This is a genomic window from Mycolicibacterium holsaticum DSM 44478 = JCM 12374, from assembly GCF_019645835.1.
In the GTDB taxonomy this organism is placed as follows: domain Bacteria; phylum Actinomycetota; class Actinomycetes; order Mycobacteriales; family Mycobacteriaceae; genus Mycobacterium; species Mycobacterium holsaticum.
In genome coordinates this window covers 5,193,347-5,250,343 of record NZ_CP080998.1, presented here as the reverse complement: position 1 = coordinate 5,250,343, position 56,997 = coordinate 5,193,347, and the positions used below count along the sequence as shown (strand labels likewise).

Here is a 56,997-nt window from a genome sequence, read left to right as displayed (position 1 = left end):
ACACGATCGTCGGTGTGCGTTGAACCAGGTAGGTCGCTTTTGCGCTGTTGGCCACATGTGGGAACGCCTGCAGGGCGGTTGGACCGGTGCCGATGATTGCGACTCGTTTATCCGTGAGCTTGTCCAGGTTGCCTCGCGAGTCACCTCCGGTGACACCGAAATCCCATCGGCTGGAATGGAACCACGGGCCCTTGAAATCCTTCAGGCCAGGAATGCCGGGAAGTTTGGGGCGATGCAGGATTCCGCCGGTCGCCAACACGATGTAGCGAGCCCGAATCTCGTCACCCCGGTCAGTGCTCACGGCCCACCGCAACGTCTCCTCGTGCCAGGCGACATCTAGGACGCGTGCCTGGAAGACTGCGTTCTCGTAGAGGTTGTAGTTTTTGGCGATCGACTTGGCGTAGTCGAATATCTCGTCGCCGGGGGAGTATCGCATCGACGGCACGTAGCCCGTCTCCTCCAGCAGCGGCATGTACAGATACGAGTCGGTGTCACACGCGATCCCCGGATACCGGTTCCAGTACCAGGTGCCGCCGAAGTCAGCGGCCTTGTCGATGACCGTCACCTCGTCGATGCCCTCTTTTGCGAGGTGCACGGCGGTGAGCAGACCTGCGAAGCCGGCACCTATGACCGCGACCTCCGTCGTCCTCTTAATCGGCTCTCGGGGCTGAATTTTGGTGAACGGGTCAGCCTCCACGTCCGAGCCGAGATCGATTGCGATGTATTGGCCGGCGCCATGCGCCCGGATTCGCTTCTCGCGTTCCTCGGCGTATTTTCGTGCCAAGTGCTGGGCGTCGGCCATGCTGTGTATGCCTCCTAGGGATGACGTTTCGGGCAATCGGACAGGCTGCTTATTTGACGGCGATGGGATTCACGGGAGAGCCGACGGCGCCAGTGACCCGCAGCGGCGGCGCCACAAGCTGGAACTCGTACACGCCGTCGGCGGCGCAGTCAGCGGCCAGATCATCGAGGAACCAGAACTCGCCCAGCATCATGCCCATATCGCGCAGCGTCAGTAGGTGCAGCGGGTTGAACATGCCCTCGACACCTGACTCCAAGCTCTCCACTTGGACGTTGTCGGCGGCAACCGCTGCGACTTCGTGCTCGTGCAGCCAGGAGGCAACGGTCCAGGACAGCCCTGAGGATGGTTCCAGCGGATTACCCGTCTGCCGGAATCTCGCTATCCATCCCGTACGAACCGCCACGACGTCTCCGCGTTGCACACGCACACCTTGGGCGGCGGCGGCCGCGTCGAGTTCGGCTCCGGTGATGTCCTTGCCCGGTTCGAGAAAGTCGACACCTCGGTGCTTGCATATGTCGATTAGCACGCCGCGGGTCGTCACACCCTTGACATCGACCTTGTCGATTGAGCAGTGAAACGCACCGGCGCTGGTGACCGACGCCGCCGGGAAGCCGTTATAGAGCAGGCCGTCGTAGTACACGTGCGATAGTGCGTCCCATTGCGTCGATGCCTGAAGTGGCATGATGATCATGTCATCGTTGAAGCGGAAAGCGCTGGCGCCGAAGTACTTGCTGATCTGCTGCGCCGTACTGTTGTCCGGCCAGTCGCTGCCATAGCGCGCCCACTGCGTTTCGTCGCCGCCGTCCACGGTCATCAGGTGAATCGGCTTGTTGCGGAAATCAAGGGCCCCCTGCGGGCTCGACGTGCCGAACTCGATACCCAGCGCGAAGACCCTGCCCTTTTTCACCAAGCTGGCTGCCTGAAGAACCTTGTCGTCGTCTATGAAGTTGAGCGTTCCAAGCTCATCGGCCGCACCCCAGCGACCCCAATTCCGCACCTCATCGGCAACACGGTGGAACTCGGTCAAACTGTCCACTGCAACCCAAATCTTTCATTAACGTACGGCCCACAAGCACTTGCGCCTCGATGACCCGAGTATTGCATCCAGGATGCTGAACGACAAGACCGCGACCCGGTTTCCTGCTTTACACTGTTTGGACAAGTGCGAACCCCAGACACCAGCCTGCTTGCGCAATGCGGTCACTCCGCCGGGTCGCCGGACCCAGGAAAGATCGGCCGGCCACGGGGCGCCATGCCCGCAAGGAGGACCCTATGACCACCGACGCCTCAACCCGGATTGAATTGCTCCGCAGGACGCCTCGGCTGGTCGACGAGGTCATCAACCGGTTACGCGAGAGCATCGTCGATGGAACGTTGCCCGCTGGAACGCCGCTTCCGCAGGTCGCGTTGGCTGCGCAGCTCGGCGTGAGTCGCACGCCTCTGCGAGAGGCATTGCGTGTCCTGGACAGTGAAGGTTTGGTCCGAAGTTCAGATAACAACCGAACCGTCGAGGTGGTTCAGATTGGGCCAGAAGATCTGCGTGAGATGTATGAAATGCGCGAGGTGATCGACGGCCTCGCGGCTCGCCTCACTGCGCGTAAAGGCCTGGAGGCGCAGGATAAAGCCCGCGCCTATCAACTGCTTGAAGAGATGGCCAGCTCGTCAGAACCATACGACCCCGTGCGTCGCAACCGCGCGCACGCCGCGTTCCACGAGTTGTTCGCACTGGCCTCAGGCAATGCCCGAGTCCAGTCTTTTGCCTCGATGATTCGCACCAGCTCGGCCATGTTGTATCTGCCGCTGGTGCGCGAAACGGCGGCGGCCAATCTGGCGGCGGCCAATCCGGACAACACCTACAAGGAGTTCCTGGATCAAGCGCAGGAACAGCACAGGAACATCCTGGAAGCGGTTGTGGAGCGCAAAGTTGGTGCCGCCGAGGAGGAGGCGAGGCGACACATCCGCCGAACCTTGCGGCTGGCGCCATATTTCGGCTGAGCTTGCTATCCCGGCCAGCCGATGATTGACGACGTGTACTCGTAGCGGTAACCTCCGAAGCATCCTGTATCCAGGATGCTTCAATGGCTTGCGATCGGCTGAACGGGCGCACTGAGCCCGGGAAGAACTGGGAACGAGGGACACCGACCAATGAAGGTTTCAATTGACGAACAACGCTGCGCGGGGCACGGTCGTTGTTATGCCATGGAGCCGGACTTGTTCGCTCCAATCGATGACGACGGGCATGCCGGCTTCCTTCTGGACGGACGGCCTCTGGAAGCAGTTGAGCTGCGGACGAAGCTGGCCGAAGTGAGTGCGAATTGCCCGGAAGAGGCAATCACGATCGACGAGAGTGAGAGTGCGCAGTGGTGACCAAGCTACCCGAATCAACCGCGTGCCCAGTGGGCTACGGAAATTTCGACCACATGACCACGACGCCCGAGGGCGACTGCCCGTATCCCGTTTATCGACAACTCAGGGCCGACAGCCCGATCGGTAGAAGTGAGCTTTATGGCGGATTCTGGGTCGTGACCGGCTATCCGGAATGCTACGAGATCATCCACCGGCCAGAGGTGTTCTCTTCACGTCGCATCACGTTCCCGGCTTTCCCGCAAGACGCGCCGATGATTCCTATTGAGCTCGACCCGCCCGCTCACTCGGTGTATCGCTCGCTGCTGGCACCGGTATTCTCACCCCGCCGAACCCGGGAGCTGTGGGAAGATCCAATTCGCGCAGTTGTCAACCGACTCATCGACGGCTTCATCGACAGCGGACGATGCGATGCGTATAAGACGCTGGCCGAACCTATTCCGTGTTATATGGGCACCACCCTGCTCGGTGTGCCAAACGATGATGCACCGCGACTGCTGGAATGGGTTTCAGCGGTGGTTGACAATTCGCCGGCCGACCCAGAGGCGCCCAAAGTGGCGATGCAGAAGCAGTACGAGTACTTTACGGCGAAGCTCGAAGAGCGGCGGGCCGATCACTCCGGCGACGACGTCCTGTCCAGATTGCTTAGGGCCGAAGTCGATGGTAAGAAGCTGACTCAGGACGAGTTGCTGGGCTTTTGTCTGCTGTTGTTGCTCGCCAGCATTGACACCACCCAAAAGGCGATGGGCTCGATGATTTGGCACCTGGCCAAGGACGCGGACCTGCGCCACAAGTTAGCCGCAGATCCATCCGAGATTCCGGCTGCGGTCGAGGAAATGCTGCGGTTCTGGTCGCCATCACAACCCAGCCGGCTAGTCTTGGAGGACATCGAGTTTGCGGGCCAACAGCTAAAGGCCGGCGACGTGGTACTGATGATGATCGGCTCTGCAGACCGTGATGAACGGGAGTTTCCCGCCGGGGACGACTTCGTGGCCGACCGTAGCCCCAATCGACATCTCACGTTCGGTGGACACGTACACAAGTGCATGGGAGCGCACATCGCCAGGCTTGAAATGCGAGTGTTGCTCGAGGAGTTGTTGCGCCGAGTCCCGGATTTCGAAATCGAGGACGATTCGAAGGTGCGGTGGTGCCCTGGTCAAGTCCAGGGGTACGTCTCGGTGCCGATCAGGTTCAACGCCGGATGAACACGATGGCGAGGCTTGACTCAAAAGTTGCGTTGGTCACCGGCGCAGGTAGAGGACTTGGAGCCGCAGTTTGCGAGTCGATGGTCAAAGACGGTGCGACGGTTGTTGCGGCCGACGTCAATGCCGTAAACGGTCGCGAACTAGTCGAACGGCTCGGGGAGCGGGCGGTGTTCGTCGAGCTCGACGTGACGAGCGAGCGGTCATGGGAAACCGCGGTCGCCGAAGTGACAGACCAATTCGGCAAGATTGACGTTCTGGTGAACAACGCCGGAGTGCTCTGGATCGCACCGCTGATAGGTAGTTCGCTCGATGACTATCACCAGGTTGTCGCTGTCAATCAGACCGGACCCTACCTCGGCATGCGTGCTGTGCTGCCCGGCATGGTGGAAGCAAAGCGCGGTTCGATCGTGAACGTCTCGTCGATGAACGGAATTCGGGGAATGCCCGGCGAATCCGTCTACAGCGCAACTAAACACGCTGTCATTGGTATGACACGTTCGGTCGCCCTCGAGGTGGCTGAGTTTGGCGTACGGGTGAATGCGGTTTGCCCTGGACCGATCGATACCCCGATGATCGCTGAGGCCGACATGGGTACCGTCGGGAAATCCAATGCAGAAGCGTTGGAGCCGCTGGTTCCCTTCAAGAGACTTGCCGCCCCGACGGAAGTCGCCGAAGTCGTGTGCTTCCTCGCCTCGGACGCTGCATCGTATTGCAGCGGAGCGGAGTTCGTTGTCGACGGCGCTTGGACATCGGGCTTGTCATTCTCCTAGGAACGACAGTGTGATCGGAGTCGTCGACGATGACCGCAGGGTGGGGCATCAGCCGGACTGGCCGACTCAGCCCGTGCCGGCAGGTGCTCGCTGTGTTGTGCGCCGATCCTGCCTGGACCCCGGGCCCGCCCCGCGGTTGTCGCAGCGTGGGCAGCTTTGAAAAGACGAATATCTCGAAAAGGGTTGTTTGAAAGCACTTCTCGGACCAACACGAAGGATTGACGGCGTGATCTGGCTGCTGTACGTTGAGCGCAGGCAATGTATCCAGGATGCTGATTGCGGGTTGTCGACCATAAAGGAAGGACCCTGCTGGCATGGCAGCACCGACTGAGGTCCAAACCGGTCCCCCTCAAGGGGCCATACGGGTCGCCGCCAAGCCCGCGCGCGCGCTCGGCAACTTCTTCTCGGTATCACTCGACATTTTGGTGCAGATGGTCAGACCACCGTTTGCATGGGCCGAATTCATCGACCAAACGTGGTTTGTCGCCCGGGTGGCGATTCTGCCGGCCGTCCTGTTGTCGATCCCGTTCAACGCATTCGCGGTCTTCTTGCTCAACGCACTACTTGTCGAGCTGGGCGCTGCTGACCTCGGCGGCGCCACCGCCGGCGTAGCGTGCGTCACCCAGATCGCGCCGATGGTAACGGTATTGGTGGTCGCAGGCGCAGGCGCCACGGCGATGTGCGCAGACCTCGGCGCACGGACGATTCGCGAAGAAATCGATGCGATGCGGGTCATGGGACTTGATCCAGTACGCGGACTACTGGTTCCGAGAGTCGCTGCGCTAACAGTAAACGCGCTGTTGCTCAACGCCATAACGACGACGACCGGTCTGGCGGCCGACTATGCGTTCACCGTATATTTGCAGCACGTTACGCCAGGTGCATTCGCCTCGAGCCTGACACTTCTGGTCGGTCTACGCGAATGCCTGATTGCCATCCTGAAGGCGGTGCTTTTCGGCATCGCCGCGGGATTGATCGCCTGCTACAAGGGCATCACCGTGGAGGGCGGTCCGCAGGGCGTCGGTAATGCCGTGAATGAAACCGTGGTGTTTTCCTTCATGACGCTATTCATGATCAACGTTCTGCTGACCGCCATGAATGCGCAGATGGCATCATGAGCGCACCCAGCCGCCACTTCTGGCCGCGGACTACCCGGATGATCACCAAATTCACCGATGAATGGAACCGAGCCGGGATTCAAGCCGCGTTCTATGCACGATCCCTCGCGCTGATTCCCAACGCGTTGGTTCGCTACAAGGTAGAGACGTTGCGGGTCATCGCTCAGACCAGCTTGGGGGTCGGCACGCTGGCCGCAATCGGCGGCACCGTAGTCATCGTCACGTTCTTGCTGATGTCCCTGGGCGCACTCAACGGGCTTGAAGCGCACCGATCGTTGAGTCACGTCGGCGCCGACGCAGTGGGCGGATTCTTCTCCGCATATGTCACCACACGCGTGTCTGCGCCGCTGATTACCAATATCGCCTTGGCCGCAACCATCGGCGCCGGCGCCACCGCACAGCTGGGCGCGATGCGGATCAACGAGGAGGTTGATGCTCTGGAAGTGATGAGCATTAACTCGATGGCGTACCTGGTTTCGACCCGAGTCATGGCCGGTGTGATCGTCACCGTCCCACTGTTTTGTCTGTCGGCCGAGGCGGCATATCTGACAACTCGGGTCGTCTACATCCATGCCTTCGGACAGTCGGCGGGTGTCTACGATCATTACTTCTCGACCTATCTCAGGCCCCTGGACCTGATTTGGGCGTTGACTCAAGCGGTCGGAACGGCGCTTGTAGTGATGCTGTTGCACACGTATTACGGCTTCACCGCGAAGGGCGGACCCGCGGGCGTCGGGGAAGCAGTTGGCCGCGCGGTACGTGCATCTTTGATCGTGTCGGTGGCCACGACATTGATGATCGGTATGGCCGTCTACGGGAAGACCGGCGACTTCAACCTAGCGGGATAGCAACGATGAGACCTAGATGGCGCGAGGCTGGCTTGCATCCGGCGATCTGGACTGTCATTGAGTTGACGGTGATTATCGGTCTGGTCGTAGTGACCGTAGGCATGTTCAATCGAGACTTCAGGCCCTACGCGCGGGTTACCGTGATGTCCGACCGTGCTGGTCTGGTGATGGAAACCGATGCCAAAGTCAAGCTGCGCGGTGTGCAGATCGGCCGCGTCGCGTCGATCCAGTCGGACAGCCCAGTGCGGCTCGAGCTTGAGCTCTATCCCGACCAGCTGAAATACATTCCGGCCAATGTCGAAGCGCAGATTGCCGCGCCAACGGCATTTGGCGCCAAGTATGTCGAGCTCATAACCCCCCAGGAGCCGAGTTCCAAGCGACTTGTGGCTGGCGCGGTGGTGAGATCGCAAAACGTCAGCATCGAGGTCAACACCGTGTTTCAGAACCTCGTCGACCTGCTCAAACAAGTCGACACCGCAAAGCTCAACGCGGTTCTATCTGCGTTAGCCGAAGGTTTCCGGGGCAAGGGCGAGGACCTCGGCGGCGCCATTACCGATCTCAACCAGGTGTTGACGACCATCAACCCACGCAGTGAGACGATGCGAGGGAACTTCCGCGCCCTCAAGGAGGTTGCCGACACCTACGGTGCGGCTGCTCAAGACATCCTGCAGGTGCTAGCCGCAGCCAGCACGACAAGCTCGACCATCACCGACAATGCACAGGCACTGGATGCGTTGTTGATAAACCTGATTGGTCTCTCCCACACCGGTATCGACCTGATAGCGCCGAACCAGGACAACCTGGTGCAGGGCATCAACGGGCTGGAGCCGACGACCAGACTTTTGAAGAAGTACGATCCGGAAATTACCTGCACACTGCTTGGTGCAACGAAGGCCATGGAGATGGGATGGGGCGAGATAGCCGGTGGCCGCAACGGTACCTCGATCATCTTGGACGTTGCGCTGCTGCCCGGCGACGACCCATATCGCTACCCTCAGCACCTGCCGGTCAACGGCGCCAAGGGAGGACCCGGTGGCCAACCGAGTTGTGGTTCGTTGCCAGATGTTTCCAAGAACTGGCCGCAGCGGTACCTGGTTACCGACACCGGCTGGGGCACCGGTCTGGACGTGCGTCCAAATCCCGGCATTGGGTTCCCAGGCTGGGAGAACTACTTCCCGGTGACTCGGGCAGTCCCCGAGTCTCCTAGTATTCGCAACCTCGAAGGACCGGCTCCGGGTCCGATTCCGTACCCAGGTGCGCCGCCATATGGGGCCCAGCTGTACGAGCCTAACGGTACGCCGCGCTACCCAGGCCTGCCGTCGGCGCCACCGCCTGGTCGACCGCGCGATCCCGGGCCCCCGCCCCCGGGAGCGCAGCCATTCCAGCCGGCACATCCAGGGCGAGTGCAGCCGACCCCGGCGCCGGCGCTGCCCCCGCCGGGAGCCCCCTAGTGGACAAGGCTAACAACTGATGCGAAAACGACTGCATACAAAGGTTTTCCACCTCACCATCTATGCGACCGTGTGTACGTTCTTGACCTTCGCGCTCATCGCCATCCTCGCGCAGTTGAGATTTCAACCGCAGCAGACATACTCGGCTGTGTTCGCGAACGTCTCCGGCCTGCGGCCAGGCGACTTTGTCCGAGTCGCCGGCGTGGAGGTCGGTAAGGTCAAAAAGCTCACCGTGCGGCGTGACTCCACCGTGCTCGTCGAGTTCGGGACGAACGACTCGGTCATGCTCACCGACAGCACCCGGGCTGCGGTGCGCTTCAAAGACCTGATCGGCGGCCGGTTTCTGGCGCTTGAACAGAAGCCGGGTGACATCAAACGACTTGACCCAGGATCGACCATCCCGCTGAGCCGAACAGAGCCGGCACTGGACCTCGAGGCGCTGGTCGGCGGGTTCCGGCCACTATTCCGTGCACTGGATCCGGATCAAGTGAACCGACTGACCGGTCAGCTGATTTCTGCCTTCCAGGGCCAGGGCGTGACGATGAACTCCATCCTCGCAGAAACCGCGTCGCTGACCAACACCCTTGCCGATCGCGACCAATTGATCGGTGAGGTAATCGGAAACTTGAACATCGTTCTAGGTTCCCTCGGCGATCACACGAATCAATTTGCGACTGCGGTCGATTCGGTATCGGAACTCGTCGCAGGCCTGGAAGCGCGCAAGGAAGACATCAGCAGCGGCATCGCGTACGCCAACGCCGCGGCTGGATCGATCACCGAACTCTTGAAACAGGCCCGGCCGCCGATAAAAACGGTGGTACATGAGGCTGACCGGGTCTCGGCCGCTGTGGTTGCGGACCACGAGTACGTCGACAATCTACTCAAGACCCTGCCCGACGCATACCAATTACTCGACAGGCTCGCACTTTACGGCGACTTCTTCAGCTTCTACATGTGTGAAGTCGTACTGAAGCTAAATGGTAAAGGCGGCCAGCCCGTGTACGTCAAGCTGGTCGGCCAGAAGTCCGGGAGGTGTACGCCGAAATGACCAGGTTCACCGAACGGAACCCCTCCACCGTGGGTGCCATTGGCATCACGTTGACGGTCACTGCTGCTTTGATCACGTTGAACTACGACAAATTACCCTTCGTTCATACGGGAAAGAACTACGAGGCGTACTTCACCGAGGCAGGTGGTCTCCGGCCCGGCAGCACCGTCGCCGTGTCGGGTTATGACGTCGGAGAAGTCTCCAGTATCGAACTCGAGGGCCCAGGCGTGTTGGTCAAATTCCAGATCGACGACGTACATCTGGGCGAGCGAACTGAGGCATCGATCAGGCTGGAGGGACTACTCGGCACCAGGCACCTAGAGCTCACACCACGTGGCGAGGGTGAGCTCACCGAACCGATACCTCTGGAACGAACCACTTCACCCTATGAGCTTCCCGATGCGCTAGGAGATCTCACTGAGACGATCAGCGGTTTGGACACTGATCAGTTGTCCGATTCACTGGCCGTCCTCACGGAAACGTTTTCTGATACCGCACCTGCTTTGAAGGCGGCGGTGAAAGGTGTCGGCCGCGTGTCCGAGACATTGGACAGGCGCGATGAGCACCTCCGGAACCTCCTGAAGAACGCTAACAAGGCCACGGCGGTCCTCGCCGAACGCAGCGACAAGGTGGTGAAGTTGGTGGGTGATACCAACGCCTTGCTAATCGAGTTGCAATCGCAAAGTACCGCCCTGGACAACATCGCGAACAACCTTTCAGCGCTAGGTCAGGAGTTGAAAGGCTTTATCGTCGAGAACAATCAAGCGGTAAGGCCTATGCTGGACAAACTGAACGGCGCGTTGACTATCGTCGACAACCGCAAGAGCGATGTGCAACTGGCGATCAAGAAGCTCAACCCCTACGCGCTCGGTTTGGGCGAGGCGCTGGCGTCGGGCCCGTTCTTCAAGGCCTACGTCGTCAACCTGCTGCCCGGACAGTTCGTGCAACCGTTCGTCGATGCTGCGTTCTCCGATCTTGGATTGGACCCCAACGTCCTTGCGCCCACCGAGCGCGCCGACCCGCAAGTTGGTCAACCGGCGACACCTCCGCTGCCGGTGCCGTATCCGCGAACCGGCCAGGGCGGCGCACCGCATTTGACACTTCCCGACGCAATCACCGGCAAGCCCGGCGATTCTCGATATCCCTATCGGGAACCACTGCCAGCCCCCCCGCCGGGTGGCCCACCGCCGGGACCGCCTGCAATCAGTGCAGGATCGACGCCAGGAGCCGGCGGGCCAGCCGATGAGCGTCAACCAGCTGAAGAGGGTGGACAGTGAAGATCAGTAAACTGACCGCCGCAGTCGCCGTGGCGTTGACGTTGGTTCTTGTCGGCGGAATCGTGACCGTTACTCGTACGGCGGCCAGGATCGGTCGAACCAATGTCGTTGGCTACTTTGACAATAGCAACGGTATTTACGTCGGTGACCATGTCGTCATCCGCGGCGTTCCTGTCGGTGAGATCGAAAGGATAGAGCCGGAGCCCGACCGGGTGAAGATCTCATTTTGGTACGACAGCAAGCATCCGGTGCCGGCCGACGCAAAGGCGGTGATCTTGTCACCCACATTGATCACGGCCCGGGCAATACAGTTGACCCCCGCCTACAGTGCGGGCCCGGTCATGAAGGATGACGCGACCATTCCCCAAAACCGTACCGCCGTCCCGGTCGAGTGGGACGACCTGCGGGTACAACTCGAAAAGCTCACCGAGACACTACAACCAACAGAGCCAGGGGGCGTCAGCACCCTCGGAGGATTCGTCAGCACCGCCGCCGACAACCTACGCGGTGAGGGTACGAACATCCGCGATAGCCTGACGAAGTTGTCGCGGGCGCTCTCCGCGCTCGGCGACCACAGCGACGATCTGTTCTCTTCGATCAAGAATCTCTCAACCCTGGTGTCAGCGCTGGAGAACAGCGATGATCTGCTCACGACATTGAACCAGAACCTCGCCTCCGCGACGCGACTGGTGGCCAACGATCCCAACGAGGTGGGAAATGCGATCCGCGATCTCAGTGACGTTGCTGACGATGCCACCAAGTTCGTGGTTGAGAACCGCGAGGCGCTGGGCGTTACTTCGGACAAGCTGGCGTCGGTTTCCAACGCGGTTGTCGAGAGCCTTGACGACATCAAGCAGGCCCTGCATGTCTTCCCGAGCACTGCGCAGAACTTCGTCAATATCTACCAGCCGGCGCAGGGCACGCTGACCGGAATCTTGGCTGCCAACAACTTCGCTAACCCAGTACAGTTCTTGTGCGGTGCAATTCAGGCGGCGTCACAGTTGGGTGCCGAGCAATCTGCGAAGCTCTGTGTCCAGTACCTCGCGCCCATCATCAAGAACCGTCAGTTAAACTTTCCCCCGCTTGGCATGAACCCGTTCGTCGGAGCAACGGCTCGGCCCAACGAGCTGACCTACAGCGAAGACTGGCTGCGTCCCGACTACATCCCACCCACCCCACCGCCGGCCGCGCCAACGGCTCTGCCGGCCGAGGAAGGCGCACAAGCATCCCCCCACGGGGCAGCTGTGACAGAGTCGGAGGGCGGGCTGCGGGGAATGATGATGCCGCAGGGGGCGGGGCAATGACCAGATCTGCCACTCTTGGTCGAATCGCCGCTCGGTCACTTTTGGCCATATCCATTGCTATGCTGCCCGCCTGCTCGGAGTTCCAGGGGCTTAACTCGGTGAAGTTGCCGGGAACCAAAGGTGGTGGCCCGGGTTCTTTTACCATTCAGGCGCAGCTCCCCGATGTGCAGAACCTGGAACGGAATTCTCGCGTTCGCGTCGACGATGTGACGGTCGGGAACGTGGCGAAGACTGAAGTTCAGGGTTGGCATGCGTTGGTGACGTTGACACTTGACGGCGACGTCGACCTGCCGGCCAATGCGACGGCCACCATTGGTCAGACCAGCCTGTTGGGCTCCGCGCATATCGAGCTGGCGCCGCCGACGGATGTTCCGCCAGAGGGCAAATTGAGGGAGGGCGCGCTGATTCCACTGTCGTCAGCCGGCGCGCACCCGTCAACAGAAGAGACCCTCGCCGCAGTTGCGATGGTGCTCAACGGGGGCGGTGTAGGGCATGTTCAAGACATCGTCACCGCATTGAGCACGGCCGTCACCGGTCGCGAGAATGACCTGAAAAGCCTCATCGAGCAATCAGATACCTTTGTCGGCCATCTCGATGACCAAAAAGACGACATCGTCTCGGCGACCGACAGCCTCAACAGCCTTGTCGGGCAATTCGCCGAGCAAAGGCCGGTGATCGACAAGGCGCTCGAGACTGTGCCGCAAGCGTTGACGGTCCTCAAGGACGAGCGCGAGGTTCTCGCGGATGCGGCGGCACAGGGCGGCAAGCTCAGTGCGCTGGTGACTGAGACCGTTGAGCAGACCAAAGAGAATCTGGTCAAGGAGCTGCACGATCTGGGTCCGGTGCTGAAATCGCTCGCTGACGCCGGACCGTCACTGACCCGGTCCCTGGACCTACTGTCGACGCTACCCTTCCCCAAACCGACGCTGGAGAAGTGGATTCGGGGTGACTACGCGAATCTCACCGCCGTCGTCGACCTGACGTTGAGCCGTATTGACGCGTCGTTGTTCACCGGTACCCGCTGGGAGGGGGATCTGACCGAACTCGAGCTGCAGTGGGGCCGCACCATCGGTCAGATGCCTAGTCCGTACACGGCGGCTAATCCGCTGGTTGCCCCCTACCGTTTCGATCAAGGGCCGTGACATGCGTTTGAAACGATCGATCAGAATCCAATTGGTGGTCTTCACGGTGATCGCAACATTTGCGATCGCGGTAATGTTCTTCGGTTATATGAAGGTTCCCGCAACGTTTTTCGGTGTCGGGCATTACACCGTGACCGTGCAGTTGCCCGAAGCGGGTGGGCTGTACTCGGAAGGTAATGTCACGTACCGAGGTGTCAAGGTCGGTCGCATCATCGACGTCCATCTGACCGACACCGGAGCCGCGGCTGTGCTCAGTTTGAAGTCGGGCATTGACATCCCTGCCGACCTCGACGCTGAAGTACACAGTGTTTCGGCGGTAGGCGAACAATATGTGGCGTTGTTACCCCGTGATCGGAGTGCATCGCCGTTGAAAGATGGCGATGTGATCTCGGCGGACCGCACCAGTATTCCGCCGAACATCAACTCGCTATTGGCTTCTGCTAACCGCGGGCTGAAGGCGATACCTCGAGATGATCTGAAGACAGTGGTCGATGAATCGTATGCGGCGGTCGGCGGTCTGGGGCCGGATCTTTCCCGGCTGCTCAAGAACACGATCACCCTGTCCAGAGGTGCGCGGGAGAGCCTGGACTCGATTGTCACCCTGATCGACGATTCAAAGCCCTTGTTGGACACCCAGATCAATTCATCGGATTCCATTCAGGCATGGGCGTCCAACTTGGCCACCGTCACAGCGCAATTGGAAAACACCGACGCCGACGTAGAGGGCTTGTTGAAAAAGGGCAGTCAGTCGACCGACGAGGTGCGGCTGCTGCTCGACCGGGTGAAGCCGACGCTGCCGGTCATACTGGCCAACTTGGTTAGCGTCGGCGAGGTTGCGGTTGCGTACCGGGACAACATCGAGACGCTGCTCGTGGCGGTACCGCAGGCGGTGGGGAACGTTCAGGGGATATTGGTAGCCAACGCTGGGACCAAACAGGACTACGCCGGCGCCTATCTGAGCTTCAACCTGAACTTAAACGCGCCACCGCCGTGCACGACCGGCTTCCTACCTGTCCAGCAACAGCGAGCCGCCGTTCATCAAGACGCACCTGATATTCCGGCAGGCAGCTTCTACTGCCGAATTCCGCAGGATTCTCAGATCACCGCGGTCCGCGGCGCCCGCAACTTGCCGTGCGCAACGAAGCCGGGTAAACGCGCACCGACGGTAAAGATGTGTGAGAGCGACGAAGAGTATGTGCCGCTCAACGACGGGGTCAACTGGAAGGGTGATCCGAACGCGACGCTGTCGGGGCAGGGCATTCCACAGTTCCCGCCCGGTGAAACGGCACCGATGCCAGCCGCGGAGCCACCGCCGGTCGCCGTCGTACAGTACGACCCCGCCACGGGTAGTTATGTCGGACCCGATGGGCAGGCCTACACCCAACGGGACCTAACCGGTCGTGCCGGGGAGGAGAAGTCGTGGCAGCAGATGTTGATACCACCGACCGGAAACTAAGCGATGAGAGTTTGGTGAAAAGGCGCCGTGCCGCCGCGTTGGTACTCGTCGTCCTGGCTACTGGCGGGTGTTCATCGGTTGCTGGGCAGGGTCAGTCCGAACAATTGCCGCCAGGTACGGCGCAGCTCAGCGTCAGGGGCGAGGATGCCGCCGTGGTCGAGGCCGCAAATTGTGTGCCGAACAAGCACTTGACGATGATCACAATCGGAGATGGGCCTCCGGTTGCAGTCGCCATGATTTCGAGTACCGATGGGCTAGCGGTTGAATGGGTCAGGTTGCATGATGTTGCCGGCTTCAGCGGTAGCTACAACGACGGCCTCGGGGGCGAGGCGGATGTAACTCTCGTCGGGGCGACCTATCAGATCTCAGGTGTAGCCGACGGTTTCGACAACGAGAATCCCAGCAGACCGACAGCCGAAACATTCGCAATCGACGTTTCGTGTTAGTGGCGGTTCCGCGGCCCGCATACAGCCGCGGTGCCGTTACCCCCGCCGGAACAGCTTGTTGCCCAACCACACCACCGGGTCGTAGCGCCGCCCGGCGACGCGCTCCTTCATCGGGATGATCGCGTTGTCGGTGATCTTGATGTGCTCGGGGCACACCTCGGTACAGCACTTGGTGATGTTGCACAGACCCAGACCGGCCTCATCCTGAGCCAGGTCGCGCCGATCCGCCGTATCGAGCGGGTGCATCTCCAGTTCCGCGGTCCGGATGAAGTACCGCGGGCCCGCGAACGCCTTCTTGTTCTCCTCGTGGTCGCGCATCACGTGACAGACGTTCTGGCACAGGAAGCACTCGATGCACTTGCGGAACTCCTGCGACCGGTTCACGTCCACCTGCTGCATCCGGTACTCGCCCGGCTGCAGATCCTTGGGCGGCTTGAACGACGGGATCTCCCGCGCCTTCTCGTAGTTAAACGACACGTCGGTGACAAGGTCGCGGATGACCGGGAAGGTCCGCAGCGGCGTCACGGTGATGGTCTCGGACGGATCGAACGTCGACATCCGCGTCATGCACATCAGCCGGGGCATGCCGTTGATCTCCGCCGAGCACGAGCCGCACTTACCGGCCTTGCAGTTCCACCGCACCGCGAGATCGCCGGCCTGGGTCTGCTGCAGCCGGTGGATGACGTCGAGCACCACCTCGCCGTCGTTGGCGGCGACGGTGAAATCCTGCAGCGCGCCGCTTTCATCGTCACCGCGCCAGATCCGCAGGTTTGCCTGGTAGCTCATGCACCTCTCCTTGCCGAGTGGTTGGCGAGCTCTTCTGGGGTGAAGTACTTCTCCAACTCGTCGATTTCGATCAACTCGAGCAGGTCCTCACGCATCGGCACCTGGTCCTCGCGGGTGACCGTGATTTCGGGAACGACGGCTTCGCCCTCGGCGCGACACACCAGCAGCGTCTTGCGCCACGTCGACTCCATCGACGGGTAGTCGTCGCGGGTGTGTCCGCCGCGGCTCTCGGTGCGTTCCAGCGCCGCCTTGGCCACACACTCGCTGACCAGCAGCATGTTGCGCAGATCGATGGCCAGATGCCAGCCCGGGTTGTAGTGCCGGTCGCCCTCCACCCGAACACGCTTGTACCGCTCGCGAAGTTCCTTGAGCTTCTCGATCGCCTCGGACACCTCGTCGGCCTTGCGGATGATCCCGACCAGGCTGTTCATCGTGTCCTGCAGGTCCAGTTGCAGTGTGTAGGGGTTCTCGGCGGGCTCCCCGTTGCCCGGCCCCTCGAACGGGGCGAGCGCCAATTCGGCCGCACCGGTCACGGCGTCCTCCGACACCGTGGGCCGCTGCGTGAGCGAGCGTACGTACTCGGCCGCACCGAGCCCGGCGCGCCGGCCGAACACCAGCAGGTCCGACAGCGAGTTGCCGCCGAGCCGGTTGGACCCGTGCATACCGCCCGAGCACTCGCCCGCGGCGAACAGGCCCGCGGTCTTGGCGGCCCCGGTGTCCGGATCGACCTCGATGCCGCCCATCACGTAGTGGCACGTCGGCCCGACCTCCATGGGCTCCTTGGTGATGTCGACCTCGGCGAGCTCCATGAACTGGTGGTACATCGACGGCAGCCGGCGTTTGATCTCCTCGGCGGGCAGCCGCGAGGCGATGTCGAGGTAGACACCGCCGTGCGGGCTACCGCGGTTCGCCTTGACCTCGGAGTTGATGGCGCGGGCCACCTCGTCGCGGGGCAGCAGATCGGGGGTGCGGCGGGCGGCGTCGTTGTCCTTGAGCCACTTGTCGGCTTCCTCGATGGATTCCGCGTACTGGCCCTTGAACACCGCCGGGATGTAGTCGAACATGAACCGCTTGCCCTCGGAGTTCTTGAGCACCCCGCCGTCGCCGCGGACACCTTCGGTGACCAGGATGCCCTTCACGCTGGGCGGCCACACCATGCCGGTCGGATGGAACTGGACGAACTCCATGTTGATCAGCGTCGCGCCTGCGCGCAGGGCCAGCGCGTGACCGTCGCCGGTGTACTCCCACGAGTTCGACGTCACCTTGTAGGACTTGCCGATTCCGCCGGTGGCCAGCACCACCGCGGGCGTCTCGAACAGGACGAAGTTGCCGGTTTCGCGCCAATACCCGAAGGCACCCGCGATTCGGTCACCATCCTTGATCAGGTCGGTGATGGTGCATTCGTGGAACACCCGGACCCGGGCCTCGTAGTCGCCGAACTCGGCCTTGTCCTCCTGCTGCAGCGAGACGATCTTCTGCTGCAGCGTGCGGATGATCTCCAGACCGGTCCGGTCACCGACGTGGGCCAGCCGCGGGTACGTGTGGCCACCGAAGTTGCGCTGGCTGATCTTGCCGTCCTTGGTGCGGTCGAACAGCGCGCCGTATGTCTCGAGCTCCCAGACCCGGTCGGGTGCCTCCTTGGCGTGCAGTTCGGCCATGCGCCAATTGTTCAGGAACTTCCCGCCGCGCATGGTGTCCTTGAAATGGACCTGCCAGTTGTCCTTCGGGTTGGCATTACCCATCGCCGCCGCGCAGCCGCCCTCGGCCATCACGGTGTGTGCCTTACCGAACAACGACTTGGTGATGACCGCGACCTTCAGGCCACGCTCTCGCGCCTCGATAACCGCGCGCAAACCAGCACCGCCGGCACCTATCACGATCACGTCGTAGGAGTGCCGTTCAACTTCCGCCATATACCCTCACTGCCTATCGCAAGAACGAATGAAAACGGCTGTTAGCCAATGAATCTGAGATCAGAAATCGTGCCGCTGGCGACCAGCATGATGTAGAAGTCGGTAAAGGCCAACGTGCCCAAGGTGATCCAGGCGAACAACATGTGTCTGGCGTTCAGCCAAGAGACCCGGGTCCAGAACTGGTACCGAACCGGGTGTTTCGAGAAGTGCTTGAGCCGACCACCGATGAGGTGCCGGCACGAATGGCATCCGGCGGTGTAGGCCCACAACATCAGCACGTTGACGATGAGGATGACGTTGCCCAAGCCGAAGCCGAATCCGCTCGCGGTGTTCGGGGAGTGGAACGCCGAGAGCGCGTCGTAGGTGTTGAGCAGCGTCACCAGCAGCGCGAAGTAGAAGAAGTACCGATGGCCGTTCTGGAAGATCAGAGGGAACCGCGTTTCACCGGTATAGCCGACGCGCGGTTCGGGCACCGCGCAGGCGGTGGGCGACTGCCATACCGACCGGTAGTAGGCCTTGCGGTAGTAGTAGCAGGTGATCCGGAAGCCCAGCAGCACCGGCAGCACCAGCATCCCAAGCGGAATCCACGGCGGGAAGTGTCCCAGCCAGACGCCGAGGTGGCTGGCGCCCGGCTCGCAGGCGGCGCTGATGCAGGGTGAGTAAAACGGCGTCAGGTAGTGGTAGTCCGAAACCCAGTAGGCGCTGCCCCAGAACGCCCGGACCGTCGCGTAGATGATGAAAGCCGACAGCCCGAGGTTCACCATCAGCGGTGGCAGCCACCACCGATCGGTACGCAACGTGCGCTGCGGGACCTCGGCGCGTTTGGGCGAGAATACGCCGGACGCAGGACGGTCGGCGGTCGGTGCGCTCACTGTTCCCTTTCGATGTCGATTTATCCCGGTGGCGGCACGCGCTTATCGCGTGCCGCCGAGACCCTCGTCGTCGACCCCGCGCCAAAAATCGGTGTCGTAGGTGGTGTCCGGGATCGGAATTCGCTCGCCGGACTGGTGCTGATAGGTCACACCACGGGCGAGCTCCAGCTCGTCGACGTCAATGTCGAGACGATCGATGTCGTTGAGAAGGCGTTCGGCATCGTTGACGATGCGACGTGTGGCGGGGGTGTCCCCGTATCTCGACGCCAGCGAAGTCGCACACCGCCGCAGTCTGCCGATTAGCTCGTGCAGCTCGGCGAGTTCGGTAGTGCTGGACAATTGACCTCCTTGGGCTGAAGGTGTCAGGAATCACCGTACGACACCTGATGCTAGCCACATCATGCGGTTCAGCGTGAGACAGATCACGTTGAACTACCTGCAACGATGCCGACAACGGAGGTGGGCCAATGTCCGATCAGACCCTGAGTCAGCGGGCCGACGCCCTGCTGGCCATGCACCAACCCGGCAACCCGGTGATCCTGCCGACGGTGTGGGACGCGTGGTCGGCGCAGTTGGCGGTCGACGCCGGGTTTGCTGCGCTGACGATCGGCAGCCATCCGGTCGCCACCTCGGTCGGCAAAGACGACCAGGAGGGCATGGCGTTCACGGATCTGCTGACGTGCGTCAAGCAGATCACCTCGGTCGTTGACGTGCCGGTCTCGGTCGACCTCGAATCGGGATACGGCCAGGCGCCTGCCCGCCTGATCGAGGGCCTGCTCGACGCGGGCGGGGTCGGGCTGAACATCGAGGACAGCGTGCACAGCGAAGGCGGCAGGCTGCGGTCGGTGACCGAGCATGCCGAGTTGGTCGGTGCGCTGCGCAACGCCGCGGACGACACGGGCGTGCACGTCGTCGTCAACGCCCGCACCGATCTGTTTCTGCGCCAGGACGGCGACGAATCCGACCGCGTCGACCGCGCCATCGCGCGGCTGACGGCGGCCGCCTCCGAGGGCGCAGACGTGCTGTACCCGGTGGGCCGACACGACGCAGATACCTTGCGCCGGTTGGCGACCGAGCTTCCGCTGCCGATCAACGCGATCGCGTTACCCGACCAGGATGACCCGGCGAGCTTCGGCCCGCTCGGCGTCGGCCGGATCAGCTTCGGGCCGTTCCTGCAGCGTGCACTTTCCGGCCGGGTCAGCGAGATCCTGCAGCGTTGGGCATAGGTTACGGGCCGTGGCAGACAACGAAGACGAGCCGATCTGGTACGAGCAGCAGCCGGTGGTGCTGGCTGCCGGCGCGGTCGCGCTGATCCTGCTGGCCGTGCTTGTCTACGCGGTGATGCGGACCTCCGACGCGGCTAAAACGCCGGAGACCATACCGCCGCCGGCACCGTCGCCGGCCCTCACCACCTACCCGACGTCCTCGACGTCGACCACCAGCTACTCGCGGCCCAGCGTGCAGACCAGTCAGGACAACACCGGTGTGCCGCCCACGTCCTCCACCACCACGACCACCACGACCACCACGACCACCACGAGGACGACGACGACCACCAGCCCGACGACGACCACAACGACCACGACGACGACGAGCTACCCCGAAGACGACGAATCCGGTGGAGCCTGAGCTCCACCGGATTCCCGTACTTGGTGACAGTGTCTCGTTACTTGTTGTCGATTGCGATGCGCTTGGTCTCGGCGCCGCGGTGGGCGCCGGCTACGCGGACGGACAGCACACCCTTGTCGTACGACGCGGAGATGGCGTCCTCGGTGACGTGGGCCGGCAGCTTGAACGACCGCCGGAACGACCCGTAACGCATCTCCCGTAGCGTGCGACCGTCCTTGTCCTCGGCCCGCTCGTCGCGCCGCTCACCGTGAATCACTAGGTAGCCACGGTCCAGGTCGACGTTGACGTCCTTCTCGACATCGACGCCGGGCAGTTCGACGCGGACCACCGCGTCATCGCCGTCCCTGACGATCTCCGTGGCGGGGGTGAACGCGCCGCCGAACCAGTCCTCGGAGGTGGCGGGGCCAAAGAAGTCCCGCACCCAACGATCGATGTCCCACGCGGGACGGGTTCGCAATGCCAAAGTGCTCATCTGTTGCCTCCTCGTTGCCTGTCGACCGGCCCCACGCCGGCTTCTACCCGATAGAACTTGAGTCACCTACGCTCATGTTCCCGGCGGCTGTTCGCCGCCAGCGAAAGCGCTCACAGAGCCGCGCCGCGGGAGGTGAGCACACCGTGATGGGCGCTTCACACGAGGCGACACAACCGCAATATCGGCTGCTTAACGTCTGCGTCATGGCAGCTAGAAACGTCGTGGTCGTCGGCAACGGCATGGTCGGGCACCGGTTCGTCGAGGCGCTGCGCGCACGCGATGCCGACGGCACGTGGCGTGTCACCGTGCTCGCCGAGGAGACCGACGCCGCCTACGACCGTGTCGGGCTCACCGGCTACACCGAACACTGGGACCGGCGGCTGCTGGCGCTGCCCGGCAACGACTACGCCGACGACGACCTGGTGGACCTGCGCCTGGGGCACCGCGTCACCGGGATCGACCGGACCGCCAAATCGGTGCTGACCGCCGACGGCGACCGGGTCGACTACGACGCGCTGGTGCTGGCCACCGGTTCCTACGCGTTCGTCCCCCCGGTGCCCGGCCACGACCTGCCGCCGTGCCACGTCTACCGGACCCTCGATGACCTCGACGCGATCCGCGCAGACGCCCAGCGCGCCAGGGAAACGGGCCGTGCCGCGGTGGGCGTGGTGATCGGCGGGGGACTGCTCGGTCTGGAGGCCGCCAACGCGCTGCGCGCCTTCGGTCTGCAGGCCCACATCGTCGAGATGGCGCCGCGGCTGATGGCGCAGCAACTCGACGAGGCCGGTGGCGCGCTGCTCAGCCGGATGATCACCGACCTGGGGATCACCGTGCACGTCGGCGTCGGCACCGAATCCATTCGTCCCGCCCAACGCAACCGGCCGGTGCGGCGCTCGGCCGACGACGACTCGGTGCGGGTCAGGTTGAGCGACGGCACGCACATCGACGCGGGACTGGTGATCTTCGCCGCGGGCGTGCGTCCCCGCGACGAACTGGCCCGCGACGCCGGGTTGGCCATCGCCGAGCGCGGCGGCGTACTGACCGACCTCGGTTGTCTGACAGACGATCACGACATCTTCGCGATCGGTGAGGTGGCCGCCATCGACGGCCGCTGCTACGGCCTGGTCGGGCCCGGGTACACCAGCGCCGAGGTGGCCGCCGACCGCCTACTCGGCGGGGCGGCGGAATTCGGTGAGGCAGACATGTCGACCAAGCTCAAGCTGCTCGGCGTCGACGTCGCCAGCTTCGGAGACGCGTTGGGTGATACGCCGGACTGCCTCGAAGTGGTCGTCAACGACGCGGTCAGCCAGACCTACGCCAAGCTGGTGCTCTCCGACGACGCCAAGACCCTGCTGGGCGGCGTCCTCGTCGGCGACGCCTCGGCGTACGGCATCCTGCGGCCGATGGTCGGTGAAGCGCTGCCCGGTGACGCGCTCGCGCTGATCGCACCGGTCGGAAGCGGCAGCGCGGGTGCGGGTTTCGGTGTCGGAGCACTGCCGGCGAACGCGCAGATCTGCTCCTGCAACAACGTCACAAAGGGCGATCTCACCGACGCGATCGCCGACGGCTGCTGTGACGTGCCCGCCTTGAAGAAGTGCACGTTGGCGGGTACGTCCTGCGGTTCGTGCGTACCGCTGCTCAAACAGCTGCTGGAGGCCGAGGGCGTCGAGCAGTCCAAGGCGCTGTGCGAACACTTCAGCCAGTCGCGCGCCGAGCTGTTCGAGATCGTCACGGCGACCTCCATCCGCACGTTCTCGGCGCTGATCGAGCGGTTCGGCACCGGAAAAGGTTGCGACATATGCAAACCCGCCGTCGCGTCGATCCTGGCGTCGACGAGCTCCGAGCACATTCTCGACGGCGAGCAGGCGTCGCTGCAGGACTCCAACGACCATTTCCTGGCCAACATCCAGCGCAACGGCAGCTACTCGATCGTGCCCCGGGTCCCCGGCGGTGACATCACACCCGAGCAGCTGATCCTGATCGGCGAGATCGCAAGGGATTTCAACCTCTACACGAAGATCACCGGCGGCCAGCGGATCGACATGTTCGGTGCCCGCGTGGATCAGCTGCCCGAGATCTGGCGCCGGCTGGTCGACGGCGGAATGGAGTCGGGGCACGCCTACGGTAAGGCGCTGCGCACGGTGAAAAGCTGCGTGGGTAGCGACTGGTGCCGCTACGGCCAACAGGATTCGGTGCAGATGGCGATCGATTTGGAGCTGCGCTATCGCGGGCTGCGCGCCCCGCACAAGATCAAGATGGGCGTGTCAGGATGCGCGCGCGAATGCGCAGAAGCCCAGAGCAAGGACGTCGGCGTCATCGCCACCGAAGAGGGGTGGAACCTCTACGTCGGCGGCAACGGCGGGATGTCGCCGCGCCACGCCCGACTGCTGGCCGCCGACCTCGACGACGCGACGCTGGTGCGCTACATCGACCGGTTCCTGATGTTCTACATCCGCACGGCAGACCGGTTGCAGCGCACCGCATCCTGGCTGGAAGCGCTCGACGGCGGGCTCGACCACCTTCGTGACGTGGTCTGCAACGATTCGCTAGGCCTTGCCGCCGAGTTCGAGGACGCGATTGCCCGCCACGTCGAGGGGTACGCCTGCGAGTGGAAGGGCGTGCTCGAGGATCCCGACAAGCTGTCGCGGTTCGTGTCGTTCGTCAACGCGCCCGACGTGGCGGACCCGACGATCGACTTCATCGAAAGGTCGGGGCGCAAGATCCCGATCGGAATGCCGAAGGTACCGCAAACATGACACTGCTCAACGAGGTCGAGCTATGGACCACCGCATGCCGCTATGACTTCCTGATTCCCAACCGCGGTGTCGGTGTGCTGTTGCGCGACGGCTCGCAGGTGGCGCTGTTCCGGCTCGACGACGGTGCACTGCACGCGGTCGGCAATATCGACCCGTTCTGCGGCGCGGCCGTGATGTCGCGCGGCATCGTCGGCGACCGTGACGGCCGTTCGATCGTGCAGTCGCCGATCAAGAAGCAGGCCTTCGCGCTTGACGACGGGGTTTGCCTCGACCATCCCGACATCACGCTGCCGGTGTATCCGACCCGCGTGACCGAGGGCCACGTCGAGATCGGCGCCCCCTCGTCTCGCCCAGAGGGATAAACGGGCGGGAAAGTGCGACAGAAATCCACCATTTCGCCGATCTCGGCGCAAAGCGGTTAGGCCGCCGCCTGCAACCGTGCGTAACGGAGCCGGCTGGCGATCAGGCGCACCAGCCCATCGTGGACGCCGAGGGGCGCCGTCACCACGTCTGCGCCGCTGGCGTGTAACCGGTCCTGAAACAGCCCGTCCGACAACAGGTACGACGCCACGGCCACGCGTTGGGCGCCGCGTCGGCGCAGCTCGTCGACGGCGTCAGCCACGTGAGGTTCCGCCGCGGCGAACGCCAACTCCACCCGCGAGCTCGTCATCGCCGACACCCAGGTCGCCATCTTGCGCAGATCGGACTGCGCACAGCGATCCGAGGTTCCTGCGGCAGCCAACAGCACCGAATCAACCGGGCGCCAACCAGATTCACCCAGCCGATCGGACAGCACCCGAGCCAGTTGCGGGCTGGGCCCCAACGCCTCGGTGACCGTGACGTCGGGATGCCCGCTGGCCGCCACATGCGCGGGGATGTCGGCGTTGACGTGATAGCCGCGCGCCAAAAACGCGGGCACGACGACCGTCGGCCCGGACAGCCCGCGCAACACCTCGCCGGGTGTCGGACCGACCACGTCGACGAACGCCACGTGCACGCGCGAGCCCAGGGTCACAGAGACCCGCTGCGCCAACTGCTCGATCAGCGCGACACCGCTGGGTTTGCGGGTGCCGTGCGCCACCAGCACCGCGTTCATCATGCATCGTCCACGTCGTCGTCGACGGCCAGCCGGTACCCGCGCTTGACCACTGTCGACACGATGTTCTTGTCGCCCAGCGCGTTTCGCAACCGAAGTACCGCGGTCTCCACGGCGTGGGTGTCGGTGCCGCTGCCGGGCAGCACCCGCAAAAGCTCGAGACGCGACACCACGGTTCCCGGCCGGTGCGCAAGCGCCCGGATCGTCGCCATACCCGCGGGTGATACCGCCTTGACCTCACCGTCGACCAGTACGCAGGTGCCGCGGATCTCCAACAGGTGACCGGCGACCTGCACCCTGCGGGTGCACAACATCGGCAGCTCGTCGGTGATATGACGGGCCAGGGCGCCCAACCGCATTCGCTCCGGCGCCGACGTCGGCACCCCGAGCCGCACCAGGGGCCGGGCCGTCACGGGCCCGACGCACATCGCGTGCACGTCGCCGCGCAGCGCTGCCAGCACCCGGTCTTCGATGCCCATGTCGGCGGCCCGCATCAGCAGCGACGCGACGGCGGGGGCCGACGTGAAGGTCACCGCGTCGAACTTCTCCTCCGCGATTCCCGCCACGAGTTGGTCGAAGTCGCCGTTGCGCGGTGCGGGGAGCCACCGGTACACCCGGATCGGCACGACTTCGGCTCCGGCGGCGCGTAATTCGTCGACGAACTCGGGGAACGGATCCCACTGCTCGGTGGCCCCGTGCAACTGCACGGCGATACGCTTTCCGGCGATGCCGCCGTCGACCAGATAGTGCAGCACCTCACGGGACGATTCCGACTCCGGTGACCATTCCTCGTGCAGTCCGGCGGCGCGCAACGCGCCGGTCGCCTTCGGCCCGCGTGACACGACGCGCGCCCTGGTCAGCGCGGCGGTCAGGTCGCCGGCCAGCCCCCAGCCGTCGGCGGCCTCGATCCAGCCCCGCAGCCCTATCCCCGTCGTGGCGATCACGATGTCGGGCGGTGCGGCGATCAGGGCCTCGGTGTTCGCCCGTAACGCATCATCGTCGGGCAGCGGAACCATGGTGATCGCCGCGGCGCTGGTCACCGCCGCACCGCGGCGTTGCAACAGCGCGGCCAGTTCGTCGGCGCGGCGGGCGGAGGTCACCGCCACCCGGAAGCCGGTGAGGGGTGCCCAGTCGGGCTCACTCATGGGACCTGTGTATTCAGCTCATGTTTCCAAGCGATTAAGTGCCCGTTGCCCCGACGTATCGAGCGCCCGGTGCGCGGGAGAGCCCGCCCACTACCAGACGTCGCCGTCGCGCCAATCACAGGTGATCTCGGCCGTCGGGTCGAGGTCTAGGCTCTTCGGTAAGCCGGTCGGCAGCACGAACAGCGCGTGGTCGTCGTCGGGTGTGCGGGTCACGCCGTCGGGTGCCAGCACCGACGTCGGCCCCTGCCACGGCAGCCAGCCGCGGGCGATGTAGATGCGCCGGCCTTCTTCGGTGACGCTCAGCGCGCCGAGTTGGTAGGCGCCGCGCAGCACCTGCTCGACGGCGTCCATCACGGCCTGCGCGAGCCCCTGGCCGCGCCAGTCCTCGCGGACCGCGACGCCTTCGACATAGCCGCAGCGCAGCGCGGTGTCGCCGTACAGCAGGCTGCGCTGAACCACCGCGCCGTGGGCGATCACCGCGCCGTGATCGAAGATGACGGCGTGCATCCCGCCGAGGGAGTGTTCCCAGTCGGCGTCGGTGAACTCACCGCCGAACGCCTCGATCACCATTCGGCGCGCGTCCTCGCGGGTCTCGCTGTCGAGGTCGGCGGTGTGAATCAGGCGTGCGGTGTGAAGGCCGCGCACATGCGGAGGGTTAAAGACCTGTGGGTGCACACTGTCGTTCTACCAGTCCCGGCCGTCATTTTTCGTGAGTCCGCCGGGCGCGGGTGAGGGTGACCGCGCGGTCACGCCGCGAACGGCTGCCGCGGACGTGACCACCGCATCCGCACGGTCTGCCCCGGACGGATCTGGGCCATCTTGTCGACGTCCTCGTCGGTCAGCACCCCGATCACCGGATAGCCGCCCGTGACCGGATGGTCGGGGCCCAGGATCACCGGAAAACCGTTCGGCGGCACCTGGATTGCCCCCCGGTTCGCGCCGTCGCTGGGCAGTTGCCGCCCGGGCTTGCGGTACTCCAGGGGCATGCCCACCAGCCGTGTGCCGACCCGGTCGCTCTTGTTGGTGACCAGCCAGTTGGTGCGCATCAGCACGTCTGGGTCGACGAACCAGTCGTCGCGCGGACCGGGAACGACCGTCAACTCCAGCACGTCGTCCTCGATGGCGGCCACCGGGGCCTGGTCGAGCTCGGGGAACTCGTCGGACTGCACACCGATCGGCAACACGTCGCCGGAGGACAGCGGCAGCGGACCGATCGCCGACAGCACGTCGTAGGAGCGCGAGCCCAGCACGGGTTCGACGTCGATGCCGCCGCGTACCGCCAGATACGTCCGCAGCCCCGAGCGCGGCGCTCCGAGCGAGATCACCTCGCCATCGCGGGCGTAATGAATGCTGTTGGTCCCGAACGGGATCCCGTTCACCGCGGGGTCGGTGTCGGCACCGGTGACGGCGATCGCGACGCCTTCTCTGCCTGCGCCGCGGACCCGCGCCGAGAAGCCGCCGAACGTCACCTCGACGGTGGCGCGGTCGTCAGGGTTGGCGACCAGTCGGTTGGCCAGCATGTGGGACCGCCGGTCGGCGGCGCCGGAACGGCCGACGCCCATGTGCGCGAGACCAGGACGGCCCAGGTCTTCGATCAGCGCCAACGGTCCTGATCTCAGGATCTCCAATGTCGCCATGGCTGCTCTCCTAGCCGATCGCCCGGAACCGCACGGTCATGCCCGGTGTCAGCAGCGCGGGGCTGTCCCGGTCGACGTCCCACAGCACCGCGCCGGTGCGGCCGATCAACTGCCAGCCGCCGGGCGACTCTCGGGGGTAGATACCGCTGAACTCGGCGGCGAGGCCCACCGCGCCGACGGGCACCTTGGTGCGTGGTTCAGCGCGTCGTGGCACCTCCAGCCGCGGATCGCCGCCGACCAGGTACGCGAAACCCGGTGCGAAACCGCCGAATCCGACCCGCCATGGGGTTGCGGTGTGCGCGGCGACCACCTGGTCGGTGCCCAGCCCGGTCAGCCGCGCCACCTCGTCGAGGTCGGGTCCGTCGTAGATGACCTCGATCTCGACGTCAACGCCGCCGGCAGGCGAGGCCGGATCCGCGTAGATGTCCGGGGTGACCTGGATTTTGGCCAGGCGCTGCCGGGTGGGTGCCTGGTAGCGGGGCCCGGCGAGTTTGATCAGGACGGTGCGCGACGCGGGCACGATGTCGATCACGCCGAGCAGGTCGGCTCGCCGGATCGCCTCCGTCCACGCCAACACGTCGGATGTGCGGTCGAACTCGAGGAGCAGGGCTTGGTCACCGTAGTCATGAACGGCGCCGAGAACGCTGGCTCCCATCACGTCGGCTGTCATGCTCATGCCCAGAACCTACCCGCGAGTAGCAACGAAAGCTCGTGCTCTATGAGCCTTGCCAGAGGAGCCTTACTGAAGCCTCAAACGGCAGGCTGATATGTGGGCTCGCGGCGCTTGATGAATCCGATCACCCGGTAGGTCACCGGCAACACCAGCACTTCGACGAGGGTCTTGTACACCCAGCCCAATGCGACGTAGGTGGCGAAGTCACCCCATGTGTTGATCCCGATCGCTGCCGCGGCGATGCTGCAGAACACCAATGTGTCAGCAAACTCGCCGACGATGGTGGAACCGATCAGGCGCGCCCACAGGTGTTTCTCTCCGAACCGGGCCTTGATCCGCACGACGACCCAGGCGTTGAGGGTCTGTCCGATGATGAAGCCGGCCAGCCCGGCGATGACCAGCTGGGTGAACGGTTTGACGACCGCCTCGAAGGCGGCCTGGTTGACGTAGAAGTCCGCGGCCGGCAGGTAGGCGGTGAGCCAGAACGTGAACGCGGCAAGCGCCTCCATCACGAACGCGATGTAGATGGCCCGGCGGGTAGCCGCGAAACCGTACACCTCCGACAGCACGTCACCGATCACGTAGGTCAGCGGGAAGACGATGAATCCGCCGTCGGTGATCAGCGACCAGTCACCGATGATCGGTCCGAACGCGATGCCCTTGGTGGCGGTGACGTTGGAGATCAGCACCAGGCCCGTGAACACCGCAACCAGCGTCGGATAGTAGGCCGAGCCGGTCTTCGCAAAGCCGCGATGCTCGAGCTCTCCGGTGCCGGTCACCCGGTCATCTTGTCAGGCCAGTGCCTGCGCCAGACGCGGCGACAGCTGGTCGACCACCACGGGATAGGACAGCGGCGAGCCGAACGCGATGGCGCCTGCGAGTTCTTTACCGGTGAACACATTGCGGGTGCGACGCTCGGCGATCTTGGGGTCGGCCAGCAGCGCGGCCTGTTCTTCGTCGCTCTCGGTGCACCAGATCAACACGTCGGCCAAGCCGGGGTCGTTGGCGACGGCGAAGCCCATCTCGGTGAGGAACTCGGTGCGCCAGCCGGGGGTCAGGACCTGTGGTTGGCCGTCGGCGAGCCGGCCATGGGAGAGCAGCGCCGTCTTTCCGGCGAACTGTGGGTGGTCGGCGCCTGCCGTGGTGAACGTCGCGTCGATGCCGGCGATCAGCGCCTGCATTTGGTCGTGTTTGAACACGGCCTGACCGATGGTGGTGGCCTGGTCCTGCCACGGCTCGAAGAACGCGTCCTGACCGGTCTGGGCGACGGTCGGCGCGATCCCGGACAGCCTCGTGTAGGTGTCGTGGTCCAGGCCGGCGTTGGTGGCGACGATCAGGTCCGGCTTGAGCGACGCAATCTGGTCGACCTGGATGCCGTCGGCCAGGCTGAGCACGACCGGCTGCGCACCACCGAGTTTGGGCTGGGCCCAGGGCCATACGGCAAACGGCTCACCGCCGAACCAGTCGGTGACGGCGATCGGCACGACCCCGAGCGCAAGCAGGTCGTCCTGTCCGGTGAGCCCTGCGCTGACGACCCGAGTGGGCGGCGCGGGGACCTTGGTCTCGCCGAACGCGTGCTTGACCGTCACCGAGCCGTCTTCGGCGACGGTGCCGGGTTTGTCCGATCCGCACGCGGCGACCAGTGCGGCCGTTCCGGCCGTCAGCGCCAGGAAACTCCGCCGGGACAACGCAGCAGGCACTCGGCGAGAGTAGCCCGTTGACCGCCGTGGCTGCTGGCGTTGGGCTCCGGAAACTGGCACGGTTACGTACCAGATAGTCGACGAAGGGATCGGCGATGATCAACCTCGTGGATGCGGTCACGCCGCCGACGTCGCTGACCGAGGCGCGACACCAACTGCAAGGATGCGTTCAGGCCATCGGCGTGACGATGGCAGATCGCTGGCCCAGCCGGGACCGCCCACTGGGCGTACCGCCGGCCGGATCCGGGCTCGCGCCGGTGATGGGCAATTACGGGGCGCCCTTTCTCGGTCACGTCCTGGCCACCCTCGCGGATCCGCTGGAGTTCGCGCGGCGCCGGTATGCGAAATACGGTCCGGTGTCGTGGGCCGGCGGGGTGGGATTTCGCGTCGTTGTGCTGATGGGACCCGAGGCGCTCGAGGCGGCGTGGGTCAACCGGGACAAGGCACTGTCGAGCACCAGGGGATGGCAACCCGTGATCGGCCCCTTCTTCCACCGCGGCCTGATGCTGCTGGACTTCGAGGAGCACCTCGACCATCGGCGCATCATGCAGCAGGCCTTCACACGTACCGCTCTCAACACATACCTCGCCCGCACCGCCGACGGCATCGACCGCGCACTTGCGACATGGCGGCCGGCCTCCCGGTTCGCGATGTACCCGTCGATCAAGCAGCTGCTGCTGCAGCAGGCCGCCGAGGTGTTCATCGGAACCGAACTCGGCGCGGAGTCCGACCAGCTCATCGAGGACTTCCACCACACCGTGCTCGGTGGGCAGGCCATCGTCCGCGCGGACGTGCCGGGCGGAACGTGGGCGCGTGGACTTCGGGCGCGAGAACGCCTGGAGCGCTACTTCGGTAGGCAGATCGCAGACCGGCGCCGAGGCGACGGCACCGATCTTTTCTCGATGCTGTGCCGCAGCGAATCCGAAGACGGCCAACGCTTCTCGGATGCCGACATCGTCAACCACATGATCTTCCTGCTGATGGCCGCCCACGACACGACGGCCATCGCCGTGTCGATGCTTGTTTATGAGCTCGGCCGAAACATCAGCTGGCAGAACATGCTTCGCGAGGAAGCGAAAAGTCGACCGATCGATTCGCCCACCATCGAGGACCTCGAGGCGTACCCGTTGCTGGACGCCGCGTTCAGGGAAGCGCTGCGCATGTATGCCCCCGCGGGATCCCTTTTCCGGCAGGCGATCCGCGACACCGAGATCTGCGGGCACTTCATTCCCCGCAACAGCCAGATCGCGATCAGCGTTCACGCGTCGATGCGGCTGGCCGACTGGTGGCCCGCCCCCGACACCTTCGACCCGTTGCGGTTCGCCGATGCCGCCAACCGTGCCGCCGTCAACCGATATGCCTTCGCGCCCTTCGGCGGCGGCGCGCACAAGTGCATCGGCCAGCAGTTCGCCGACATGACGGTCAAGACCGTCATGCACAAGCTGTTGCGCCGATTTTCCTGGCGCGTCCCAGACGACTACCGCGTCTCACTCACCTGGGGTACCGGGCCCACGCCGGCTGACGAGCTTCCGATCGATCTCGAAACACTCTGAGACGCTGACGGTCTGCTCAGAGGATCACGTTCGTGCCGTCCAACGGCGGGGCCTCACCCGCGGAGGTGATGACATCGCCGCGGTTGACCTGGTCTTTGTCGATGCTTTTCAACAGCACGCCGACGTTCTCACCGGTGGTCGCCTCGTCGAGTCGCTTGCGGAACTTCTCGATGGCGTCGACCGTGACGGCAGGACCCCCGTTGACGGAGACGGTGTCGCCGACCCGCAGGATCCCGTTCTGCACCCGACCGGTGGCGACGACCCCACGGTTACGGATGTGGAAGACGTCCTCCACGGTCATCCGGAACGTCACTGGTGTGCCAGCCGCTTGTTCACCAACCGGGTCAGCCAGGCCGGCGAGAAGCGCGAACCGGCGGTCAGCACCTTGGTCTGCGTGCCGACCGGGAAGTGCACCTGGTGAAGGGCGCGGCGCAGGGCGGACGGCTCGACGGCCTTGGCGATGGCGTCGGCGACCTCTTGCGCGGTGAGCCGGATGCCGAGGGAATCCGTGGTGCCGGTCTTGATGTCGTCGGTCATCGCGGTCTGCACGTACAGCGGCCACATGGCGATGACCCGGATGCCATAGCGGTTCCATTCGATGTCGAGCGCCTCGGTGATGCCTCGGACGAAGAACTTGGTCGCGCTGTAGTTGGCCAGTTCGGGCTGTCCATAGATCGCCGACGCCGACGACAGGTTGACGACGACGGAATTCGGCGTGTCCCGCAGGTAGGGAAATGCGGCGTGCAGACCGTTGACCACGCCCTTGGCGTTGATGTCGATTTCTTCGTGATGCTGGCGCACGTCGCGGTCCTCGAATCGGCCCGCCAACAGGATGCCCGCGTTGTTGATCATCACGTCGAGGCGGCCGCCGTTAGCGTCCGCGAATTCGCTTACCCGCTGCGCCATTTCGTCCGCGTCGGTGACGTCGAGGTGTCCCACCACGGCCTTCGCACCAAGCCGGTCGATCTCGTCGGCGAGCGTTTTGAGCCCGACCTCGTCGATGTCGTAGCCGCCGACGGTGAACCCCTTCCTGGCGAAGGTGAGCGCCGTCGCGCGGCCGATCCCTGCGGCTGCGCCGGTGATGAACACGGACTTTCCAGATGCGGTCATGAAAGAGGCATACCCCTTTCGGCGAAGTCGAGTGCGCTGAACTTCCTGCGATCACACATGCCGGTCGACGACGTGGTTTGCCCCATGGGCACGATTGTGTCAGCTCAGCGCCAGGGACACACCTAGTCCGATCATTGTCACAGCTATCACACAGTCGAGCACGCGCCAGGTCGAAGCGGCAGTGAACAGGCCGGCGAGCCGGCGCGCCCCCAGCCCGAGGCCGGTGAACCAGACCGCGCTGGCGGTGACGGCACCGACCCCGAACAGCCAGCGGCCTTCCCGGTGCTCGTTTGCCAACGCGCCGAGCAGCACCACCGTGTCGAGGTAGACGTGCGGGTTGAGCCAGGTCATCGCCGCGCAGGTGAGCAGAACCTCGACCAACCGCGCCGGGGTGCGTTCGGAGGGGACCAGCGTCGACGGCCGCAGGGCCCGACGGGCGGCGAGCAGTCCATAGCCGGCGAGGAACAGCGCACCGCCGAACTTGGCGGCGTGCACCGCACCGGGATGAGCATTGACGAGCATGCCGAAGCCGGCGATGCCCGCCGAGATGAGCACGACGTCGGATGCGGTGCACAGCGCGACGACCGGCAGAATGTGTTCGCGGCGGATACCCTGGCGCAGCACGAACGCGTTCTGTGCGCCGATCGCAGCGATCAGCGTGAAGGAGGCGAGGAAGCCGATGACCAGAGGCGAGCCCACGGCATCGACGGTATGGATTCCGCGTGGCTGAGTACAGCTAATGATTCTGAAGGACCATTAGAAACATTTAGGCGACGAGATGACTTGTGGGGGCTCGGGAGGTCCAACCCCTAGTCGACCATCAACCAGGAGGGGTCCGTGGGCCAACTGCTAAGAGTCCAGAATTTCAACGTCTCGCGGGACGGCTTCGGCGCCGGCGAGAACCAGACGTTCGAGCGCCCGTTCGGCCATGCCGATCCCGGCGCCATGTTCGCGTGGGCCGGGGCGACGGCGAGCTGGCCCAACCGCACCGACCCCGGCGGAAGCCGCGGACTTGACGACTACTTCACCCGCGACTTCTCCCGCAATATCGGTGCCGAAATCATGGGCCGCAACAAGTTCGGGCCACAGCGCGGTCCGTGGCGCAACCACGACTGGCAAGGCTGGTGGGGTGAAGAGCCGCCGTTTCACACCCCGGTCTTCGTGATGACGCACTACGAGCGACCACCGTTCGCGCTGTCGGACACCACATTTCACTTCGTGAATGCTGATCCTGCCACTGTTCTCGAGCGGGCGCGCGACGCCGCCCAAGGCAGGGACGTCAGGCTCGGCGGCGGCGCGACCGTCATTCGCCAGTTCCTCGACGCCGACTTGGTCGACACCCTCCACGTGGCGGTGTCTCAGGTGGAGTTGGGTGGCGGATCACGGCTTTGGGAATCACCCGACGAGTTGGCCGACCGGTTCCACCACGAGGCCGTACCCAGCTCGAGCGGCGTAGTGCACCATCTGTTCTGGCGCTGACGGCGTCAGCGCAGGTTCCCCAGATGAGTTCGCAGCCGGCCCACCCGGGTGGGCCACTGAAGGGTCTGACACGTCGAGTCGATCAGACACTCAACTGCCGGTAGCGCTGCATCCGTCGAAGTCCTGCCGCGGGCGCCGCGCCGTCGTGGCGGCGCAGCGCCGCCTCCAGGCGCGCACGGACCTCGTCGACGTCGAACGCGGTGCCGATGGCAACCAAGCTGTTGATCCGTGCCGGCCTGGGGGCGGTCGCGATGTGCACCGACGTGCCGACCACGTTGACGACATAGCCGCGCCCCCGTGCTCCCGAGCGCACGCTGACGATGCCCTTGAGCCGGTACACCCCGGTGGGCGGGTTTTCGAGCAGGTCGACGAGGGCACCAGGGTCGATGCAGCCCTCGCTGGTCGCGGTGACGGAGTCGGCCGACACGTGGTGGTGGGTATCGGTGACCAGCAGTTCGCGAAACGACAACTGCCCGGCGTCCTCGGCGGCGTCGGCGACGTCGTACAGCAACGTGGGGTCTACCTGCCCGGCGATCGCGCCGACGAGGTGCACGTCCGGATTGCGTTCGCGCACCCGTCGTTCGATCCGGTCGAGGACGCTATCGCGACGCTCCGGTGCGATCTGGTCGAGTTTGTTGACCACGACCAGAGACGCGGCCCCGTACCGGGCAGGTGGGGTCTGGCCGTCGTCGACGGTGTCGAAGTGCGCGGTGACGTCCACGACGTCGACGACGCCGCCGGGCCGTATCCGTTCGACCCCGCTGAACCGGATGATTCGGGATATGGCCACGGGGTCGGCCAGGCCGCTGGCCTCGACGATGATCGCGTCGAGGCCGAGTCGGGGGTCGGCAAGTTTGGCCAGCGCCTCGTCGAGCCCACCGTCGTCGGGTAGGCAGCAGATGCATCCGCCCGCGATCGACGCGGGCTCGTCGATCTGTCCGGTCACCAGCGCGGCGTCGACGTTGAGCTCACCAAAGTCGTTGATGACCACGCCGATTCGGGCGCCAGGGGTTCGAAGAACGTGGTTGAGCAACGTCGTCTTGCCTGCGCCGAGGTAGCCGGTCAACGCGATGACAGGTATCGCTCCCACCGCGCTCCCTCCGTCCGGCCGACGTCAGTGTAGGGGTTCTGTGCCACCCGGTCACCGGGTGTTCGCTTGCCCCTTGATTCGATAGGTGTCAATATAGACGAATGTCGAATCCGCCCGGGTCGATCGCCGTCGACGACGCATGCTGTGACGCCCCGCCCCTGCTGCGCGCACCGCTTTCGGCCGAGGCAGCCGCGCAGATGGCGGCCACGCTCAAGGCGTTGGCGGATCCGGTGCGGTTGCGGCTTTTCAGCGCGATCGCCAGTCATGCCGGCGGCGAGGCATGCGTATGCGACATCTCGACCGGTATCGACGTCTCCCAACCCACGGTGTCGCACCACCTCAAGGTGCTGCGCGACGCCGGCCTGCTGACCTCACAACGCCGGTCCTCGTGGGTGTACTACGCCGTGGTCCCCCAAGCACTGCAAAGCTTGTCGACGGCTTTCGACTTCACCGTCACCGTCGGCGCATGACCGGCGCCGCGGTCTCTGCCGCGCCGACCGCACCGGTCGTCGGGAAACTGTCCACACTCGACCGGTTCCTGCCGCTGTGGATCGGCATTGCGATGACAGTGGGCCTGCTTCTCGGGCGCTGGGTGCCAGAAGTCAACATCGTGCTGGAACACGTTCAGGTCGACGGCATTTCACTGCCGATCGCGCTGGGTCTGCTGGTCATGATGTATCCGGTGCTGGCGAAGGTGCGCTACGACCGCCTGGACACGGTGACCGGCGACCGCCGGCTGCTGATGAGCTCTCTGCTTCTCAACTGGGTGCTCGGGCCTGCGCTGATGTTCGCGCTGGCGTGGCTTCTGCTGCCTGATCTTCCGGAGTACCGCACCGGGTTGATCATCGTCGGCCTGGCCCGATGCATCGCGATGGTGATCATCTGGAACGACTTGGCCTGCGGTGACCGCGAGGCGGCGGCGGTCCTCGTGGCGCTGAACTCCATCTTCCAGGTCGTGATGTTCGCCGCGCTCGGCTGGTTCTACCTGTCGGTGCTGCCGGGCTGGCTGGGTCTGGAGCAGACCACCATCGCCGCCTCGCCGTGGCAGATCGCCAAGTCGGTGCTGATTTTTCTCGGGATTCCGCTGCTGGCGGGTTACCTGTCGCGCCGTGCGGGTGAGCGCATCAAGGGCCGCGACTGGTATGAAACACGGTTCCTGCCAAAGGTTGGACCGTGGGCGCTGTACGGCCTGCTGTTCACGATCGTGATTCTCTTTGCGCTACAGGGCGATCAGATCATGAGTCGGCCGTTCGACGTCGCCCGCATCGCCTTACCGCTCCTTGCCTACTTCGCGATCATGTGGGGTGGGGGCTATCTGCTCGGGGCCGCCCTGCGGCTGGGATATGCGCGCACCACCACGCTCGCCTTCACCGCCGCAGGCAACAATTTCGAGCTGGCCATCGCGGTGGCCATCGCCACATACGGTGCCACCTCCGGGCAGGCGCTGGCCGGGGTGGTGGGACCGTTGATCGAAGTTCCGGTCCTTGTCGCGCTGGTGTATGTGTCGCTGGCGCTGCGACGCCTCTTTGTCGCCGACGTCCGGCCCACCGTGCTGTTCTTGTGCACCCATAACGCCGGACGCTCGCAGATGGCGCTGGGATACTTCAACCACTTCGCGGGCGGGCGTGCTGTGGCATGGTCGGGCGGCTCAGAGCCAGCCGACGAAATCAACCCGGCAGCGGTGGCGGTGATGGCGGAAGTGGGCATCGACATCACACGCGAATATCCCAAACCGTGGACCGAAAAGTCCGTGCGGGCCGCCGACGTCGTCATCACGATGGGATGCGGGGACACCTGTCCCTACTTTCCCGGGAAGCGTTACGAGAACTGGGAAATACCCGACCCGGCCGGTCAATCAGTGGCCGCCGTGCGCCTGGTCCGGGATGACATCGAGAAGCGGGTCCACGGTCTGCTCGACAGCCTGCCACTACACAATTCCCTGCAGCACTAGCATCGTTGATGTGCGGCTCGACGGACAGCAGCTTGCGGCGTTCGCCGCGGTGATCGAGCACGGCTCGTTCGATGCGGCGGCGATGCGCCTGCATGTCACGCCGTCGGCGATCAGCCAGCGGATCAAGGCGCTCGAACAACGGGTGGGCCAGGTGCTCGTGGTGCGCGAAAAGCCGTGTTCGGCAACGGCTGCCGGCGTTCCACTATTGCGGTTAGCCGCGCAGACCGCGCTTCTGGAAGCCGAGGCGATGGCCGAGATGGGTGGCGACGCTCCCGCGGTCCCACGGATCACGATGGCCGTCAACGCCGATTCCATGGCGACGTGGTTCACCGCGGCGTTCACCGAACTCGACGACGTGCTGTTCGACATCCGGATCGAGGATCAGGACCATTCGGCGCGGCTGCTGCGGGAAGGCGTGGCGATGGGCGCGGTCACCACCGAGCGCACGCCGGTGCCGGGTTGCCGTGTGCAGCCCCTTGGTGTGATGCGTTACCTGCCGGTGGCCAGCAAGGAGTACATGACGCGGTATCTGGCGGACGGGTTCACCGCGCGGGCTGCCGCACAAGCCCCGTCGTTGGCATGGAACCGCGACGATGCGCTTCAGGACATGCTGGTGCGCAAGGTGTTTCGTAAGGAAATCGTTCGACCCCAGCACTTCGTTCCGACGGCAGAGGGCTTCGGCGCTGCGGTGCTGGCGGGACGGGGCTGGGGTATGTACCCGGAGGGCCTGGCCGCACCGCGCCTCGAGGACGGATCGTTCGTGCGCATCTGTGACGCACATCTGGACGTGCCGCTGTTCTGGCAGTGTTGGAAGCTGGACAGCCCACTCGTCGGTCGTATCACCGACGCGGTGCGCGCCGCAGCGGCAGTCCTACGCCCCCGCTAGACCGCTCGTCACATTGCGAACGAGAAGCCGCCGTTGACGGGGATCGTCTGCCCGGTGATCCACGAGCCGCTGTCGCTGGCGAGCAGGACCGCAAGGGCGGCGGCGTCATCCGGATTGCCCGGTCGGCGGATCGCATAGTTCTGCAGGATCGCCTTGGCCTGAGGGGAATCCGCATGTTCGGCCCACAGTGGCTCGGTGAGCGGGGTGCGCATCGTGCCGAGCGCGATGTTGTTGGCCGTGATGCCATAGCGTCCGTTCTCGACGGCGACGGACCGGGTGAACCCGGCGGCGCCGGCCTTCGACGCGGCGTAGGCAGCCCCGTTGGCGTCACCGGTGCGGCCCGCATCCGAAACGATCGTGATGATGCGTCCCCAAGTACCGGCGACCATTGCAGGCAGCACCGCCCGGGTGCAGTGCAGCACGCCGTAGAGGTTCACCTGCAGGTAGGGCTCCCAATCGGCAGGCTCGGATTCGGCGAACGGACCGCGGCCGGCGAATCCTTCGGCGCCCGCATTGCCCGCGTTGTTCACCAGGATGTCCACGCCGTCGAGTGCTGCAACCGCGTCGACGACCGCTTCGAAATCGGTGACGTCAAACGGCACCGGCGCGGCGTGGCCGCCGCATTCCTGCACTTCCTCGGCCACCGCAACGGCGCGGGCCGGTCGCAGGTCGTTGACGAGCACCTCGGCGCCCGCCGTGGCGAATGCGTGCGCCAATCCACGGCCCACCCCTTGGCCCGCACCGGTGATCAACACGCGGCGGCCGCTCAGATCGATTTGCAGCGTCACACCGTGCAGAGTTGATCATGAAGCGAGGTCTGTCAACCTCGATCGCCTGTCGCCGTCGCTGTTGCGGCGCGCATCACATGACGGCGGTACCACGGACGGCCGTGCCAGCGCTGATAATGCCAAACCGCACTCGGCAACGGCCCCCGCGGGTGCAGCCAGAACCCTTTTGGCGGATCGAGTAGCGTTGCGCGACGGCCGATTTCGATCTCACCGAGGACAACACCCGCACCCTGTTCGGCGCGACGCTCGGCGATGACCTCACCGCGTGCATCGGTGATCAGCGTCGCGCCCTCGAAATGCCCCCGATACGGCATCGGGAACCAAGGCATCGGGCACCTCACCTCGCCGGCGTGTGCGGCGTGCACGACCGGCGCGCCGACGTACTTGGCGAACGACGCCGCGGCGCGACGAGCCGTGGCGGCGTTGCGGCGTTCCCACCGATCGAACACGAACCGCGGCGGCCACGGTGGAATGGACCACCAGCCAGAGCCGGTCATCACCAGATCGACCCGCGACCGCAGCCGCTTCACCGTGCCGGTACGCATCAGCTCCCAGCAGACCGCGGCGCCGACGTCATGGTTGCCCGCACGGAATACGCCGTCGTCGTGTCCGCCGACGTAAAACGCGTTCTCCCACATGGTCGGCAGGTCCTTGTCGTGTCGGCCGACCACACCGTGGGCGTCGGCCGCGAAGTAGGCGTTGCGCACATGTCCGTCGGTGTCCCGGCACAGGAACGAACCGCCGACCAGGGCCCGGTACCTGCGGGCAAGGGCGATGAGCAAGTCGGTGGCCTTACCGTCCGGCGGGAGCGCGGCGTCTTTCAACTCGTCGACGAACGCGATGCCGGTCGTGAAAAACTCCGGTAGCGCGATGATCCGCGCACCGGCTCGACCCGCTTCATCGGCGAGGCGTTCACAGATGTGGAGGTTGGCGCTCACGTCGCCCACCACCGCCTCGAGCTGAATCGCCGCTGCCAACACCATGGTTCAACGCTACTACGGGACCGAAAGTGTTCACCACGTCGCTGTTGATCCGGCGACCGCTGCCGGGCATCGTGGGGGCGCGGATTACCGGCCGCGACGGCGGCTGGCGCCGAATTCACCAGGTGTGCTTCGCGTTCCATATCGCCACCGCGGTGATGGCGACGTCCTGGTCGCAGTTTTTGGTGCAGTTCTATTTGTCTGACACGGATCAGGACGGGTCGCTCGCCCTGGCGCGCATGCGGATTCCGATCTCACCGGTACTGGTGTCCGACAGCGAGGTGAGGTATTCCAGCGTGCCGGTGATCTCCAGGACGCGGTCGAGGTGCGCGGGACGGTTGTCCAGGTGCAGCCGTGCACCGGCCTGCGCGGCTTTCTGATGTACCTGCAGCAACGCCGACAGCCCGGTGGAGTCGAAGAACGTCAACTCTGCGAAGTTCAGGTGCAGGTCGAGCGGGGCCGCGCTGCCGGACAGCAATTCGGACACGGTGCTCAGCAATTGGCTGGTGTGACCGTAGTCGAGGTCGCCTGAAATATCGATGCGCGCCGACCGGCTCGACGAGTCCGAAGACAGGGTGATCTTCATGCGATCGGTGTGGTTTGTCCGGTGGCCAGGGCGGTACGGGCAGCGGTGAGCAGCCGCCGAGCACGCGGAAAGTCTTGCAGTTGGCCCGCCAGCAGATCCAGGGCGGGAGTCAGTGAGGCCGCGGGTACGCGACGGGCTTCCAGCACCTGGGCGGTCCAGACGATGAAGCCGGTGAACAGGTCGTCGTCGTCGGTGTACAGCGCGGTCGCGAGGAAATCGACGATGTGGGCGATGTCCTCGGTGGTGTGCTGGCGTTGCGCCTCGCTGTAGTCGGCCATCGCGGGGAAGTGGTCCTCCAACTCGGCCATCGTCGCTTTGACCAGTTGCGCCTTGGTGCTGCTGACCATCGAATACTCCTGGTCCGCCAGATGCGGCAGCGCGTTCGGCGGCTGCCGGTTCGGCGTGAGACGGAGCCGGACCAGGCCTTCACTCAGCCACTGCGAGGCGGCGCGGGCGTCCGGTGCCCAGGCATCGGCACCAAGGAGGTGCGCGTAGCGGCCGTCGGCGCCGAAAGCCGCGCCGCCGACGAGCACGGAGACACCGGCGGCCTGACATGCGGTGATCGCCGCGTGCGCAGCCGGCAGCCGGGTCGGAATCGAGCACGACAACGCGACGGCATCGGGCGCGTACTGATGTAGGTGCGCGATCAGGTGCGGGGTCGGGACCTGCGCGCCGAGGAAATCCACCTGCCAGCCGCGCAGCCGCAGAACCTCGGCGAGTAACCGGGCGGGCAGCGCGTGCCATTCGCCATCCACACACGCCACCGTGATGCGCCCGGCGCGTGCGGCCGACGTGGCCGCGGGGTGCTGCGACAGCGCCGCGATCACCCGGTCGTTGATCGCGGTGGCGGCGTGCTCCTGGGCCACGGTGATGCGGTTGGCCGCCCACTCCGTGCCGACCTTGCGTTGCACGGGTGCGATCACCTCGAGGAGCGCGTCCTCGGGCGTCACGCCGGAGTCGACAGCGGTGAACACGACGCCGACGGCGGCGGACTCGTCGCCGTCGAGCACCGCGTCCCACAGCCGCTCGCGAACCACCGCGGGTTCGCTCGTCTCCGCGCCGACGTCCGGTCCGGTCACCCTGAGTACCTGCCGGACGTGTGGCCCTCGACGGCGCTGAGATGGGTCCGGCGCGGAGCCGTGATGGCCACGACGGCCATATCGTCGTGTTTTCGATCGGTTACCCACTCCGAAGTGAGCATCATCATCCGCTCCACGACCGCCTCGGCGGGCAACTGGGCGCATTGCGCCAGCGCGTCGATCAGTCGCTCATCGCCGAACATCTCCTGACCGAGCGGCCCGCCGCGGGCTTCGGAGAGGCCGTCGGTATAGAGCAGGCATGTCTCGCCGGGCGCGAGTGATACCTCGGTAGAGCGCGCAGTGAACTGTCGCAGCGCGCCGACCAACATGCCACGGGTGTCCGCCTCCAATACCGTCCCGTCGTTGCGGAGGATCAGCGGGGCGGGGTGCCCGGCGCAGGTCAACCGCAGCTTCAGCTGACCTTCGCGGCTCGCGATGGAGGCCAGCACCAACGTGGCGAAGCGGCTGTTGTCGGGCGTCAACAGGGCGCTGTTGAGAAGGTTCAGCACGCGTTCGTGGTTGTCGGCGAGCGGCGCCAGGGCGTGCAGGGTGTTGCGGATCTTGCCGCTGAGCACCGCGGCCTCCAGGCCCTTGCCGCACACGTCGCCGAGGACGACGAGCGTCTCGCCGTCGGGTCCCGTGGCGGGGTGGACGTCGTAGAAGTCGCCGCCCACCAGTTCATGGTCTGCGGACGCGCGGTAGCCGCCGGCGAGTTCGAAATCGTCGCGCCGCTCCATCTGCGGGGGCAGGAGTTCGCGCATCAGGGTGCGGGTGATCGCCGACTGCTCGGCGTAGAGCCGGGCAGTGGACAGCGCCGCTCCGGCGCGGGTGGCGAACAATCGGGCGAAGAGTTCCTCGCCGTCGCTGAACGGGGCCTTGGAGTCGCGGCGCAGCAGCACCAACGCGCCGGCCGGAACACCGTGGCCCGGTAACGGCGTGATCAGCACCGATCCCACCCGACCCGGGAAGCGCCGGGGAATCAGCCACTCGGGCATCGTGGCGGGGTCGATCCACCGCGACGGCACCGGCGGGAAACCACGCAGGGTCTCGCTGAGGCCGGATACCGAGGCGGGGTCCGCTTCGACGGTGTGGTGTTCGGCGACGCCGTCGGGTCCGCTGCAGACGACCGGGATCAGTTCATCTCGAACGGGGGCGACGATGACCGCCGCGTCCGCCAGATGGCGGGCCGCCATCTGGACCGTCGCCTCTCGGCACCGGTCCAAGTTCAGCGACGCCATCAACACCGCGGACGCCTCGTCGAGGAATGTCGCGCGTTTTCGCTCCTGAGCCAACGTCTCGTGGGCGCGCTGCAGCGAGCGGTCGGTGTCCTCGACCAGCCACCATGCGGTCCCGCCGCCGGGCAGGGGGGTGCGGTTGGCTGCGAAGTCGCGGCCGTCGATGAGGCCGGTCGCTGCCGACGCCTGCCGATCGTGTGCGTCTGTTAGCCATGCGGGTGCGACGTCGGCCAGCGCGACACCGGCCTCGGCGTCGGCCAGCACCTCCTGCGCCGGAACGCTGACCGCGGAAATGACACCGCTGGTGTCGACCACCAGCACCGGGTGCGGAACCGACTGCCAGGCGGGCTCGCCGACGGGCTTGGGCGAAGCACTCTCCACGCATCTGTGACTGCTCAATCGTCAGTCCCGCGGTGTGGTCGATTGTGTATCGGAAATAATTCGCACCCTTGCAGACATCAAGTTTTTCTGCGAGGCGTGGGCTCAGCCCCTGACGCTCCGACTGTACCCCGGACCGCCGACGGCCACCTTAAAAGGCAATCACTCCGCGAATGTTCCTGCCGGCCCGCAAATCCTTCATCGCCTCGTTGATGTCGTCCAGCTTGTACTTTTGAGTGACCAGCTCGTCGAGTTTGATGGTGCCCGCCTCGTACATCGACAGCAGTTTCGGCATGGCATCGCGGGGGTTCATCTCGCCGTAGAGGACACCTTTGAGGGTCTTACACGCACTCACCATGTCGGGCAGGCTGATCGGGATCTGCATGTCGCTGATTTTCGCCATGCCGGTCAGAACGCACGTTCCGCCCTTGCGCAACAGCATCATCGCCACCATCACCAGATCAGGCGGCACCACGCCCGGTGTCAGCACGACGCGGTCGGCCATCACGCCCCAGGTGATCTCCTTGACCAGTTCCAGGGCGGACCCGGCGTCGACGGCGGTGTGCGTCGCGCCGAACGACGGTGCGATCTCACGCTTGAACTCGTTCGGGTCCACCGCCACGATGTGCTTGGCGCCGGCCACTTTGGCGCCCTGGACCGCGTTCATCCCGATTCCGCCGACCCCCACGACGACGACGGTGTCGCCGGGTTCAGTTCCAGCGGCCACGGATCCGGAACCGAATCCCGTTGTCACACCGCATGATACAAGCGAGGCTGCCTCGAGTGGTATCCAGTCGTTGATCTTCACCAATGACCGTTCTGAGGCCACCACGAACTCTGCGAATGTGCCCACCTGCATCATCGCCATCAGATCCTCGGCACCGTTCGGCCCGACGACGTGCCTGCGCCTGGTGCCGTCGGTGGTCATGGCCTTGCTGTAGATGTCGGCGCCGACGTCGCACAGATAGGTGTGTCCGGTCGCGCACCAACGGCAGTTGCCGCAGGCGGGAAAGAAAGAGACGGCGACGTGATCGCCGGGCTTGAGCGTCTTCACCTCGGGCCCGACCTCTTCGACGACCCCGGCGCCCTCGTGACCGCCGAGCATCGGAAACCACTCGGGTACCGGGACCCCGGCGGCACGCATCAGGTCCTCCATCTCGGCGCTGGGGACGCTGTCACCGGTGTAGAAGTGTTCGTCGGAGTGGCAGATGCCCGCGTAGGCCATCTTCACCAGCACCTCGCCGGCGTGGGGTGCATCCAGTTCGACATCGGTGACTTCCCAGTCGACGCCAACGCCGCGCAGCACGGCCGCTCTGGTTCTCATCAGGACTCCTTCGGCCAGCCGACGGTCTTGGTTTCGGTGAAGATCTCGAGTCCTTCGATGCCGCACTGCCGCCCGACCCCGGACTGCTTGTAGCCGCCGAACGGAGCATCGGCGCCGTACCACAGACCGCCGTTGATTCCGAGGGTCCCGGTGCGGATCCGGCCGGCGACCGCTTTGGCCCGGTCGAGGTCCCTGGCGAATACGACGCCCGACAGGCCGTAGATGGAGTCGTTGGCGATGCGCACGGCATCGTCGTCATCGTCGAACCCGATGACGGACAGCACCGGACCGAAGATCTCCTCCTGGGCGATCGTCATCCGGTTGTCTACGTCGGCGAACACCGTTGGTTCGACGAAAAAGCCCTTCGGAAGATGTGCTGGGATATTGCCGCCGGTGACCAGGCGGGCGCCTTCCTGCCTGCCCTTCTCGATATAGCCCATCACGCGATCCTGTTGACGTTTCGAGACCTGGGGGCCCTGCAGCACCGACGGGTCGGTGGGATCGCCGTACTTGTTCTTCTCCATCGCGACCTTGACGATCTCGACGGCCTCGGCGTAGCGGGAATTCGGGACCAGCAGGCGGGTCGGCATCGCACAGCCCTGTCCGGCGTGCATGGAGATGAACGCGCTGCCGCCGAGCGAGGCACTGATGTCGCCGTCGTCGTCGAGCACCAGGTACACCGATTTGCCGCCGAGTTCCAAGAACGTCGGCTTGACAGTGTCAGCCGCTGCCTTCATGATTTTGCGTCCGGTTGCCGTCGAACCGGTGAAGGCCACCATGTCGACCAGGGGAGAAGTCGAAAGCACCTCGCCGACAGTGTGATCCGATGAGGTGACGATGTTGATCACCCCTGGCGGGATGTCGGTCTGCTCGGCGATGATCCGGCCGATGCGGGTGGCGTTCCACGGTGTGTCGGGTGCGGGCTTGAGCACCATCGTGTTGCCCATGGCCAGAATCGGGCCGACCTTGTTGAGGATGATCTCGAGCGGAAAGTTCCACGGCGTTATGACGCCGACGACACCGACGGGTTCCTTCCAGACTTCGCGGGCAGCGAGGGTGCCCATCCCGAACGCATCCTTGTCGGGAAGCGTTCGCTTCCAGGGGAACTGGCTGATCATATCCGCCGGCCAACCCAGGGCCTCCTTGAGCGGGACGTCGAGTTGCGGTCCGAAAGTGCTCAGCAGCGGGCAGCCCGCTTCCGCGATCAGTTCCCCGCGGATCTCCTCGCGTTCGGCCTCCAGCGCCGCCTGCAGTTGACGGAGCCCGGCGGCACGGGCCTGCCCGTCGCGCGACCAGTCGGTGTGGTCGAATGCGTGGCGGGCGGCAGCCACCGCCCGTTCCATGTCGGCGCGGGTGCCGTCGACGGTGCCCCCGAGAACCTCCTCGGTTGCCGGGTTGATGTTGTCGAACTGGCGGCCTGTCTCGGATTCGACGAGCTGGCCGTCGATGAGCATGCGCGATTCGTGTGTCAACGCGTTTCCTTCACCACTGTCGAAGTTCGGCCACTGCGCCCGATGGCCGGGGAGCCAATGTCAGATACGGGATGAAACTGCTGTTTCCGCAACGAAGTACGTTGTGCACGACGCCGACGAGGTGATCGGCCTCGACCAGACCGCCCTGCATGTAGCCGTTGTCCATCCAGAACCGGATGGCGTTCTCGAGCGCCTGCGGATCCCACGCCTTGCTGAACTCCGTTTGGGAGTCGCCTTCACCGCCGAAGCAGTCACCGACCGCCAGCCGGGTGAAGCCGATGTTCGGGTGTTCGATGCGCCAGGCCTCGACCAATTTGTCCAGCGCCGCCTTGGACACTGCGTAAGCGCCGAGCAGCGGCCACGGGGCGGAGTATGACGCGCTCAGCGACGAGAGGTAGACAGCCGAACCGGCGTTGGCGGCAAGGTGGGGTGCGGCGGCTGCGGTGATGAGCGATGCGCCGGTAACGTTGGTGGCGAACAGGTTTCCCCACTGCTCGGCGGTGACGTCGGTGAGGGGCGCGAGGACGCCGACGCCAGTCGTGTAGACGAGTGCATCCAGGCCGCCGAATTCTTCGACGACGGCTGTCATGGCGCGTTGACAGGCATCCGCGTCCGTGACGTCACACGCGACGGCCGCCGCACCGCTGCCCGCTTCCTTGGCGGCGTTCTCGAGGCGGTCGCGACGCCGCGCGAGGAACGCGACCCGGGCGCCCTTCTTCGCGAGCCCCACGCCGATGCACCGGCCCAGACCCGCGGACGCTCCGACTACGGCGACTCGCAGTGGTGGCGCGTCCGACATCAGATCTCCTTGCGACGTGGGCGAAGCAACATTATCAGTTCGGTAGAAGAACAATAATCAAAAATGGAAATGCTCATTTTCATACGGAGGTCACCATCCTGAGTCGCGAGTCAACCGCTACCGCCTGATGACCTTGCGCGGCTCCGTCGCGAAGCTGAGCAGAAGCCGGTCGAGAATCCGTGCCGCACGACCGCGTGCTCGGCCGGGGCTTTTGGCGTGTGCCACCAGAAGAGCACCCTCCTCGAGCGATGCGACGAGCATGTGAGTCAGCTCGGCAACGGGTAGATCGTCGATGCTGCCTTCGGCGATGGCATTGCGCACCATCTCGTCGATCAACGCGATACTGTTGTCTTCCTGGATCGCGCGCAGCGTCCGCCAGCCCAAGACGACAGGTCCGTCGACCAACATGATGCGCTGCACCTCGGGTTCGAGTGCCGACTCGAGGAAGCCGTGAAGACCTGCGCAGAGTCGCTCCCATGAGTCCGCGCCGCGCGGCGGGGAGGACAGCGAACGCAGTGTGAGGTCCCGCTCGACCTCCTCGAACACCGCGCGGAAGAGTTCGGCCTTGTCCTTGAAGTGGTGATAGAAGGCGCCGCGGGTGCCGACGCCCGAGGTGGTGACCAAGTCGCCGATGCTGGTGTTGAAGTAGCCCTTCTCCACGAACAAGATGCGCCCCGCATCGATGAGATGACGGCGGGTTTGATCTCCGCGAGCGCGTCGTTCGGAGTCTGTGCCACCACGCTTGGCCATGCCGAGCATGCTATCAACATTCACCGTGTAGGTTAGCGGTGGCAGACAACCTGCATGTTGTATGTTGCTGAATGTGGCAGACGAAGATGTTCGCGCGTACGGCTCGGTCGCCCCGCTGAAAGTCGGCCTGCTCAACGACTATCCGACCAGGTCCAGCACCGAGGACGACACGCTGGACACGCTACGGCTCGTGTTCGATGAAGCGGTCTCTGCCGGGCTTGTGGATCGGCCGATCGAGGTGGTGCGGCGCGACGTCATCGGCCTACCCAACGGCACGTACCACGCCGTCGAACGCGGATACGACGAACTGGTCGCCGAAGGCTGTCTGATGATCTTCGGCCCGTACGTCTCCGACAACGCGGTGCCGTTGTCCGCGCACGCCGACCGGGTGGCCAAGGTCCCGAATCTCATCCTGTCCGGATCGGAGGAGGCGCTGGGTGAGTGGACGTTCGCCCTCAACAACGGGTCGATGCCCGAGGAGCCGGTCATGCTCGCCGCGGTGATGCTCGGCGATGGAAGGTCACGTATCGCCATCGCGTATGAGGCCTCTCTCATCGGCAAGGAGTATCTGGCGTTCGCCGAGAAGGCTTATTCCGCAGCGGGATTGAAGGTCGTGGCCACGGCGGCCATCCCTCAGGTCGAAGCGGACAAGGCGGCGGTGGTCGCCGAACTGCGGGCGGCCGGCCCCGATGCGCTGGTGCACGTCGGTTTCGGCCACGGGTTGTGGGGCTTCTCGGACGCCTTGGAGAGTGCCGACTGGGATCCGCCGCGCTACACCACGACGGCGTTCGAGATGGCGCACATCAACGCCGAGTGGATGCATCACCTGCGCGGCTGGATCGGTCTTGACAGCTACGACGAGCGCAACCGCGTCGGTCAGGCCTTCCTCGACCGGTTCGAGGCGCGCTACGGCCGCCGACCGGCGCACTCGATGCCGGGCCTGTGCCACGACGTCGCGACCGTGATCGCCCGCGGCTTGGCGGCTGCGAGGCCGCTGACCGGCGAAGGGGTCAAGCACGGAATCGAGCAGGTGAAGCTCGTGCCGTCGGCGAGCGGAGCCCCGGGGACGTTCCTCCGGTTCGGCCGCTACATCAGGCAGGGTTGGCTGGGCTCCGATTACCTGATCGCGCGCCGTGTGCTACCGGACGGAAGCGGACACGTATTCCACGCGGCGCCGAGCGACAACATCGCACGCGCGGTGAGCGCCTGCCGAGACTGAGCTTGTGCGCGACGATGGCGCGAATGTGTCTGCAGAAGCTCAGTTTCGGCGCTGGCCGCCCAGCTGGATCGCACCGAACACCGGCGCCGTGACGATCCCTGGCGGCTGGGCCCTCACGTAAGGGATCGCCCGGACTGCGCCCATCGCGATCATCAGATGCCCCGGTTGCGCGTGCTGCCCGTTGGGCACCTTGCCGTCCCAGCCGACGTCGAGCGCGAGCTCGAAACTCGGTTCGCCCTTGATGACGGCGCGGATCAGCGGCGCCTTCTCCCCCGGGGCAAGCGGCGTGAGCCCCCACTGGGGCAGATCCCGCGTAAGAACCCATTCCTCGTGGATGGCCAGCAGCGGGCGGCCTGACCAGTGTCCGACCCATGAGAACCGTTGGCCGACGACCGTTCCCGCCTCGATAGTGCCAGCCGTCACCTCGAGGTCGTGCTGAAGCGTGGTGGCATCAACGGAGACCTCGACGTGCGACAGCGTGACGCCGAGAACGTCGGCGGTGGCGTTGAGCGCCTGACGGTACGCCATGTCGAGCTTCTTGATGATCAGCGAGTCGACCGTGACGTCCTCGGGCGCTCGGCCCATACCCATCAGGTCGACGAGCATGGGTCGGCTGTCGACCGCCGAGACATCGGTCGCTTCGTAGAGGTCGATTCGATCGATTGACTTGCTCAGTCCCGTCACGGTCGCCACCAGGCGTTCGAACATGAATCCCGGGTTCTCTCCCGCGGCATGGAAGCGGGACTGTCCCGTCCGGGATGCTTCGACGAAAGCCGTCGCGGTCTCGGCGCCGTAGGTCGGCAGGTGGTTGTAGGACGTCGTCGTGATGACGTCGGTGCCCGCCGCAAGCAGTCGGCAGATGTCGTCGGCGTTGGTGTCAACGGCATGGGCCTTGCTGGCGGCATGTATGACGACGTCGGCGCCGAGTCCGAAGATCTCGTCCTTGTCCGTGGTAGCGAGGACGCCGGTGGTCGCCGGAAGGCCGCACAGCGACCCGGCGTCCTGTCCAGCCTTCGCCGGGTCGTACACCAGCACGCCGGCCAATTGAAAATCAGGGTTCTCAATGAGCTCGGCGAGCGCAGCGCGACCGACGGCGCCCGTGGCCCATTGGACGACTCGAGTTACCAATCGATCGCTCCTGGTGTGCTTTTCGCTGAGGCTACGGCTTGACTCCGGCCAAACGTACATGATGGAGGTCGGCAACCACCAGGGTGTATGTTGATATCGGCCGATCCGCAGTGAGGAGTCGTCGCATGTTCGAGCCGGCGAGCGTCGAAGATCTCGAGCAGAGCATTCGAGACGCTCAAGACAAATTCAACGCAGGCATGGGCGCCGACGGTGACGCCACCCCGTACCCCTTCCTCAAGGAGCTGCGGGCACAGGCGCCGGTGCATGCCGGGTGGCCTGAGATGGGCATGATCGGCAATTCGGAAGACGGCCCGCCGACCTTCACGGCGTACACGTTCGACACCGTCAAGGCGATCTTCACCGACAACATCACCTTCAGCACCCGGTGTTACGAGGACGTGGTACGGCCACTGCAGGGCCCCACCATCCTCGAGATGCAGGACCCCGAACACGCGATTTACCGCAAGCTGCACGAGTTCGCCTTCGCTCGCTCATCGATGAAGCGTTGGGATACCGAACTCGTCGGCCCGCTGGTGGACCGAACCATTGCGAAGATCAAGGACGCCAAGCGTGCCGATCTCGTCGACGCGGTGTTCATGCCGATTCCGGTGCGGGTGATCGCAGCGCTACTGGGACTTCCCGATTCCGATGTCTTGCACTTTCACCGACTGGCGATCGATCTGCTGGGCTTCCGCGGCGACATGGACTGCGCGATGCGGGCATCGGCGAAGATGAAGGAGTATTTCGTCGGGATCCTTGCCGACCGGCGCCGGGAGCCCAAGGACGACATGGTCTCCATCCTTGCGGCCGCAGAGGTCAACGGCGTGAAAATGTCCGACGAGCAGATTTACGGTTTCATGCGCAACCTACTGCCCGCGGGCGCCGAGACCACGTCCCGCTCGACTGCCAGCCTGGCCTACGCATTGCTCACCCATCGTGATCAGCTCGACGCGGTGCGCGCCGACCGCAACCTGCTGCCGCAGGCGATCGAGGAAGGCATTCGCTGGGAAACCCCGCTGCTCAATTTCATGCGCGAGGTCACCCGCGACACCGAGATCGGCGGGGTTCACGTACCCGAGGGTGCGACGATGATGCTCAGTCTCGGCAGCGCGAACCACGACGAAACGCGGTGGAATGAACCGGAGAAGTTCGACATTTTCCGGGAACGTAAGCCGCACATCGGGTTCGCGCACGGGGCCCATGTCTGCCTGGGCATGCATCTGGCTCGGCTCGAGACCACCAAAATCTTCAACGCGCTGTTCGACGAGTTGCCCGGACTCCGGCTCGACCCCGATGCGCCGGCGCCCTACATCACCGGAACGATGTTCCGATCACCGCCACGTCTAGACGTGGTGTGGGACTGAGGAAGTGTTGCCATGACACGGGTGATCCAGTGGGCGACCGGCGTCACCGGGATGATGTCGCTGCGCCACGTCATCGGGCGGCCGGATCTCTCTGTCGTCGGTGTTCGGGTCTACGATCCGGCGAAAGCCGGTGTCGACGCGGGCACGTTGTGCGGTGCCGGTGAGGCCGGAGTGGTCACCAGCGACGACCGCGACGCCATCATCGCCACCGATGCCGACGTCGTGCTCTACATGGGGAAGGTCGAAACCGACACCCCGGGCTGCTTCGCCGATGTCTGTGACCTGCTCGCTTCCGGTAAGAATGTTGTCGCCACGGGTAGCAGGTTCGTCCATCCGCGCTCGCTGCACGAATCGCTGGCCGACGACATCGAAAATGCCTGTGAAGCAGGCCGATCATCATTCCTCGGGGTAGGTCTGTACCCGGGCTTCTTCGGCGAGTCGATCGCGCCTCTGCTGTCACGGCTCACACAGCAGACGAACCGGATCAGCGTCCGCGAGGTGCTCAACTACTCCACCTACGCCAGTCACGACCTGATCTTCAATGCCATGGGTTTCGGGCATGCACCCGACGACACCACCCCACTGCTCACTAACGCCGAGTACGCGGCGAGCGCATGGATCGGCAGCGCGACGGTGCTTGCTCAGGCGCTCGGACTGCGAATACGTGCGGTGGAGGGCTTCCGCGAAGTCGTGACGACGCCGCGCGCCTTAACCGTCGCAGCAGGCGAGATCCCGGCGGGCACCGTCGGTGCCATGCGATTCGGTGTCGTCGTCGACTGCGGCGAGACCGTGATGTCGGTCGAGCATCTCACTCGCATGGCCGACGACCTCGCCCCGGATTGGCCGACCGAGATCGGATACGAGGTCACCTTCGAAGGTGAGCCGAATATGCGCATCCACTTCGAAATCGGTTCTCCCCGTGAGGACCACGCCGAACAGGGGTGCCTGGCCACCGCGATGCATGCGATTAACGCCATACCCACCGTCGTCGCGGCTGAGCCGGGGCTGTACGACCTGTCCACCATTGCGCCGTTCGTCGCCCACTGGACGAGCCGCGCCAACTAGACGCGCGTGTCAGACCCCGTTGCCGAAGCCCGTGTAGCTGCGGATGAGGGGCAGGTCCGCCATCGTCGCGAACCCTGCGAGGGCCGCGCAGACCGCCGGGATGGCGTTGACTACCTGCATCGCCACCGTGACCAGACCGGCTCGGACATGCTCCTCGATGGACGCCTCGCGCGTGAAGCTCGCCAGGGGAAAGAAGTGTGTCCGCATGGACGGATCGCCCTCGATGGTCAAGGTCCAACCGTCCAGCGGTTTGGGCCAGTGCTGGGGGTACTCGCCGCCGACGGTCCACAGCGTCTCGAACTCGATCAGTGGTTCGCCGCCGCGATGCCCGACGAACTTCCAGCGCTGCCCGGCGGTGGTGCCCTTGCGCACCACGTGTTCGAAGACGTGCAGGTTCGTGGTCGCCGGTACCGTTTCCAGGCTCACCGCGACGTCGTCGATGTCCGCATTCAGGGTGTCGGAGAGGAACCACGTCTGCTCGACGAACAGCTTCGTCAGGAAACCGAGATAGGCGTTGGCGGTTGGTGTCACCTCATCGACCGGCCGGCCGAACCACATGCCGTCGAAGGTGATCTCGGTGCTCTCCCACAGCGTCCAATCGGCCCTCTCCTGCAGGGTCAATCGGTCGATCGTGCGGCTCATTCCCGACAGCGCCAGCGGCAGCACCCCAGACAAATTACCCGGGTTGAGCCCACTGCCGTGGATGGTGCTGTTGCCTTTCTCGCACGCCGTCAAGAGTTTGTCCCGGTCGGCTTCGGGAATGCGCCGAGGATGAAATAGAAATGACGGCGTTGCCACGTTTTTGCCGCTCTCGAGCAGCGCACAGACATCGTCGAGGTCGGTAAACGACGGTGCGTACAACACGAGGTCGGCGTCCAGCGCGAGGATTTCGGCAGCATCGGTGGTGGCGGTGACGCCGATGGGAGCTCTGTTGACGAGCGTCCCGACATCGACCCCGTTCTTGACATCGGAATACACGCGGGCTCCGACCAACTCGAGGTCGGGGCGGTGATCGAGGATGGTGGTGATCATCTCGGAGCCGACGGCGCCGGTGGCCCACTGAATGATCCGCAATGGGCGACTGTCGACGCTCATCCGGCGGCCCCCGTCGAAACCGTCACAGTGCGACAGTACACCGGTGATAACGTATGTTCTCACATTCGGCAAATGAAATTCTCGACAGGAGCGTGCCATGGACGATGTGCTGAGGTACCGGGGCAAGTCGGTGGTCGTAAGCGGCGCGGCGTCGGGAATGGGCCAGGCGGCTGCGCAAATCCTCGCGGATCTCGGTGCGGCGGTCACCGCACTCGACATCAAACCCACCACCGTTCCCGTCGCCCGCGCGCTACAGATCGACCTTCGCGACTCGAAGAGCATCGACGAGGTCGCGGCGTCCATCGACGGCCCCGTCGACGGGCTCTTCAGTTGCGCGGGACTACCCGGTCCACCGTTCAGCGAATGGGACACGATTCTGGTCAACTTCGTCGGCGCGCGTCATCTGGCCGAGCTCCTCGTGCCGAAAATGCCCGAAGGGTCGGCCATCAGTGTGATTTCGTCGTCCGCCGCGATCGGCTGGCAGGACCACATCAAGGTCATCACCGGGCTGCTCGAGACCAGGGGGTTCGAGGCGGCCGTCGAATGGCTGACGGCCAACGAGAAGCTGTGGTCGTGGAGTGGCTATGCCTACTCGAAGTACATCATCGACGCGTGGGTGGGCTGGTGGTATCCCGAATTGGGTCGGCGTGGCATCCGGATCAACTGCATCAACCCGGGCCCCACCGAGACCGCGATGATGCCGGCCTTTCAGGATCTAATGGGTAAGGACACTGTCGATCAGGCCGTCGGACCCGTCGGGCGGTATTCGACTCCCGAGGAGCAGGCCTGGCCCCTGGTCTGCCTCGGCAGCCCGCGCTTCAGTTATGTCGGCGGTGAGGTGCTTTGGACCGACGGTGGCTGGAACGGCGCCATGACGATGGGCCGGCACCAGGCGCAGTGGGCCGACACGGCGGCCGCCGAGATGTCGAAGAACAGTTGAGCCGCTACCGCAGGACGCACGCACTCAGATGAAGTCCGAGCCGCCGTCGATGCTGACGGGGGAACCGGTAACGTAGCCGTTACGGTGCGACGCCAGATATGCCGTCGCCGAGGCGATTTCCCTCGGGTGCCCGGCCCGGCGGAGGTCACCGGGATGACCGTAGGTTCGCTCCACCCACGTCATCACATCATGCGGATCCGCGGAGTTCAGCCCGGCGGCGGCCAGCACGTCCTCGAGGATCTCGGTGAAGCTCGCGGTCACGATGGTTCCCGTGCACACGCAGTTGACGAGTATACCCTCGGGCCCAAGGCTTTTCGAAAGCCTCTTCTATCGGGCTTTGCTCAATCGAGGGGCCAGATGCACGATTTCGCTGACCACTGTGGGGTTCGCGCGAGACATGGCGATCAACGACAGCATCGCGTTCGCCACGTCGCTGACTGCCGACATCTCCGCCGGAATCTGGCCCTCCTGCGCCCACGTCCGGTACAGATCGGCGAGCAGATCTCGGTCCGCGCCACGCAGGATCTCGGTGCCCTCCGTCGGGCCGACGCTGACGCGGATGACGGCCAGCTCCGGATGTTCGGCCCGCCAGGAGCGCAGGATCTCGTCCAGCGCAGCTTTACTGGCGTGATACGCCGCGACACCGGCGCGGGGCCGACCCACGTCGTGGCTCGATGCCACGAGTGCGACCGCGTCGTCGGCAAGGTGGGGCAGCGCGGCGCGCAGCACATGCGACGCGCCCACCGCGTTGACGGCGTACGCATGCAACCACGTCGTCACGTCGGTCTCTTCGATCAGCGCGAACGGCACCACGGCGCTGGTGAAGATGACAGCGTCGAGTTGGCCGAACCCCGACACCACGTCCCCGACGACCTGCTCGATGGCGTGCGGATCGGAGACGTCGAGTTCGTGGGCGGAACCATCGAGCTGCTCGGCGAGTCCGGACAGCAGGTCCGCGCGCCGTGCCGCGAGCGCGACGCGGGCGCCCCTGGTGTGAGCCGCCTGCGCGAGCGCGTGACCGATGCCCGACGAGGCGCCGATCACGAGCATTCGCGCGCCCTCGATATTGGAGTGTCGATCGCTCATACCGTGCTTCTCCTACCTGATTCCGTTTTCGATGACGCAGATTCGATCATCGCGCGGATCGGTCGTCGGCACCTGCCGCAGTCCGATCGGGCTCCGCAAGCGTCGGACACCTGCTGCGACGTCCTGGCGCCTGAAGCCATTCCCGCCTCCTTCGATACCGTTCCGCGCAGGTGCACCCGACCGTCCTGCAATACGAGAATTCATATTCTCATACGTCCAGATTGAGGCGGTAGACGACCGTGTCGCGGCCGCCCCGGGGCTTGCAACCGGTGGTCGGGCCGCGGGAAACCTGCCATAACGGTGCTCGATAACGCCTATTCTCGCGGTGTGACCTACAGGGTGAAGGTTGGGCCGTACTACGACCCGTTTGATTTCGACATCGACGACGATCCCTACCCCGTGTGGAAGAGGCTGCGCGAGGAAGCGCCGCTCTACCGGAACGACAAGTACGGCTTCTACGCGTTGAGCAGGTACTCGGACGTCGCCCGCGAGCTGGCCAACTGGGAGGACTACCGCTCGGGCAAGGGCACCACCATCGAGATCATTCTCAACGGTGTCGAGGTACCGCCGGGCATCATCCTGTTCGAGGACCCCCCGATCCACGACTTTCACCGTCGCCTGTTGTCGGGTGTGTTCACGCCACGGCGCATGGCTGCCATCGAACCGCTGGCGCGAGAGTTCTGCCAGCGCGCATTGGAGCCCCTCGAGAACGCCGAGAGGTTCGACTTCATCGCCGACCTCGGAGCATGGATGCCGATGCGCACCATCGGATACCTGTTGGGCATACCGGAGGACAGGCAGATCGCCATCCGGCAGAACACCGATCGGCTTCTCGAACTCAAAGGCGGCGAACTCTTCGATGTGGCCGCCGACATGCTGACACGCCAAGGCTCGATGCTGGAAGAGTTCATCGATTGGCGTTACGACCACCCATCAGACGATCTGATGACCGAACTGGTCAACGCCGAGATCGAGGAACGCGACGGTAGCCGCAGGCGATTGACCCGCGAAGAGGTGTTGACCTATACCGGCACCCTCGTCGGCGCGGGAAACGAGACGACGACGCGGCTGATCGGCTTTGCCGGACAACTGTTGTCGGACCATGCGGACCAACGCCGCGAACTAGCGGCGGATTTCAGTCTTATCCCCGCGGCGATCGAGGAGGTGCTGCGCTACGAGGCACCGTCGCCCGTACAGGCACAATATGTCGCTCGTGACGTTGAACTCTATGGCCAGACGGTCGCCGAGGGCTCGGTGATGCTGCTGATCAACGGTTCGGCGAACCGCGACGAGCGACAGTACCCGGACGGGGACCGGTTCGACATCCACCGGCAGGCCACGCACTTGTCATTCGGCCGCGGAATTCACTTCTGCCTCGGCGCCGCGCTCGCGCGGATGCAAGCGCGCGTGGCGCTCGAGGAGGTTTTGCGCCGATGGCCGGACTGGGAAGTCGATTACGCGGCGGCAAAACGCGCTCATACCACCAGCGTCCGAGGGTGGGCAACGCTTCCGGTCACGGTCTGAGATGACCAATACCGTTGACCGTGAGCCGAATTGCGCTCCCGGCGAACCGGCCGAGGAACACTTTTCCCCGTGGTCTGCCAGGATCGGGTGGTCGCTGTTCTTCATCGCCTACCTGACCTTCGCCATCGTGACGATCGCGAACATTCAGACAGGTCTGCACGGGGACCCGAAAAGAGCGAACCCGAATCCCGGCCCCGATCCGTATC

At 64.7% G+C, this 56,997-nt stretch carries 58 protein-coding genes and 2 pseudogenes (2 of these 60 only partly in view); 29 read left to right on the top strand and 31 right to left on the bottom strand.

Going from position 1 to position 56,997, the window contains the following annotated elements:
• Positions 1-802: the beginning of a flavin-containing monooxygenase gene (locus K3U96_RS25175; RefSeq protein ID WP_220691457.1), read on the bottom strand. The gene continues 1,028 nt to the left of window position 1, outside the view; the window shows 802 of its 1,830 coding nt (coding positions 1-802); the start codon lies at positions 800-802; its stop codon lies beyond the left edge, outside the window.
• 49 nt (positions 803-851) lie between these two features.
• Complete coding sequence (locus K3U96_RS25170) at positions 852-1,838, bottom strand: cyclase family protein (RefSeq protein WP_220691456.1); 987 nt, start codon at positions 1,836-1,838, stop codon at positions 852-854.
• Between the two features lie 236 nt (positions 1,839-2,074).
• Between K3U96_RS25170 and K3U96_RS25165 the strand changes: the two genes are divergently transcribed.
• From K3U96_RS25165 to K3U96_RS25105, 13 genes are all read left to right on the top strand, one after another.
• Positions 2,075-2,797 (top strand): GntR family transcriptional regulator, encoded by a 723-nt coding sequence (locus tag K3U96_RS25165; protein WP_220691455.1) that lies wholly within the window; start codon positions 2,075-2,077, stop codon positions 2,795-2,797.
• A gap of 150 nt (positions 2,798-2,947) precedes the next feature.
• Positions 2,948-3,169: a ferredoxin gene (locus K3U96_RS25160; RefSeq protein WP_220691454.1), complete on the top strand. Its 222-nt coding sequence runs from the start codon at positions 2,948-2,950 to the stop codon at positions 3,167-3,169.
• Entirely contained in the window at positions 3,166-4,371 is a 1,206-nt protein-coding gene (locus K3U96_RS25155) for a cytochrome P450 (RefSeq protein ID WP_220691453.1), read from the top strand. The genes K3U96_RS25160 and K3U96_RS25155 overlap by 4 nt, the downstream gene beginning before the upstream one ends.
• Positions 4,368-5,141 (top strand): SDR family NAD(P)-dependent oxidoreductase, encoded by a 774-nt coding sequence (locus K3U96_RS25150; RefSeq protein ID WP_220691452.1) that lies wholly within the window; start codon positions 4,368-4,370, stop codon positions 5,139-5,141. The genes K3U96_RS25155 and K3U96_RS25150 overlap by 4 nt, the downstream gene beginning before the upstream one ends.
• A gap of 314 nt (positions 5,142-5,455) precedes the next feature.
• Positions 5,456-6,259 carry an MlaE family ABC transporter permease gene (locus K3U96_RS25145; protein WP_220691451.1) on the top strand — a complete coding sequence of 268 codons (804 nt, stop codon included), beginning with the start codon at positions 5,456-5,458 and terminating at the stop codon, positions 6,257-6,259.
• Positions 6,253-7,107 (top strand): ABC transporter permease, encoded by an 855-nt coding sequence (locus K3U96_RS25140; protein ID WP_372514925.1) that lies wholly within the window; start codon positions 6,253-6,255, stop codon positions 7,105-7,107. The genes K3U96_RS25145 and K3U96_RS25140 overlap by 7 nt, the downstream gene beginning before the upstream one ends.
• 5 nt (positions 7,108-7,112) lie before the next feature.
• Positions 7,113-8,558 carry an MCE family protein gene (locus K3U96_RS25135; RefSeq protein ID WP_220691449.1) on the top strand — a complete coding sequence of 482 codons (1,446 nt, stop codon included), beginning with the start codon at positions 7,113-7,115 and terminating at the stop codon, positions 8,556-8,558.
• Between the two features lie 19 nt (positions 8,559-8,577).
• Positions 8,578-9,606 (top strand): MCE family protein, encoded by a 1,029-nt coding sequence (locus K3U96_RS25130; protein WP_220691448.1) that lies wholly within the window; start codon positions 8,578-8,580, stop codon positions 9,604-9,606.
• Positions 9,603-10,883, top strand: a complete 1,281-nt coding sequence (locus K3U96_RS25125) for an MCE family protein (RefSeq protein WP_220691447.1) — start codon at positions 9,603-9,605, stop codon at positions 10,881-10,883. Before K3U96_RS25130 ends, K3U96_RS25125 begins: the two co-directional genes overlap by 4 nt.
• Positions 10,884-10,885: 2 nt before the next feature.
• Positions 10,886-12,187 carry an MCE family protein gene (locus tag K3U96_RS25120; protein WP_220693692.1) on the top strand — a complete coding sequence of 434 codons (1,302 nt, stop codon included), beginning with the start codon at positions 10,886-10,888 and terminating at the stop codon, positions 12,185-12,187.
• The gene (locus tag K3U96_RS25115) at positions 12,184-13,329 is read left to right on the top strand and encodes an MCE family protein (RefSeq protein ID WP_220691446.1); all 1,146 of its coding nucleotides are present in this window, start codon (positions 12,184-12,186) and stop codon (positions 13,327-13,329) included. Before K3U96_RS25120 ends, K3U96_RS25115 begins: the two co-directional genes overlap by 4 nt.
• Position 13,330: 1 nt before the next feature.
• Positions 13,331-14,785, top strand: coding sequence for an MCE family protein (locus K3U96_RS25110; protein ID WP_220691445.1), 1,455 nt, complete (start codon positions 13,331-13,333; stop codon positions 14,783-14,785).
• Positions 14,749-15,231, top strand: coding sequence for a lipoprotein LpqH (locus tag K3U96_RS25105; protein ID WP_220691444.1), 483 nt, complete (start codon positions 14,749-14,751; stop codon positions 15,229-15,231). Before K3U96_RS25110 ends, K3U96_RS25105 begins: the two co-directional genes overlap by 37 nt.
• A 36-nt stretch (positions 15,232-15,267) precedes the next feature.
• On the opposite strand, the gene K3U96_RS25100 is transcribed toward K3U96_RS25105, so the two are convergent.
• The 4 genes from K3U96_RS25100 to K3U96_RS25085 are packed head-to-tail and all read right to left on the bottom strand — an operon-like array spanning position 15,268 to position 19,141.
• Positions 15,268-16,017 carry a succinate dehydrogenase/fumarate reductase iron-sulfur subunit gene (locus tag K3U96_RS25100; RefSeq protein WP_220691443.1) on the bottom strand — a complete coding sequence of 250 codons (750 nt, stop codon included), beginning with the start codon at positions 16,015-16,017 and terminating at the stop codon, positions 15,268-15,270.
• Complete coding sequence (locus tag K3U96_RS25095; RefSeq protein WP_220691442.1) at positions 16,014-17,930, bottom strand: fumarate reductase/succinate dehydrogenase flavoprotein subunit; 1,917 nt, start codon at positions 17,928-17,930, stop codon at positions 16,014-16,016. The genes K3U96_RS25100 and K3U96_RS25095 overlap by 4 nt, the downstream gene beginning before the upstream one ends.
• Positions 17,931-17,971: 41 nt before the next feature.
• Complete coding sequence (gene sdhC / locus K3U96_RS25090; protein ID WP_069407775.1) at positions 17,972-18,802, bottom strand: succinate dehydrogenase subunit SdhC; 831 nt, start codon at positions 18,800-18,802, stop codon at positions 17,972-17,974.
• A gap of 42 nt (positions 18,803-18,844) precedes the next feature.
• Positions 18,845-19,141 carry an Rv0250c family protein gene (locus tag K3U96_RS25085; protein WP_069407776.1) on the bottom strand — a complete coding sequence of 99 codons (297 nt, stop codon included), beginning with the start codon at positions 19,139-19,141 and terminating at the stop codon, positions 18,845-18,847.
• Between the two features lie 128 nt (positions 19,142-19,269).
• Between K3U96_RS25085 and K3U96_RS25080 the strand changes: the two genes are divergently transcribed.
• Both K3U96_RS25080 and K3U96_RS25075 read left to right on the top strand, forming a co-directional pair.
• Positions 19,270-20,028 carry an isocitrate lyase/PEP mutase family protein gene (locus tag K3U96_RS25080; protein WP_220691441.1) on the top strand — a complete coding sequence of 253 codons (759 nt, stop codon included), beginning with the start codon at positions 19,270-19,272 and terminating at the stop codon, positions 20,026-20,028.
• Between the two features lie 10 nt (positions 20,029-20,038).
• A complete protein-coding gene (locus K3U96_RS25075; protein ID WP_220691440.1) occupies positions 20,039-20,431 on the top strand; it encodes a hypothetical protein in 393 nt (130 codons plus the stop codon).
• 37 nt (positions 20,432-20,468) lie between these two features.
• Here K3U96_RS25075 and K3U96_RS25070 read toward each other — a convergent pair whose 3' ends face one another.
• Positions 20,469-20,903: an Hsp20/alpha crystallin family protein gene (locus K3U96_RS25070; protein WP_069407734.1), complete on the bottom strand. Its 435-nt coding sequence runs from the start codon at positions 20,901-20,903 to the stop codon at positions 20,469-20,471.
• A gap of 146 nt (positions 20,904-21,049) precedes the next feature.
• Between K3U96_RS25070 and nirB the strand changes: the two genes are divergently transcribed.
• Positions 21,050-23,659 (top strand): nitrite reductase large subunit NirB, encoded by a 2,610-nt coding sequence (gene nirB, locus K3U96_RS25065; protein WP_220691439.1) that lies wholly within the window; start codon positions 21,050-21,052, stop codon positions 23,657-23,659.
• The gene (nirD, locus tag K3U96_RS25060; RefSeq protein ID WP_220691438.1) at positions 23,656-24,021 is read left to right on the top strand and encodes a nitrite reductase small subunit NirD; all 366 of its coding nucleotides are present in this window, start codon (positions 23,656-23,658) and stop codon (positions 24,019-24,021) included. The genes nirB and nirD overlap by 4 nt, the downstream gene beginning before the upstream one ends.
• A 56-nt stretch (positions 24,022-24,077) precedes the next feature.
• Here nirD and K3U96_RS25055 read toward each other — a convergent pair whose 3' ends face one another.
• From K3U96_RS25055 to K3U96_RS25025, 7 genes are all read right to left on the bottom strand, one after another.
• Positions 24,078-24,755 carry a sirohydrochlorin chelatase gene (locus K3U96_RS25055; protein ID WP_220693691.1) on the bottom strand — a complete coding sequence of 226 codons (678 nt, stop codon included), beginning with the start codon at positions 24,753-24,755 and terminating at the stop codon, positions 24,078-24,080.
• Positions 24,755-25,900 (bottom strand): uroporphyrinogen-III synthase, encoded by a 1,146-nt coding sequence (locus K3U96_RS25050; protein ID WP_220691437.1) that lies wholly within the window; start codon positions 25,898-25,900, stop codon positions 24,755-24,757. Before K3U96_RS25050 ends, K3U96_RS25055 begins: the two co-directional genes overlap by 1 nt.
• A 90-nt stretch (positions 25,901-25,990) precedes the next feature.
• Complete coding sequence (locus K3U96_RS25045) at positions 25,991-26,545, bottom strand: GNAT family N-acetyltransferase (protein ID WP_220691436.1); 555 nt, start codon at positions 26,543-26,545, stop codon at positions 25,991-25,993.
• 101 nt (positions 26,546-26,646) lie between these two features.
• Entirely contained in the window at positions 26,647-27,537 is an 891-nt protein-coding gene (locus K3U96_RS25040) for a 5-oxoprolinase/urea amidolyase family protein (RefSeq protein ID WP_220691435.1), read from the bottom strand.
• 10 nt (positions 27,538-27,547) lie between these two features.
• The gene (locus K3U96_RS25035; protein ID WP_220691434.1) at positions 27,548-28,213 is read right to left on the bottom strand and encodes a 5-oxoprolinase subunit B family protein; all 666 of its coding nucleotides are present in this window, start codon (positions 28,211-28,213) and stop codon (positions 27,548-27,550) included.
• Positions 28,214-28,287: 74 nt separating this feature from the next.
• Positions 28,288-28,989, bottom strand: a complete 702-nt coding sequence (locus K3U96_RS25030) for a queuosine precursor transporter (protein WP_220691433.1) — start codon at positions 28,987-28,989, stop codon at positions 28,288-28,290.
• Positions 28,990-29,001: 12 nt separating this feature from the next.
• Positions 29,002-29,910, bottom strand: coding sequence for an ABC transporter substrate-binding protein (locus tag K3U96_RS25025; protein WP_220691432.1), 909 nt, complete (start codon positions 29,908-29,910; stop codon positions 29,002-29,004).
• Positions 29,911-30,098: 188 nt separating this feature from the next.
• On the opposite strand from K3U96_RS25025, the gene K3U96_RS25020 reads away from it, so the two are divergent.
• Positions 30,099-31,463 carry a cytochrome P450 gene (locus K3U96_RS25020; protein WP_230982567.1) on the top strand — a complete coding sequence of 455 codons (1,365 nt, stop codon included), beginning with the start codon at positions 30,099-30,101 and terminating at the stop codon, positions 31,461-31,463.
• Between the two features lie 16 nt (positions 31,464-31,479).
• Here K3U96_RS25020 and K3U96_RS25015 read toward each other — a convergent pair whose 3' ends face one another.
• The 3 genes from K3U96_RS25015 to lysE form a co-directional block, all read right to left on the bottom strand.
• The gene (locus K3U96_RS25015; RefSeq protein WP_220691430.1) at positions 31,480-31,764 is read right to left on the bottom strand and encodes an EF-Tu/IF-2/RF-3 family GTPase; all 285 of its coding nucleotides are present in this window, start codon (positions 31,762-31,764) and stop codon (positions 31,480-31,482) included.
• Between the two features lie 8 nt (positions 31,765-31,772).
• Entirely contained in the window at positions 31,773-32,573 is an 801-nt protein-coding gene (locus K3U96_RS25010) for an SDR family oxidoreductase (RefSeq protein ID WP_220691429.1), read from the bottom strand.
• A gap of 99 nt (positions 32,574-32,672) precedes the next feature.
• Positions 32,673-33,272: an L-lysine exporter gene (gene lysE / locus K3U96_RS25005; RefSeq protein ID WP_220691428.1), complete on the bottom strand. Its 600-nt coding sequence runs from the start codon at positions 33,270-33,272 to the stop codon at positions 32,673-32,675.
• A gap of 138 nt (positions 33,273-33,410) precedes the next feature.
• On the opposite strand from lysE, the gene K3U96_RS25000 reads away from it, so the two are divergent.
• A complete protein-coding gene (locus K3U96_RS25000; protein ID WP_220691427.1) occupies positions 33,411-34,052 on the top strand; it encodes a dihydrofolate reductase family protein in 642 nt (213 codons plus the stop codon).
• A gap of 82 nt (positions 34,053-34,134) precedes the next feature.
• On the opposite strand, the gene K3U96_RS24995 is transcribed toward K3U96_RS25000, so the two are convergent.
• On the bottom strand, positions 34,135-35,142 hold the full coding sequence (locus K3U96_RS24995; RefSeq protein WP_220691426.1) for a CobW family GTP-binding protein: 1,008 nt from the start codon (positions 35,140-35,142) through the stop codon (positions 34,135-34,137).
• A gap of 101 nt (positions 35,143-35,243) precedes the next feature.
• Here K3U96_RS24995 and K3U96_RS24990 point away from each other — a divergent pair, with 101 nt between their 5' ends.
• Genes K3U96_RS24990 through K3U96_RS24980 form a run of 3 tightly spaced genes read left to right on the top strand, consistent with a single transcriptional unit; the run spans position 35,244 to position 37,979 of the window.
• The gene (locus K3U96_RS24990; protein ID WP_220691425.1) at positions 35,244-35,612 is read left to right on the top strand and encodes an ArsR/SmtB family transcription factor; all 369 of its coding nucleotides are present in this window, start codon (positions 35,244-35,246) and stop codon (positions 35,610-35,612) included.
• Positions 35,609-37,093 (top strand): ACR3 family arsenite efflux transporter, encoded by a 1,485-nt coding sequence (gene arsB, locus K3U96_RS24985; protein ID WP_220691424.1) that lies wholly within the window; start codon positions 35,609-35,611, stop codon positions 37,091-37,093. Before K3U96_RS24990 ends, arsB begins: the two co-directional genes overlap by 4 nt.
• Position 37,094: 1 nt before the next feature.
• Positions 37,095-37,979 carry a LysR family transcriptional regulator ArgP gene (locus tag K3U96_RS24980; protein ID WP_220693690.1) on the top strand — a complete coding sequence of 295 codons (885 nt, stop codon included), beginning with the start codon at positions 37,095-37,097 and terminating at the stop codon, positions 37,977-37,979.
• A gap of 8 nt (positions 37,980-37,987) precedes the next feature.
• On the opposite strand, the gene K3U96_RS24975 is transcribed toward K3U96_RS24980, so the two are convergent.
• Positions 37,988-38,767, bottom strand: a complete 780-nt coding sequence (locus K3U96_RS24975) for an SDR family NAD(P)-dependent oxidoreductase (RefSeq protein ID WP_069404246.1) — start codon at positions 38,765-38,767, stop codon at positions 37,988-37,990.
• Between the two features lie 32 nt (positions 38,768-38,799).
• The gene (locus tag K3U96_RS24970; RefSeq protein ID WP_220691423.1) at positions 38,800-39,750 is read right to left on the bottom strand and encodes a carbon-nitrogen hydrolase family protein; all 951 of its coding nucleotides are present in this window, start codon (positions 39,748-39,750) and stop codon (positions 38,800-38,802) included.
• Positions 39,751-39,776: 26 nt separating this feature from the next.
• Between K3U96_RS24970 and K3U96_RS27005 the strand changes: the two are divergent.
• A pseudogene (locus tag K3U96_RS27005) lies at positions 39,777-39,941 on the top strand (DUF3159 domain-containing protein); the annotation flags it as partial.
• A 17-nt stretch (positions 39,942-39,958) separates the two neighbouring features.
• Here K3U96_RS27005 and K3U96_RS24960 read toward each other — a convergent pair.
• From K3U96_RS24960 to K3U96_RS24930, 7 genes are all read right to left on the bottom strand, one after another.
• A complete protein-coding gene (locus K3U96_RS24960) occupies positions 39,959-40,333 on the bottom strand; it encodes an STAS domain-containing protein (protein ID WP_069404248.1) in 375 nt (124 codons plus the stop codon).
• Positions 40,330-41,412 carry a cobalamin B12-binding domain-containing protein gene (locus K3U96_RS24955; protein WP_220691422.1) on the bottom strand — a complete coding sequence of 361 codons (1,083 nt, stop codon included), beginning with the start codon at positions 41,410-41,412 and terminating at the stop codon, positions 40,330-40,332. Before K3U96_RS24955 ends, K3U96_RS24960 begins: the two co-directional genes overlap by 4 nt.
• Entirely contained in the window at positions 41,409-43,028 is a 1,620-nt protein-coding gene (locus K3U96_RS24950; protein ID WP_220691421.1) for a PP2C family protein-serine/threonine phosphatase, read from the bottom strand. Before K3U96_RS24950 ends, K3U96_RS24955 begins: the two co-directional genes overlap by 4 nt.
• A 148-nt stretch (positions 43,029-43,176) precedes the next feature.
• On the bottom strand, positions 43,177-44,349 hold the full coding sequence (locus K3U96_RS24945; RefSeq protein WP_220691420.1) for an NDMA-dependent alcohol dehydrogenase: 1,173 nt from the start codon (positions 44,347-44,349) through the stop codon (positions 43,177-43,179).
• Positions 44,349-45,803, bottom strand: a complete 1,455-nt coding sequence (locus K3U96_RS24940; protein WP_220693689.1) for an aldehyde dehydrogenase family protein — start codon at positions 45,801-45,803, stop codon at positions 44,349-44,351. The genes K3U96_RS24945 and K3U96_RS24940 overlap by 1 nt, the downstream gene beginning before the upstream one ends.
• Before the next feature lie 28 nt (positions 45,804-45,831).
• Positions 45,832-46,620 (bottom strand): SDR family oxidoreductase, encoded by a 789-nt coding sequence (locus tag K3U96_RS24935; protein WP_069404252.1) that lies wholly within the window; start codon positions 46,618-46,620, stop codon positions 45,832-45,834.
• A 117-nt stretch (positions 46,621-46,737) separates the two neighbouring features.
• Positions 46,738-47,370 carry a TetR/AcrR family transcriptional regulator gene (locus K3U96_RS24930; RefSeq protein WP_069404272.1) on the bottom strand — a complete coding sequence of 211 codons (633 nt, stop codon included), beginning with the start codon at positions 47,368-47,370 and terminating at the stop codon, positions 46,738-46,740.
• 73 nt (positions 47,371-47,443) lie between these two features.
• Between K3U96_RS24930 and K3U96_RS24925 the strand changes: the two genes are divergently transcribed.
• Entirely contained in the window at positions 47,444-48,589 is a 1,146-nt protein-coding gene (locus tag K3U96_RS24925) for an ABC transporter substrate-binding protein (RefSeq protein ID WP_069404273.1), read from the top strand.
• A 39-nt stretch (positions 48,590-48,628) separates the two neighbouring features.
• On the opposite strand, the gene K3U96_RS24920 is transcribed toward K3U96_RS24925, so the two are convergent.
• Positions 48,629-49,717 (bottom strand): NAD(P)H-dependent amine dehydrogenase family protein, encoded by a 1,089-nt coding sequence (locus K3U96_RS24920; protein WP_271035574.1) that lies wholly within the window; start codon positions 49,715-49,717, stop codon positions 48,629-48,631.
• A gap of 125 nt (positions 49,718-49,842) precedes the next feature.
• Here K3U96_RS24920 and K3U96_RS24915 point away from each other — a divergent pair, with 125 nt between their 5' ends.
• Together K3U96_RS24915 and K3U96_RS24910 are read left to right on the top strand one after the other, a co-directional pair.
• Positions 49,843-51,081, top strand: coding sequence for a cytochrome P450 (locus K3U96_RS24915; protein WP_220691419.1), 1,239 nt, complete (start codon positions 49,843-49,845; stop codon positions 51,079-51,081).
• 12 nt (positions 51,082-51,093) lie between these two features.
• On the top strand, positions 51,094-52,146 hold the full coding sequence (locus tag K3U96_RS24910) for an NAD(P)H-dependent amine dehydrogenase family protein (RefSeq protein ID WP_220691418.1): 1,053 nt from the start codon (positions 51,094-51,096) through the stop codon (positions 52,144-52,146).
• Positions 52,147-52,155: 9 nt separating this feature from the next.
• Here K3U96_RS24910 and K3U96_RS24905 read toward each other — a convergent pair whose 3' ends face one another.
• The gene (locus K3U96_RS24905) at positions 52,156-53,241 is read right to left on the bottom strand and encodes an NAD(P)H-dependent amine dehydrogenase family protein (protein ID WP_220691417.1); all 1,086 of its coding nucleotides are present in this window, start codon (positions 53,239-53,241) and stop codon (positions 52,156-52,158) included.
• Positions 53,242-53,338: 97 nt separating this feature from the next.
• Between K3U96_RS24905 and K3U96_RS24900 the strand changes: the two genes are divergently transcribed.
• A complete protein-coding gene (locus K3U96_RS24900) occupies positions 53,339-54,181 on the top strand; it encodes an SDR family oxidoreductase (protein ID WP_220691416.1) in 843 nt (280 codons plus the stop codon).
• Between the two features lie 24 nt (positions 54,182-54,205).
• Here the strand turns inward: K3U96_RS24900 and K3U96_RS24895 are convergent.
• Both K3U96_RS24895 and K3U96_RS24890 read right to left on the bottom strand, forming a co-directional pair.
• A pseudogene (locus tag K3U96_RS24895) lies at positions 54,206-54,508 on the bottom strand (SDR family oxidoreductase); the annotation flags it as partial.
• Positions 54,509-55,267: an SDR family oxidoreductase gene (locus K3U96_RS24890; RefSeq protein ID WP_220691415.1), complete on the bottom strand. Its 759-nt coding sequence runs from the start codon at positions 55,265-55,267 to the stop codon at positions 54,509-54,511.
• 327 nt (positions 55,268-55,594) lie between these two features.
• Here K3U96_RS24890 and K3U96_RS24885 point away from each other — a divergent pair, with 327 nt between their 5' ends.
• Both K3U96_RS24885 and K3U96_RS24880 read left to right on the top strand, forming a co-directional pair.
• On the top strand, positions 55,595-56,791 hold the full coding sequence (locus tag K3U96_RS24885; protein ID WP_220691414.1) for a cytochrome P450: 1,197 nt from the start codon (positions 55,595-55,597) through the stop codon (positions 56,789-56,791).
• 1 nt (position 56,792) lies between these two features.
• A protein-coding gene (locus K3U96_RS24880; protein WP_220691413.1) for a spirocyclase AveC family protein crosses the window boundary here: on the top strand, positions 56,793-56,997 show its 5' end (the start). It continues 860 nt past the right edge of the window; the window shows 205 of its 1,065 coding nt (coding positions 1-205); the start codon lies at positions 56,793-56,795; the stop codon falls past the right edge of the window.

Coding starts and splice junctions, on each gene's coding strand:
- K3U96_RS25100 (WP_220691443.1), bottom strand. CDS start 16,017: ATGAGCTACCAGGCAAACCTGCGGATCTGGCGCGGTGACGATGAAAGC.
- K3U96_RS25080 (WP_220691441.1), top strand. CDS start 19,270: ATGTCCGATCAGACCCTGAGTCAGCGGGCCGACGCCCTGCTGGCCATG.
- K3U96_RS24910 (WP_220691418.1), top strand. CDS start 51,094: ATGACACGGGTGATCCAGTGGGCGACCGGCGTCACCGGGATGATGTCG.
- K3U96_RS25160 (WP_220691454.1), top strand. CDS start 2,948: ATGAAGGTTTCAATTGACGAACAACGCTGCGCGGGGCACGGTCGTTGT.
- nirD (WP_220691438.1), top strand. CDS start 23,656: ATGACACTGCTCAACGAGGTCGAGCTATGGACCACCGCATGCCGCTAT.
- K3U96_RS25115 (WP_220691446.1), top strand. CDS start 12,184: ATGACCAGATCTGCCACTCTTGGTCGAATCGCCGCTCGGTCACTTTTG.
- K3U96_RS25145 (WP_220691451.1), top strand. CDS start 5,456: ATGGCAGCACCGACTGAGGTCCAAACCGGTCCCCCTCAAGGGGCCATA.
- K3U96_RS25055 (WP_220693691.1), bottom strand. CDS start 24,755: ATGAACGCGGTGCTGGTGGCGCACGGCACCCGCAAACCCAGCGGTGTC.
- K3U96_RS25130 (WP_220691448.1), top strand. CDS start 8,578: ATGCGAAAACGACTGCATACAAAGGTTTTCCACCTCACCATCTATGCG.
- nirB (WP_220691439.1), top strand. CDS start 21,050: ATGGGCGCTTCACACGAGGCGACACAACCGCAATATCGGCTGCTTAAC.
- K3U96_RS25135 (WP_220691449.1), top strand. CDS start 7,113: ATGAGACCTAGATGGCGCGAGGCTGGCTTGCATCCGGCGATCTGGACT.
- K3U96_RS24915 (WP_220691419.1), top strand. CDS start 49,843: ATGTTCGAGCCGGCGAGCGTCGAAGATCTCGAGCAGAGCATTCGAGAC.
- K3U96_RS24900 (WP_220691416.1), top strand. CDS start 53,339: ATGGACGATGTGCTGAGGTACCGGGGCAAGTCGGTGGTCGTAAGCGGC.
- K3U96_RS25010 (WP_220691429.1), bottom strand. CDS start 32,573: ATGACCGCATCTGGAAAGTCCGTGTTCATCACCGGCGCAGCCGCAGGG.
- K3U96_RS25050 (WP_220691437.1), bottom strand. CDS start 25,900: ATGAGTGAGCCCGACTGGGCACCCCTCACCGGCTTCCGGGTGGCGGTG.
- K3U96_RS24935 (WP_069404252.1), bottom strand. CDS start 46,620: ATGTCGGACGCGCCACCACTGCGAGTCGCCGTAGTCGGAGCGTCCGCG.
- K3U96_RS25035 (WP_220691434.1), bottom strand. CDS start 28,213: ATGAGCATGACAGCCGACGTGATGGGAGCCAGCGTTCTCGGCGCCGTT.
- K3U96_RS25040 (WP_220691435.1), bottom strand. CDS start 27,537: ATGGCGACATTGGAGATCCTGAGATCAGGACCGTTGGCGCTGATCGAA.
- K3U96_RS24960 (WP_069404248.1), bottom strand. CDS start 40,333: ATGAAGATCACCCTGTCTTCGGACTCGTCGAGCCGGTCGGCGCGCATC.
- K3U96_RS24970 (WP_220691423.1), bottom strand. CDS start 39,750: ATGGTGTTGGCAGCGGCGATTCAGCTCGAGGCGGTGGTGGGCGACGTG.
- K3U96_RS25070 (WP_069407734.1), bottom strand. CDS start 20,903: ATGAGCACTTTGGCATTGCGAACCCGTCCCGCGTGGGACATCGATCGT.
- K3U96_RS25095 (WP_220691442.1), bottom strand. CDS start 17,930: ATGGCGGAAGTTGAACGGCACTCCTACGACGTGATCGTGATAGGTGCC.
- K3U96_RS25015 (WP_220691430.1), bottom strand. CDS start 31,764: ATGACCGTGGAGGACGTCTTCCACATCCGTAACCGTGGGGTCGTCGCC.
- K3U96_RS25020 (WP_230982567.1), top strand. CDS start 30,099: ATGGCAGATCGCTGGCCCAGCCGGGACCGCCCACTGGGCGTACCGCCG.
- K3U96_RS24905 (WP_220691417.1), bottom strand. CDS start 53,241: ATGAGCGTCGACAGTCGCCCATTGCGGATCATTCAGTGGGCCACCGGC.
- K3U96_RS25150 (WP_220691452.1), top strand. CDS start 4,368: ATGAACACGATGGCGAGGCTTGACTCAAAAGTTGCGTTGGTCACCGGC.
- K3U96_RS25110 (WP_220691445.1), top strand. CDS start 13,331: ATGCGTTTGAAACGATCGATCAGAATCCAATTGGTGGTCTTCACGGTG.
- K3U96_RS24930 (WP_069404272.1), bottom strand. CDS start 47,370: ATGGCCAAGCGTGGTGGCACAGACTCCGAACGACGCGCTCGCGGAGAT.
- K3U96_RS24990 (WP_220691425.1), top strand. CDS start 35,244: ATGTCGAATCCGCCCGGGTCGATCGCCGTCGACGACGCATGCTGTGAC.
- K3U96_RS25165 (WP_220691455.1), top strand. CDS start 2,075: ATGACCACCGACGCCTCAACCCGGATTGAATTGCTCCGCAGGACGCCT.
- K3U96_RS24945 (WP_220691420.1), bottom strand. CDS start 44,349: ATGAGAACCAGAGCGGCCGTGCTGCGCGGCGTTGGCGTCGACTGGGAA.
- K3U96_RS24940 (WP_220693689.1), bottom strand. CDS start 45,803: ATGCTCATCGACGGCCAGCTCGTCGAATCCGAGACAGGCCGCCAGTTC.
- K3U96_RS24890 (WP_220691415.1), bottom strand. CDS start 55,267: ATGAGCGATCGACACTCCAATATCGAGGGCGCGCGAATGCTCGTGATC.
- K3U96_RS25125 (WP_220691447.1), top strand. CDS start 9,603: ATGACCAGGTTCACCGAACGGAACCCCTCCACCGTGGGTGCCATTGGC.
- arsB (WP_220691424.1), top strand. CDS start 35,609: ATGACCGGCGCCGCGGTCTCTGCCGCGCCGACCGCACCGGTCGTCGGG.